A 57671-nucleotide genomic window follows, 5' to 3' on the forward strand; every position below is an offset into this window, starting at 1 on the left:
AGAACTGTCTGCGGCAGGCCACAACACGGGTATCGGCGACGAAGGCGGCTTTGCCCCCAACCTTGCCAGCACACGTGACGCGCTTGATTTCATCATGACGTCTATCAAAAAAGCGGGCTATGAACCGGGCAAAGACATCTACCTCGCCCTCGATTGTGCCGCGACCGAATACTACAAGAACGGCAAGTATGAGATGGTCGGCGAAGGTGTATCACTGACATCGGAAGAGAACGCGGCCTACCTTGCGAAACTGGCAGAAGACTACCCCATCATCAGCATCGAAGACGGCATGTCAGAGGATGACTGGGACGGCTGGAAGACACTGACCGACATGATTGGCGACAAGATCCAGCTGGTCGGTGACGACCTGTTTGTGACCAACCCTGCCCGTCTGGCCGATGGGATCGCCAAAGGCTCTGCCAATTCCATGCTGGTCAAGGTCAACCAGATCGGCACGCTGACCGAGACCTTGCAGGCGGTCGATATGGCCCACCGCGCGCAATTCACGAATGTCATGTCCCACCGTTCGGGCGAGACGGAGGATGCCACGATTGCCGACCTCGCGGTCGCGACCAACTGCGGTCAGATAAAGACCGGTTCACTGTCACGTTCTGACCGTCTGGCAAAGTATAACCAGTTGATCCGTATCGAAGAATTGCTTGGCGAAACAGCCGTATATGCTGGTCGGAGCATCCTGAAAGGATGACTCTGACAACGGGCAAATACGATGTGCCTGCAACTCACATTGCGACGGTGATCACAACGCTTGAGATGACCGCGCCAACGATGGGCCCAGGTTTGCCGTTCCCGGATGGCTTTAGCGCGCGCAAGGAAGACCTTAGCGTTGAGGCATTCCGCGCGCTCTTTCGTAAAGTCGGAACCCCATGGCTGTGGACATCCAGTCTGACGGCCCCTGATGCGGAATTGGCAGCAATCCTGACGGACCCGAATGTGGACTATTGGGTGATCTATCAGGATCAGGACGCCATCGGATTGGTCGAGCTCGACTTTCGCGAAGAAGGTGCTTGCGAGCTGTTACTTTTCGGCTTGGTGGCTGAGGCCACAGGCCAAGGGCTGGGACGCCCGATGATGGCACTGGCGCAGACAGAGGCATTTACGCGCAATATCACCCGCTTTCATGTCTGCACCTGCCACCTCGATTCACCGCAGGCATTGCCCTTTTACCTCAAGGCCGGCTTTACACCAATCAAACGCACGGTCGAGGTCTTTGCTGATCCGCGATTAAGCGGCCACCATTCCCTGGACACAGCACCGCACGTCCCATGCCTGACATGACCGCGGACGAAATCATCGCGCGACTTAACCTGTCCCCGCATCCCGAAGGCGGACATTACCGCCAGACATGGGTGGCTGAAAACGACGGCCGCCCCACGGGCACCTGCATTTACTTCCTGCTGAAAGCCGGAGAGGAAAGCCATTGGCACACGGTCGATGCGGTCGAAATTTGGCACTACTACGCAGGTGCGCCGCTGATCTTGTCGCTGGCACCGACGCTCGATGGGCCCGCGACTGATCATATGCTTGGGCCTGACCTGACAAACGCGCAATCACCGCAAGCAATCGTCCCCATGGGTCACTGGCAAAAAGCGGCAACGACCGGCGAGTGGACGTTGGTTGGCTGCACCGTTTCCCCCGGATTTCAATTTGAGGGCTTTACCCTCGCCGATCCCGGCGTCGATATTCCGCGCTAACCGCTGGGTCCATCCTCCGGTAGTTCCTCCTCCGGCATCTCGCCGGTTTCCAAGATTTCCATCATCTCGGCGTTCATGGCCACTTCTCGCGGTCCAAGGATTTCCTGCACGCGGGCAATATAGGCCGTGTTCTCCATCACTGGGATGTTCGGGTCATAGGCATCCGCGAGCGAAATCATCGAGGATCGGTCAGCGCGGTTAAATGCATCGACCATCATCTGCGCCCGATCCTTGGGAATGTTGAGCGCCTCAAGCGCGGAACGGCCCATGCGCAGGGAACTGTCATAGTTTTCGCGAATGATGTCCCGGCAACCCACGGCCCAAAGCTCATACACATGATGCCTGTCTACAGCGCGGGCGATGATATGGACATGCGGGGCGGTTGTACGCACATAGCGCACCAGCTCGGTCAGCTTTTCACGATCATCAATGGCGGCCACAAAAACCTTGGCCCTTTGCAGACCAGCCGCCTGTAAAAGATCAGGTCGGGTGGCATCGCCATAATAGATACGCGCCCCAAAACGACGCATATTTTCAAGATGTTGCGCATTATAGTCGATGACCGTCAGGGCGTAGCCCGCCGCACTCAGAATGCGCCGGACCAAACCACCAATGCGGCCGGCGCCTGCAATGATCACCTCGCCCTGCTCTTCAATATCGTCTGCTTCATCGTCAGCAGTCACGGTGTAGCGCGGCACGATCACGCGATCGTAGAAGATAAACAATAGCGGCGTCAGCATCATGGAAATGGCGACGACGATAAGCAGCTTGTCAGCCAATACCTGCGGCAGGATCAGGTTTGTAACCGAAAAGGACAGCAGCACAAACCCGAACTCACCTGCCTGTGCAAGGCTGAGTGCAAGCAACCATCGGTCCGCGCCACGTATCTTGAAGATCACAGCAAAGATCATCAGCACACAGGCCTTCACGCCGATCAACAACAAGGTAAGACCAAGGATCAACAGCAGGTTATCGCCCAAAAGCGCAAAATCGATGGCCGCCCCCACGGTCATAAAGAACAATCCCAGCAGCAGCCCCTTGAACGGGTCAATATCGGACTCCAACTCATGCCGGTATTCGCTATTGGCCAGCACGACACCGGCAAGGAAAGTGCCCAACGCAGGCGAGAGTCCCACAAGCGACATCAGCAGCGCAATACCGATGACCATCATCAACGCGGTCGCGGTGAACAATTCGCGCAAGTTTGCACCAGCGATAAACCGAAAAATCGGGCGGGTCAGAAAGCTGCCAACCCCGACAACCGCTGCAATCGCCACGACGTTGACAAGGGCGGTCTGCCAGCCGTTAAGACCAGCAACAAGGCTCATCTGCGCTGCATGATCACCCCCACCGTGATCGTCGCCGCCATGCGCGACATCGCCAGCCATATCCAACAGTTCCGGCATCGCCATCAAAGGCATCAACGCCAGCATCGGGATCACGGCAATGTCTTGCGCCAGCAAAACGGCGAAGCTGGACCGTCCTCCGTCACTTTTCATCAGGCCTTTTTCATTCAGCGTTTGCAATACGATAGCCGTTGAACTTAAAGCCGCGATAAGACCGACGGCAAGGGCGACCGTCCAGCCAAGGCCAAACATCATCCCAAGCGCCATGATCGCCGCGGCGGTCAGTCCCACCTGACCGCCACCCAGCCCGATCAACTGCCCTCGCATCGCCCAAAGCCGCTTGGGCTCCAACTCCAAGCCCACAAGAAACAGCATCATCACAACGCCAAATTCCGCAAAATGCTGGATTGAGATCACATCGACGTTCAGCAGGGCCAGCACCGGGCTGATGACGATACCTGCGATCAGATAGCCCAGCACTGATCCCAGGCCCAGCCGGGTCGCAATCGGCACGGCGATGACACCGGCAATCAAAAAGATGAAAGCAAGCAAGAGAAAGTCGGTCATAAGCACGATCCTTTGTTCAGGAAATCATGCGCATGGGTTACGGGTTTTGGAAAGAGGCGGCACCTGACACGACATAAAAAAGGAGGGACACAAGGCCCCTCCGTAGTTTCGCTGATCAAGCTCACTCATTATATACCGCTCGGTTTGTTTGCCTGCGGCTCGATCCGCGTCAGAGCAAGCGCACCTGCTCTGAAGCTCAGTTATTAGCGAAGGAATTTCTGGAAATTCCTTCTGGCATAAGACTTTTCCAGAAAAGTCTTAGCTACACCCAGACGTTCCGCCGCAGGTGTTGCACTTCATGCATGTTCCGTTGCGGACCAGCGTGTAGTTACCGCACTCACCGCAAGGATCACCCTCATAGCCCTGCATCTTGGCCTTGTCGCGGGCCGAGATTGTCGTGGCTGTTCCGGTGGCCACAACGCTTTCGCTGACATCGGGCACCAGTGTTTGCAACGCAACCGCCGCATCTGTGCCGGTCGCCAGTGCTGTCGCACCCATACCGCCCTGCAGGACAACCAGATCCTGTGGCATCCGCTTGCGCAGGTAACCGGTGGATGAGATCTGCTTGAGCACCTCAAGCGACCGCGAAGCGGCGTTTTCGGTTGGTGTCTGAACGTTTGACACGCCCTCTTCCTCGCCACGGCCGACGCTGTCGAATGTCGCACCTTCTGGTTTGACGTGCGCCAGATCGGTGCGGTCCAGATAGGACACAGCCAATTCGCGGAAGATGTAGTCAAGGATCGACGTTGCATTCTTGATGCTGTCGTTGCCTTGGACCATGCCAGCAGGCTCAAACTTGGTGAATGTGAAGGCATCCACGAACTCTTCCAGTGGCACGCCGTATTGCAGGCCGACCGATACCGCGATGGCGAAGTTGTTCATCATCGCCCGGAAGCCAGCACCTTCCTTGTGCATGTCGATGAAAATCTCGCCCAACTGGCCGTCTTCATACTCGCCCGTGCGCAGGTAAACCTTGTGCCCGCCCACGATGGCCTTCTGGGTGTACCCCTTGCGGCGCTGCGGCATCTTTTCACGCTCACGATTGCGCACTTCCTGCACGATGATCTTTTCGACGATCTTTTCGGCCAGAACGGCGGCCTTTTCGTGGTGGTTGCCGCTTTCCAGTGTTTCCTGCGCGTCCTCATCATCCTCAACCAAGGCGGCGGCCAGCGGTTGGGACAGTTTGGAGCCGTCACGGTAAAGCGCGTTGGCCTTCACACCGAGCGACCAGGACAGCTCATAGGCCTTCTGGCAGTCCTCGATTGTCGCATCATTCGGCATGTTGACCGTCTTGGAGATCGCACCCGAGATGAAGGACTGTGCCGCGGCCATCATGTAGATGTGGCTGTCAACACTCAGATAACGCTTGCCTTTTTTGCCACATGGGTTGGCACAATCGAAGACCACATAGTGCTCTTCTTTCAGATGAGGCGCGTCTTCGAGTGTCATTGTTCCGCAGACGTGATCGTTGGCCGCGTCAATGTCCTGCTTGGAATAGCCAAGGTGGCGCAGCAGATCGAAGGTGGGATCGTTCAGCTTTTCGGCTGGAATACCCAGCGTCTTGGTGCAGAACTCCTCGCCCAGCGTCCACTGGTTGAAGACGAACCGAATATCGAAGGCGGATGCGAGAGCCGCTTCGATCTTGTCCAACTCCGCCTGACCAAACCCATGCCCGATCAGTGACGTGTGGTTGATTGCAGGCGCCTGACCGATAGAGCCGTGACCGACAGCATAGGCGATGATCTCTTCAATCTGCGCAGAGCCATAGCCCAGCTTTTCGAGTGCGGCTGGCACGGATTGGTTGATGATCTTGAAGTAGCCGCCACCAGCCAGCTTTTTGAACTTCACCAGCGCAAAGTCAGGTTCGATTCCTGTGGTGTCGCAATCCATCACCAGACCGATCGTGCCAGTTGGCGCGATGACCGAGACTTGCGCGTTGCGATAGCCGTGCTTTTTGCCCAGCTTCAGCGCTTCATCCCAGCTGCCGACTGCCAATTCGATCAAACGCTCGTCAGGGCAGTTGGCGTGGTCAAGTGGCACAGGCTTGACGTCCAGCTTGTCATAGCCGTCTGTCTTGCCCAACGCCGCTTGGCGGTGGTTCTTGATGACGCGCAGCATGTGCTTGCTGTTCTTCTTGTAGCCCGGGAATGGACCCAATTCGCCCGCCATTTCAGCGGAGGTGGCATAAGAGACACCCGTCATGATCGCCGTCAGCGCAGCGCCCATCGCACGACCTTCGTCGCTGTCATAGCCAAAGCCCATGTTCATCAGCAGACCGCCGATGTTGGCATAGCCAAGACCCAGCGTGCGGAAGTCATAGGACCGCTGCGCGATCTCCTTGGATGGGAACTGTGCCATCATGACCGAAATTTCCAATGTCACGGTCCACAGGCGCGTGGCGTGCATATAGTCTTCGGCCTGGAACGCACCGTCTTTGTAGAACGTCAGCAGGTTCATTGATGCAAGATTACAGGCCGTGTCGTCCAAGAACATGTATTCGGAACAAGGGTTTGAACCGCGAATTGCGCCATCTTCAGGGCATGTGTGCCATGCGTTAACCGTGTCGTGGTACTGGATGCCCGGATCGGCACAGGCCCATGCGGCGTGGCCCACTTGCTCCCAAAGCTCACGCGCCTTGATGATCTTGGCGACTTCACCATTACGGCGGTTGATCAGTTTCCAGTCTGCGTCGTCTTCGACGGCCTTGAGAAAGGCATCTGTGACGCGGATCGAGTTGTTGGAGTTCTGGCCGGAAACCGATGAATACGCCTCGGAGTCCCAGTCTGTGTCGTAGGTCGGGAACTCAATGCTGGAATAACCCTGCTTTGCGTAATCCAGAACACGCTTGATGTAAGTTTCTGGAATTGCGGACTTCTTGGCGTCTTTCACGGCAGCGGCCAATGTGTCGTTGGTCTTGGGATCATAGGCCGACACTTCTTCACCGTCCCAGGATTTGATCGCCGCGAAGATCGCGTTCAGGTAACGCGCATGCATCTTGGAACCTGCGACGATCGACGCCACTTTCTGCTCTTCGATAACTTTCCAGTTGATGAATTCTTCGATATCGGGGTGGTCGGCATCAACGATGACCATCTTGGCCGCACGGCGTGTTGTGCCACCCGACTTGATCGCGCCGGCAGCGCGGTCGCCGATTTTTAGGAAACCCATCAGGCCGGATGATTTACCGCCACCAGACAATGCTTCGCCGTCACCGCGCAGGGAGGAGAAGTTGGTACCTGTACCAGAGCCGTATTTGAACAGGCGTGCTTCGCGAACCCACAGGTCCATGATCCCACCTTCGTTCACCAGATCGTCACCGACGGATTGGATAAAGCAGGCATGTGGTTGTGGGTGCTCATAAGAAGACGCAGATTTGGTCAACTCACCGCTTTGGTAGTCGACATAGTAATGACCCTGTGCCGGACCGTCGATGCCATAGGCCCAGTGGAGACCAGTGTTAAACCACTGCGGGCTGTTTGGGGCGGCGCGCTGGGTGGCCAACATGTAGCGCATTTCATCAAAATAGGCGCGTGCGTCTTCCTCGGACGTGAAGTAACCGCCCTTCCAGCCCCAATATGTCCATGCACCGGCTAGACGATCGAAAACCTGCTTGGCAGAAGTTTCACCACCAAAAGTGGCACCCTTTGCGGGCTCAGAGCGCCACAGGAATTCAGGCACACCTTTTTCTTTCACGCGCTTCAGTTCCGATGGCACACCCGCTTTGCGAAAATACTTCTGCGCAATCACGTCAGAGGCAACCTGACTCCAACCAGCCGGAATTTCACAATCGTCAAGTTTGAAAACGACCGTGCCATCAGGATTGCGAATCTCTGATGTGGTTGTTTTGAACTCAAGCTCTCCGTAAGCGCCTGTTTTGGCTTTCGTGAAACTGCGGTCAATTTTCATTGGTCTGCCCCATATCATGTGCGCCGTCGTTGCGGCTTCATTCTCAACATCGCCGCGAATGCGGCCAAAACTACATGGCAACAGGTCGTGCGTTGGCGAAAAGCGTCTGGCCCGATCATTGATCAGGAAAACGTCTCTGCGGTGCCAAAAGTTAACACCCGCCTGCTGAACTGTCCCCTTACCGACACCACATCTAGTGTGGTTTGCGTCGGTTTGCACAAGGTGACGCATCTAGCCCTAGTGGGTCAACGGATTTTTAACACAAAATACAGATTTATTGAGTTGACGACCTAGCGTCAAAATGGGCGGCGCAACGATAACTGATTCATGCACAAGATTGTCCACAAGCGGGGCCGCCGATCCAAAAAGCAGAAACCCTTCTAGTCGGCAGACTTAGCCAAATCTCTTCAGACAATTGATGAAGTTTGCAGCCGAAAATCCCTTGCTGCATTAACGAATGTTAACAAAGTATGAATGATATATATGCAACCAATACGATCATCGCCAAATGCCGATCCGCGACTAAATCGACAGTCTGACGTTCAACGGTAGTGGTGAAGTGGTCGGGGCGGAGAGATTCGAACTCCCGACCCTCTGTTCCCAAAACAGATGCGCTACCAGGCTGCGCTACGCCCCGAACCATGGCGTGTCTTTAGCCCCACCAAACTGATTTGAAAAGCCCTAACCTTCAGTCTTTTCGCCACAAGGCAAAATAGCGTCTGCGCCAAAGCTGGGATGCTGCATCACATCGCCGGGTGCTATGCCAAGACGTGACGACAGCCCGCCGTTAATCTCAAGCACCATCTGCACGCCACTCCCGCCGGGAATCGGTGTCAGATCGCCCGGCACCGCATTTTCATGGATGTTCAAAATCTCACCTTCGGGACTAACAAACAGCATATCAAGCGGAATAAGCGTGTTTTTCATCCAGAAACTGACGCTTTGCGGGCGCTCATAGACAAACAACATGCCTGACAACATAGGCATGTCCTCGACGAACATCAGCCCTTGAGCGCGCTCTTGGACATCATCCGCTATTTCAACGGTAAAGGTCGCCTGACCAAAGTCACCCGCGACGGTCAGCCTGCCGTCAGCGCAGTCCGCCAAAAGCGGTTGGGCCAACAAACTCAGGACACAAACGCAAGCGGGCAACCTCACTTGGCCGCGGCCTCCCATCCGATGACATCAATCGCCATACGTCCACGCTCGCCATCCACCATGCGCAGGCCAATGGCCTCGCCTGATTGCAGGTCCGACAGGCCAGAGCGGCGCAGAACCTCAACATGAATAAAGACATCATCGTTATTGCCAAAGACATTGGCAAAACCAAAGCCCTTGGCCTTGTCGAACCACTTGACCCTTGCGGGTTCAATCGGTTTCTGGGCGATATCTTCGGCGGTGAACTCAACCATATCGCGTAGCGGCAACGACTCTTCCGTCTGCGGTGGCGTAATAGAAAGCACCTCAGTCGCTTGCAAACCACGCTGGGTATCCTGCACGACAATCGAAATAGCAGAGCCGTCAACAACGGACCCCTGCCCAAAATTCCGCAGTACATTTGCATGCAGCAGAATATCGGGTCCGCCTTCATCCGAGATCACGAAACCAAACCCCTTCGTGGGGTCAAACCATTTTACCTGTCCTCGCACCTGACGTTGTGTCCCGGTGTCCTGCGTTTCCATCGTGTCTTCCTCTTGAACAGCGGATTCGTCCCAATCGCCGTCCATGTTTGTGTCTTCATTAGACCCGAACTGTCGTACCATCGTCTCTCTCGATTTCTATGTTGCCACAAAATAATGGCAGTTAAGGAGAGAGACGGGTTATCTCCCAATCCTGATCGACCTCATTACGTGACCACCGAAACCGGTCATGCAATCGAAATGCACCATCAGACCAAAACTCAATCTCCAGAGGTACAATCCGGAAACCACCCCAAAAAGGCGGCCGTTCCGGGTCCGCACCTTTTTGTACTGTTACTTTCGCAACGTCTGCCATCAAAGTCGCACGCGACGTTAACGGCCGTGATTGTTGCGATGCCCATGCCCCCACCCTGCTCTTGAGTGAACGGGACTTATAGTACTCATCGGCAATTGGTCCATCCTCTTTCGAGGCCAATCCACGTACTCGTATCTGCCTTGCGAGTGATTTCCAATGCAGAACGAAGGCCGCCTTGCCAGATTGCGCAATTTCTTGCCCCTTCCGGCTGTCATAGTTTGTGTAAAACACAAATGCGTCCAATTCGATGTCTTTCAGCAGTACCATGCGCACATTCGGCAGGCCATCTGCATCGACGGTTGAAAGGGCTATTGCATTGGGATCATTGGGCTCTGTCGCATTGGCAGAATCAAGCCACTGCCGCGCGATGGCGAATGGGTCTGCTCCCGCAAAAATGCCGTCCCGGTCAGACATAGCTGATCCTTAACAAAACCCCCACCTGTAGGCTTAAGAGCAATTGGACACAGTATCAAGCTTTTTGCGCCACTGTTCAGATACTTGCTGGACCGCTTGCAATCGCCTAAACGAAGTATAAGCCGAAGGGCAAACAACAAAGGAAGACGCGCGATGAAATCTCAGCTGATGCAAGGCAAAAGAGGTCTGATCATGGGGCTCGCCAATGATAAATCAATCGCATGGGGAATCGCGCAAGCCTGCGCTGACGCCGGCGCTGAGCTTGCTTTTTCGTACCAGGGCGAGGCCTTGAAGAAGCGGGTAAGCCCGTTGGCGGCATCTGTTGGCTCTGACATTGTGCTGCCCTGTGATGTGGGTGATGAAGCGTCTATCGACGCACTTTTTGCGTCTCTGGAAGAGCGTTGGGGCAAGCTGGACTTTATCGTCCATGCCATTGGTTTTTCCGACAAAAATGAACTACGCGGTCGCTATGTCGACACCAGTCGCGACAACTTTGCGATGTCCATGGATATTTCCGTTTATTCATTCACAGCCGTCGTGCAACGGGCCGAAAAAATGATGACTGATGGCGGTTCCTGCCTGACACTGACCTATTACGGTGCTGAAAAAGTCATGCCGCATTACAACGTCATGGGTGTGGCCAAGGCCGCTCTTGAGGCTTCGGTTCGCTATCTGGCCGAGGATCTGGGTAGGGACAACATCCGGGTGAATGCGATCAGCGCAGGTACCATCAAGACGCTCGCAGCATCCGGCATTGGCGACTTCCGCCTGATCATGAAGTGGAACGAGTATAACTCACCCCTGCGTCGGACCGTCACACAGGAAGAGGTGGGTAAATCCGCGCTTTATCTGCTGTCTGATCTGGGTAGCGCCGTCACAGGTGAGGTGCTGCATGTCGATGCAGGCTACCATGTGGTCGGCATGAAGGCTGTCGATGCGCCCGATATCACCAAGGAATAGAGCATGACAGATCGCCTCCCACATGAAAAAGGGTTTCACATCAGTTGGGATCAAATCCACCGCGACAGCCGCGCCTTGGCGTGGCGGCTGGACGGGCAAGGCCCGGACAATGGCGCTTGGCGCGCTGTGGTTGCCATCACACGTGGCGGTATGGCCCCGGCGATGATCGCCGCGCGTGAATTGGATATCCGCACGGTCGATACAATCAGCGTCAAAAGCTATGATCATCAGGATCGGGCCGAGGCAAAGGTTCTCAAAGCGCCGGATGCCGCTTTGATGGGGGATGGCACCGGCATTTTAATCATCGACGATCTGGTGGATAGCGGCAAAACGCTCGAACTGGTCCGCGACCTTTATCCAAACGCGCATTTTGCGACCGTCTATGCAAAACCCAAGGGACGCCCACAGGTCGATACCTTCATCACAGAAGTCAGCCAGGACACATGGATCTTCTTTCCATGGGACATGGCCCTGCAATATGTCGAACCTTACCGCGGCAAGGATTAAGACAGCCCAAGGCCGTCTCGCCCTATCATCTTGCCCAAAAACTCCCGCCGGAGGCATCCATAATATCGTGCGGCGCAGCCGCTCTTTTTGGAGAACGCCATGACCCAAACACGTACAGCCGCGACCTTTGCCCCACCTGTGATGGAGGCGCGGCGCTGGTTGAATGGCGTCACCCACGCCGCTGACCGCCCCCTTCTGAACGTCAGTCAGGCCGCCCCGGTTGATCCCCCGCCCACCCCGCTGCGCGAAGCGATGGCGCAGATTGTTCTCAATGACGCCGAAGCCCATCTCTATGGCCCGGTGCTGGGGCTGCCGAAACTCCGTGCCGAGGTCGCCCGACAATGGACCACCAGCTATGGTGGCACCGTCACCTCAGATCAGGTTGCAATCACGTCCGGGTGCAATCAGGCATTTGCCGCCGCAATCGCGACCCTTTGCGCCGAGGGTGATGAGGTGATCATCCCCGTCCCCTACTATTTCAACCATCGCATGTGGCTGGATATGTCAGGTGTCAAAACCGTACCACTCCTGGCTGGCGACGGCATGGTGCCTCGTGTAGCGGACGCCGAAAAGCTGATCACACCCAAGACCCGCGCCATTGCCTTGGTCAGCCCCAACAACCCCTGTGGGGTCGAATACCCAGCCGCAACGCTGGCCGCCTTTCGTAACCTTGCCCGCACAAACGGCATTGCCTTGATTGTCGATGAAACCTATCGCGATTTTGACAGCCGCGACGGCGCACCGCATGACCTCTTCGTGGATGAGACATGGGACGATACCTTGATCCAACTCTATTCATTTTCAAAGGCTTACCGCCTGACGGGTCACAGGGTCGGTGCGGTCGTCGCCAGCACTGCGCGTCTGGCTGAAATCGAAAAGTTCCTCGACACCGTCACGATTTGCCCCAACCAGTTGGGCCAACGCGCGGCCCTTTGGGGGATGCAAAACCTGACTGATTGGCTGGCAGGTGAACGGCGCGAAATCCTCGACCGGCGTGCGGCGATCGAAGACCATTTTCCGCAACTTGCCGCCAAAGGTTGGGAACTGCTGGGATGCGGCGCGTATTTCGCTTACGTCAAGCATCCTTTTGCGATGTCATCGGCTGATCTGGCCCCGCTTCTGGTCAAAGAGGCGGGCGTTCTGCTTTTGCCCGGCACCATGTTTATGCCCGACACCTTGCCCGACGGCGAAACGCAGTTGCGCATCGCATTTGCCAACATCGACCGCGCAGGTGTTGAGACCTTATTCAACAGGCTGTCAGAACTGCACTTCTAACACTTGCACCCCTGCGCCTGCACCCTTATTCAGACGCAAACCAGCGGGCGGAGCGACAGGGAAAAATGGCAAAAAAAGACAAACCTCGTTACGGCGCATGGATCATCGTCGGGGTCATCCTTCTGGGCCTTGCCGGTTTTGGCACCGGTGGCCTCAGCGGGAATATCCGCAACATCGGCACCGTGGGTGATAAAGACGTGACCGTCGCGTCTTACCAGCGCGCATTGAACGAACAAATCCGCGCGTTGTCAGCGCAATTTGGTCAGCAGATTTCATTCCAGCAGGCGCAGGCCTTTGGCATTGATCAAGTTGCACTCAGCCAGGTCGTTTTGCTGCGCACGCTGGACAATGAGGCAAGCCAGCTTGGCGTGTCCGTTGGGGACGCACGCGTCTTTGAAAGGTTGCAAGCGATCCCGTCCTTTCAGGGCGCAGGCGGATTTAACCGCGATACCTATCGCCTTGCTTTGCAGCAGACCGGCCAAACGGCAGAAGAGTTCGAAACCGGTATTCGCGAAGAAACCGCACGCACTCTGTTGCAAGCTGCGGTTGTCAGCGGTATCCCTGCCCCAGATGCTTATGCCGATGCGTTGGTCCAATACATCAGCGAAAACCGCAGCATTACTTGGGCTGTCGTTGACGCAAGTGACCTGACCGCCCCTGTACCCGGTGCCACACCTGCCGCACAGCAGGAGTATTACGACGCAAACCCGGCTGAATTCACCCTGCCCGAGGCCCGCAACATCACCTATGTGTGGCTGACACCAAACATGATCCTTGACGATATGGTTGTCACGGATGAGGCCGTGTCAGCGCTCTATAACCAACGCATTGCGGAATTTGTGCAGCCTGAACGCCGCCTTGTTGAGCGTCTGGTCTACCTCAATCAAGAACGCGCCAATGATGCGATGGCGCGGTTGGACGCTGGCGAGATCACATTTGAAGACCTTGTCGCCGAGCGTGGTTTGACACTGGCTGATATTGATCTTGGCGATGTCAGCCAAGAGGATCTGCGCAGTGCAGGCGAGGCTGTCTTTGCAGCAGACGCAGGCGACGTTGTGGGGCCTTTCAATTCGCCCCTTGGGCCTGCGCTTTTTCGGATGAATGCGGTATTGGCGTCGCAAGAGACCTCGCTGGAAGAAGCCGCGCCTGCCCTGCGTGATGAGCTGGCGGCAGATGCCGCGCGCGAATATATCAATGACAGTGCCGACCCAATCGTTGACCTGCTGGCCGGTGGTGCGACGATGGCCGATCTGGCTGAACGCACCGACATGCGCTTGGGTACGATTGAATGGACACCTGACAATACCGATGGCATCGCCGCTTATGATGCGTTCCGGCGTGAAGCAGCCGCCGTCCAAGAGGGTCAATTCGCCGAAATTTACGATCTGGCCGATGGCGGTATTTTCGCGCTGACCCTTGATGGCATCACACCACCAACCCTTCAGCCGCTTGATGATGTGCGCGATGCTGTCTCGGCCGCGTGGCAGGATCAGGCGCGCCAAGAAGCCGTGATCGCACTGGCCGAGGAAATCGCCGCTGACATCCTGCCTTTGACCGGGTTTGAAACGGTAGGGCTGGAACCAACAGTCGAAGAAGGCATGACACGGCGCACTTTCATCGAAGGTACACCGCCTGATTTCAACGATCAAATCTTTGCGATGGCCATTGGCGACGTCCGCGTGGTTGACGCTGAGGATCGCGCGTTGGTGGTCCGGCTTGATAACATCGCAGCCCCTGATTTGAACGACGAATCTGTTGTCGCGCAACGGGATGCTGTGGCCGAAACGGCCCGCGCTGGCATCGCGCAGGACATCTTTGACGCCTACGCAAACGCGCTGCGCCAACAGACCGAGCAAAGCCTGAACCAACAAACCATCAACGCGGTCAACGCACAGTTTCAATAGGCTGATTTATGGCACTTTTGCCCGACTATGACAGTTTCGCCCAAGGCTATGATGCGGGCGGCAATCAGGTCGTCTACACGCGTATTGCCGCTGATCTGGATACGCCTGTTTCGCTGATGCTCAAACTGTCGGGCGCAGGCAAGAACGCCTTTATGCTGGAAAGTGTAACTGGCGGTGAAGTGCGCGGGCGTTATTCTATCGTCGGCATGAACCCCGATCTGATCTGGGAGTGTCATGGGACAGTATCTCGGGTGAACCGCTCTGCCCGCTTTGATGACAGTGCGTTTGGACCCATGGATGATGATCCGCTGACGGCCCTGCGCGCGCTATTGGCCGAATCGCGTATTGATCTGCCTGCGGACCTGCCTGCCGCCTCTGCGGGACTGTTCGGGTATCTGGGTTATGACATGATCCGGCTGGTTGAACGCCTGCCCGACGTCAACCCGGACCCGCTGGGTCTGCCCGACGCCGTGATGCTGCGCCCTTCGGTGGTAGCCGTCCTTGATGGGGTGAAAGGCGACGTGATCCTTGTCGCGCCTGCTTACGTCAATTCCGGCCTTTCGGCGCGCGCGGCCTACGCCCAGGCCGCAGAGCGGGTGATGGATGCCCAACGCAGCCTGGAACGCCCGATGCCCAGCGAGGCGCGTGATTTGGCCGATCCGGCCCCTGTGGCGCCGCCGGTCTCCAATTTCACTCACGAAGCCTATCTGGCAGCGGTTGAGAAAGCCAAAGAGTACATCAAAGCAGGCGACATCTTTCAGGTCGTGCCCTCGCAGCGCTGGACGCAGGATTTTCGTGAACCGCCCTTTGCGCTCTATCGCTCGCTGCGCCGCACCAACCCGTCGCCGTTTATGTTCTTCTTCAACTTCGGTGGCTTTCAGGTCATCGGCGCAAGCCCCGAAATCCTTGTGCGTGTCTTTGGCGACGAAGTGACAATCCGGCCCATCGCAGGGACGCGTCCACGCGGTGCAACGCCGGATGAAGACAACGCCAACGAAGCCGATCTGATGGCCGACAAAAAGGAACTGGCCGAGCACCTGATGCTGCTGGATCTAGGGCGCAACGACACGGGGAAAGTCAGCAAGATCGGCACGGTGCGACCCACTGAACAATTCATCGTCGAACGTTACAGTCACGTAATGCACATCGTATCAAACGTCGTGGGCGAGTTAGCCGACGATCAAGATGCCCTAAGCGCGTTCTTCGCAGGGATGCCAGCAGGTACGGTTTCAGGCGCGCCCAAGGTGCGTGCAATGGAAATCATTGATGAACTGGAACCCGAAAAGCGCGGCGTTTATGGCGGTGGCTGCGGGTACTTTAGTGCCAACGGTGACATGGATATGTGCATCGCGCTGCGAACAGCGGTTTTGCAGGACGAAAAGCTTTATATTCAGGCCGGCGGCGGCGTTGTCTATGACAGCGATCCAGAAGCCGAGTATCAGGAAACCGTGCATAAATCGAACGCAATCCGCAAAGCAGCAGCGGATGCGCGGATGTTCCATGGGAACGGCAATTAGGGCCGTCGCGACAAGCTACTGAGCTTGCTTCAGTAAGACTGCCGATACCGGCGCAATCGCCAGCGTTTCGCGATCCACATCAGCAGCCCATTCGCGCAAAGCATCGACAGTCTGCGGCGTCAGCCTGCCCAGCAGGATAGCATCACCTGATTGCCGGGCGCGAAACGCGGCTTGATCCAGCGCGCGCGTAATCGCGCGGCTGTCCTCGCCTGCGCCGTCCAGATCACGCAGGATCGTCGCGGCTGCTATGCCCTCTTGTTGGGCTGTGCGGGCCGCGTTGCCCAAACCCTGCTGGACGGTCACAAATCCACGGCCATCGGCGGCCAGAATTTCCATGACCTGCGCAGTGACATCCCGGTTCTGCAATGCACCTACCCCGTTTGAGAACAGCATCGCGACCTCCGGAAGCTGCGCGAAGGCGGCCTCAAACGCGACCTCGACATCGACGGGTTGGGCGGCATCCGGCAAATCCGCCTGCATCGCAACTTCAATACCCGCCGCGCGGTACGCTGCCATCGCATCGGCGGCGTCAGCTGCAAGCGCATTGATGACGACCGTCGGAACAAACCCCAGTTCGGACAGCGCCGCCGGGGCTGCATCCACCGCACCAGTGTCGATCAAAATGACTGAGATCAGAGGAAGATCGTCCGGGTTCTCAAATGCAGCGGCAAAACGCAGCAAAGCAGGCGCATCATCTGGCAGCGCATCTTCGTCAGTAGTGTCCTCAGGGACCTCATCGGTATCAGCACCGGGGCGATTGATGCGCACGGCCGCATTGGTCTGCGGCAGTTCTGGCGTTACGGTTGCGGGCGGACCCGTCTCAACCACTTGGGGCGTCGGTGTTGGGTCTTCGACAATAGATGCAGCTTCTGTACTCGGAGCGGGCTCCAAAGTTTCCTCAGCAGGCGCGTCAGCAACGACCTCTTCTTGCGCTGGTGCTTCGGCCGGTGTGGCAGCATCCTCAGCGACAACCTCATCGGGTTGACTGGTCTCGGCCTCTTCGGGTTCCACTTGCGTAATCACGATCAAAGGCTCTGTGGATGCATCATCCAAAGCGGCGTTGTCCGCGCGTGGCGTACCAAGCTCAATCACGGTGACCTCGGGCGCATCTGTGTCTTGCACAGATGTTGCCGCTTGGGTGTCATCTGATGTGACCACCAGCGGTGCTGCGGGGGCACTCGGTGCCGCGCTTTCCGGCATCGCCGTCGCAAGCGCGGCTTCGTCAGTTCCAGCAATCGGGGCATCAACCGTGCCATCCAACATGGGATCAGCCACCTCCTGTGGTGTTTCAATAGCAGTGGCGACCTCGGTCGTCTGCGGCGGATCAGCGGATTCCGTGGCGACCTGGGGTGTGGCATCGGACAGCTCTGGCAGCGTATTCAACGGGGGCGCAGGGGTGAATGTCGGGCTATCCTCTTCAGACGCCTGAAGCGCGACAGATGGGGTTTCCTGAACCGTTTCCAACTGCGGTGCGGCCAACTGCGGTGCCGGGGGTCCCGACGCAAAGACCGGCTGTTCATTGACCAATGAGACAAAACTCAGCCCCACGCCACCGACAACCAGCCCCCATAGACTGCCTTGAAGAAAGCTCTGCATCTGCCCACACCCTTTTGTTCGACCTTGACGCCACCTTGCGTCCCGGCCCATGTATTAACTCGGTTATACCGCTCTCTTGTAGGGCGGCGGTAGCCCCTTTTTCAACCTGCGCAGGATTCACCCATGCTGCTTTTGATCGATAACTACGACAGCTTTACCTACAACCTTGTCCACTACTTAGGCGAACTGGGGGCTGAAGTGGTAGTCAAACGCAATGACGTGCTGAATGTGCAAGAAGCCATGGCGATGCAGCCCGACGCCATCATGCTGTCACCGGGCCCCGGTGTGCCCGCCGATGCAGGCATCTGCCTGGCGCTGGTACATGCCGCGGCTGAGACGAAAACACCCCTGATCGGTGTCTGCCTTGGGCATCAGGCCATCGGCGAGGCTTTTGGCGGCAAGATCACCCGCTGCCATGAGATCGTACACGGCAAGATGGGGACCATGCAGCATACCGGCAAAGGTCTATTTACTGATCTGCCAAACGCCTTTGAAGCGACGCGCTATCATTCGCTGGTGATCGACCGTGAAAGCATGCCAGACAGCCTTGAGATCACCGCCGAATTGGATGATGGCACGGTCATGGGCGTACAACACCGCGACCTGCCTATCCACGGGGTGCAGTTTCACCCCGAAAGCATCCGGTCCGAACACGGCCACCACATGCTGCAAAACTTCCTGAACACGACAAAGGTGCCCGCATGAGCGATGCAATGAAGCCTCTGATCTTTGCAGCCTCCGAAGGGCCGCTATCGCGTGCGCAAGCGGAAGAGGCATTTGGATATTTGTTTGAAGGGGCAGCGACCCCGGCCCAGATCGGTGGCTTCCTGATGGCGCTGCGCGCACGCGGCGAGTCTGTGTCTGAGTATGCCGCCGCAGCCGCCGTCATGCGCGCCCACTGCGTGCCAGTCAAAGCCCCAGAAGGTGCGATGGATATCGTCGGCACCGGCGGTGATGGCAAGCACACGCTGAATATCTCGACCGCGACCGCTTTTGTTGTGGCTGGCGCAGGCGTGCCTGTTGCAAAACATGGCAACCGCAACCTGTCTTCAAAATCCGGCACGGCTGACGTGCAAGGTGCTTTGGGCATCAACGTGATGGTCGGACCAGAGGTGGTGGAACAGGCGATCGCAGAAGCCGGGATTGGTTTCATGATGGCCCCGATGCATCATCCGGCCATGAAACATGTTGGGCCGATCCGTGTTGAGCTGGGATCAAAGACGATCTTTAACATATTGGGCCCGTTGACTAATCCGGCGGGCGTCAAGCGGCAGTTAACCGGTGCATTCGCCCCTGATCTGATCTTTCCGATGGCGGAAACCTTGCAACAGCTTGGCACGGAAAAAGCGTGGCTGGTCCACGGCAGCGACGGCACGGATGAGATCACGATCTGCGGACCAACGGCTGTTGCAGCCTTGGAAGACGGCAAGATCACATCCCGCGAAATTCATCCCGAAGACGCGGGCCTGCCGGTGCATAACTTCCGCGATATCTTGGGCGGTACGCCCGAAGAAAATGCGGCGGCTCTGTCGGCCTTGCTTGATGGTGCGGAAGGTGCCTATCGTGATGCGGTGTTACTGAACGCCGCAGCTGCATTGGTGGTCGCCGATAAGGTGGACGATCTGAAAACAGGCGTCGCACTGGCTCGTGAAAGCATCGACAGCGGCAAGGCAAAACACGCCGTGGAAACCCTTGCCCGCATCACTTCTGCTGCATGATGTTTGATCTGTCCGGGCTTGGCGCATGGGGCGATCTGCCCTTCTTTGCCGAAGACCTGCCAAAGATCAAATCGGCAATTGATGGTGATGTCCTGCCGCCGCCAGCGCTGACATTTGCCGCATTCGCCCGCACGCAACCTGACGCCACACGCGTCGTGATCCTTGGCCAAGACCCTTATCATACGCCAGGCAAGGCCGACGGTCTGGCCTTCTCAATCCCCATGGAATTTGGCGGCAGGCTTGATAGTCTGGGAAATATCTTCAAGGAAATTCAAAGCGATACCGGTCAACGACGCACGCAAACCGGGTTACAGGATTGGGCCGATCAGGGCGTTTTGCTGCTCAACACCGCCCTCACCGTGCCACCCGGCAAACCCAAAGCGCACGCCAAACTAGGTTGGTCGACGCTTGTAAAGCAGGTGCTGCAACGGCTCAACGATCGCCCCCGCGCTTTCATTTTATGGGGTGGTCCTGCCCAAACCTATGCCAAACACCTCGCCCCCCATCATCTGATCTTGCCCTCCGCGCACCCATCCCCGCTCTCGGCCCATCGCGGGTTTTTCGGGTCGCGCCCATTTTCAAAGGTGAACCAGTGGCTTATTGATCAAGGCCAACAGCCAATCAACTGGGCGGACCCATGAGCGACATTCTGCAAAAGATCAAAACCTATAAGCTGGAAGAGGTCGCAGCGCGCAAGGCTTCTGTCCCGTTGGACGAAGTCGAAGCGCGTGCCAATGCAGCCCCACCCACACGCGGGTTTGCCGCGAAACTGTCTGATGCCGCACGTGAAGGTTACGGTCTGATCGCCGAGATCAAGAAGGCCAGCCCTTCCAAAGGGCTGATCCGCGCCGATTTTGACCCGCCAGCATTGGCCGAGGCCTATGCCGAGGGTGGAGCGACTTGCCTTTCCGTGCTCACGGACGGCCCGTCGTTTCAAGGCGACGACAGCTATCTGACCGCCGCTCGCAGCGCTGTCGACTTGCCCGCCCTGCGCAAGGACTTCATGTACGACACCTATCAGGTCGCCGAGGCCCGTGCCCTGCACGCTGATTGCATCCTGATCATCATGGCAAGCGTCAGCGACGCCCAAGCGCAAGAGCTTGAGGATGCGGCTTTTTCCTGGGGCATGGATGTGCTGATCGAGGTCCATGATGCCGACGAACTCGAACGGGCCACAGCACTGAAATCGCCGCTGATGGGCATCAACAATCGCAACCTCAAGACTTTTGAGACCACGCTGGACACCACACGGACCCTGTCAAAACTGGTGCCTACAGACAGGATAATCGTCTGCGAAAGCGGGCTGAACACCCCCGCCGAACTGGCCGACATGGCCCGTTATGGCGCGCGGACGTTCCTGATCGGCGAAAGCCTGATGCGCCAAGACGATGTAGCGGCAGCGACCCGCAGCCTGCTCGCCAATCCAGCGACAGGAACGATGTGATGACAGGCCTTTCGCATTTCGACACGGACGGCAAAGCGCATATGGTCGATGTCTCGGACAAACCCGTGACAGCGCGTACAGCGATTGCCGAAGGCTACATCAAAATGACCCCTGAAACGCTCGCGCTGATCACCGAAGGCCGTGCGGATAAAGGCGACGTTCTGGGTATCGCACGGATCGCTGGCATCGTGGGTGCCAAGAAAACCGCCGAGTTGATCCCGCTGTGTCATCCGCTGCCCATCACAAAAGTCGCCTTGGACCTCACACCAGACAGCGCCCTGCCCGGCATCCGTATCACGGCAACGGTCAAAACAGGCGGCCAAACCGGGGTGGAGATGGAAGCCCTGACCGCCGTAAGTACTGCGGCGCTCACCGTCTACGACATGGTCAAAGCGGTGCAAAAGGACATGGAAATAGGCGGCGTGCGCCTGACGTTCAAAGACGGCGGCAAATCCGGACGGTTTGAAAACCCATGATCACCGTCGCGGACGCGCTGGCGCAACTGTTCACACTCGCCTCTCCGCTAGAGGCCGAGAACGTCCCGCTTAGCGAAGCAAACGGACGTGTGTTGGCGCAGGATGTGCAGGCGACGCGCAACCAGCCGCCGTTTGCTGCCTCTGCGATGGATGGCTATGCGGTGAAAGCGGACGCGATCAAGCCGGGGCAAACGTTTGAGGTCATTGGAGAAGCCGCCGCAGGCCACCGATGGGACGGCACCGTCGGCCAAGGCCAAACCGTACGCATCTTCACCGGCGCACCCCTGCCAGATGGTACGGATCACGTCATCATTCAGGAAAACATCACGCGCGATGGCGACACGATCACGCTCGACGACAGTGCCAATGACAAACCACATGTACGCCCGGCAGGTGCTGACTTCAAAACCGGTGATAAGATAAACGCCTCGCGTGTGCTGAGCCCCTCTGACGTCGCATTGCTGGCGTCAATGAACATCGCAACCGTCCCCGTCACGCGCCGGCCAAGTGTTGCGATCATCGCGACCGGGGATGAATTGGTCCAACCGGGCGAAACACCCCGCGATGATCAAATCATCGCTTCAAACAGCTACGGGCTAGCTGCGCTTATCGAAAACCTTGGAGCAAAGGCCAGGCTGCTTCCCATCGCACGCGACAACGCGGCATCACTGGGGCTTGCCTTTGATCTGGCCGTCGATGCTGACCTCATCGTCACAATCGGGGGGGCATCAGTTGGCGACCACGACATTGTCGGCACCGTGGCACAGGCCAAAGGCATGGAAAGATCTTTTTACAAAGTCGCCATGCGACCCGGCAAACCACTGATGGCGGGACGCATCGGCCAAGCCACAATGATCGGCCTGCCAGGCAACCCTGTCTCGGCGATGGTTTGCGGGCATATCTTTCTGGCACCGGTCATCCGCAAGATGCTGGGGCTCGGTGAAAATCCGGCACCGCGTGAAACGCACGCACTGTCCAAAGACACTGCTGCAAACGGCCCGCGCGAACACTACATGCGCGCGCACCTCGGGTCGAATGGCGTAACAATCTTCGACCGCCAGGACAGCGCCTTGCTCACCGTGCTCGCTGACGCCAACTGCCTCGCCGTGCGCGGGATCAACGATCCAGCCCGCAAAGCTGGCGACAGGGTCCAGATCATCCGCCTCTGACTTTCTTCGTCCCGTCAAACTTCCGCCGGAGGCATCTTGGCTTACGGCAGGCACAAACCTCACCGTTGACACAAAACAAGAACATGCATAGAACATATGCAAAACGTGACAACGGAGCATCGCCTATGTTGACGAAAAAGCAACTCGACCTGTTAGAGTTTATCCACAAGCGTGTTCAGCGCGACGGTGTGCCGCCCAGTTTCGACGAAATGAAAGAAGCGCTGGATTTGCGATCCAAATCCGGCATTCACCGCCTCATCACAGCTTTGGAAGAACGCGGATTTATCCGCCGCCTCGCGCACCGGGCACGCGCGCTGGAGATCGTGAAACTGCCTGATGCGATGCAGACCAAAACAGGTTTCACGCCGCGAGTGATCGACGGTGACAAACCTGACAGCACCCCTGTGACGGCCCTTCCGGTCGATAACGGTTCTGTTGATCTACCCATGATGGGTCGCATTGCGGCTGGTGTGCCGATCGAAGCGATTAGTGAAGCATCGCGCAACGTTTCCGTCCCGCAATCGATGGTGGGTGCTGGCGATCATTACGCGCTTGAGGTCAAAGGCGATTCGATGATCGACGCGGGCATCAATGACGGTGACGTCGTTGTGATCCGGGAAACAACGGTCGCCGATAATGGCGATATCGTTGTGGCACTGGTTGAAGGGCATGAAGCAACACTGAAGCGGTTCCGCCGCAATGGTGGGGCGATAGCGCTTGAAGCTGCAAACCCGGCCTATGAAACACGGGTCTTCCGCGACGATCAGGTCAAAGTTCAAGGCCGTTTGGTTGGTTTGATCCGCACCTACTAAGCTAGTCGGTTTGCGTGTAAAGGGTCGCCTCGGCGACCCTTTTTCTTTGCGCAATTGATAGCTGGACTGGGGCGGGCACTGGCCCTTGGCGTATGTTCCACGGACGTTGTCCGGCGACCTGATGCGCCGTCGTGATCCGCAGATCACCATCCACGGTCAAATCCAGCGCCAGCGCGCCGGTGTTTCGCAACCGCAGAACATCGTAGACAAGGCACGGCCGCATGACCTCATCCGTCTGATTGCTGATCAACACATCCGCGCCACCACATCCGGTCATCTCAGCAAGCGCTGTTTTACCTGAGACTTGCGTGATCCGCCAATCACCGACGGCAGCATAGATAATCCGCCCCTCACGCTCCAGACCCGACCGTGCGGCTGCCAAATCCTGCGCCACAGGCCCGCCATCATTTTCAAGCCATATCCCCGCGACGAAACCGCTTCCCTTCGCTTTGGACAGCACGCGCCCTTCCACGCTTTGCAACCCAATCAGGGAGCCACTGTCAGCCACCAGCAATGCAGGTCGTGTGCTTTGCTGCCACAAAACCAATGCAGCGACGACAGCAATCCCACCGGCCCACCGCCCGCGCCCGTTGACAAGCACAATCCACAGCAGGCCAAACGCCAGAACCGGAAGAACAAACCAATCCGGTGCCCAAACATGGCTGAGCGCACCCTCTTGGGCAGACACAGTCGCTGCCACAAACAGGATCCACCGCAGCCCGATGTCCATCAACCATAGCCCAATACCCCACAAGCCAAAGGGCGCCAGGCAAACAGCGAGGACTGCCGCAGGCATGACGAGCATCCCCATTAAGGGCACACTCAGAACATTGGCAATCAACCCGTAATGTGCAATTTGATTAAAATGCGCCGCCGCGAACGGGGCCGTCGCAAGCCCTGCGATGAACGACGACAAAACCACCGACAGGATCGGCCGTGTCCATTTTGGCAAACCCGTCAAGTCAAACCGCCGCAGCGCACCAAAGACGGCGACCAAGGCAGTCGTGGCGGCAAACGACATCTGAAATCCGGGGCCGATAAGCGCCTCGGGCTGCCACATCAAAACGATGACCGCGGCCATTGCCACAGCCCGCAGCGTTAGTGCGCGGCGTCCCAGCAACACGGCAACAAGCATCACGGCGACCATAATAAAGGCGCGCTCTGTGGCGACATTTCCACCGGACAGCGCCAAATAGAATGCCCCTACGATCAGGGCGCAGACCGCCGCGATTTTCTTTGTGGGCCAGCGCAATGCAACACCCGGCACAACCGCCAGACCGTAGCGCACCAACGCAAAGATGAACCCGGTCAGCAGGCCCATGTGCAGGCCAGAGATGGCCAACAAATGCGCAAGGTTAGACGCGCGCAGATCGGTCAGCGTCGCCTGCCCCATTCCGGACCGGTCACCGGTCATGATCGCCGCAGCAAAAGCCCCGGTTTCACCCGGCATAGCCTCCTGTACCGCACGCGAAATCGCCATCCGCATTCCGAAAATCTGCGTCTTCAAGTCAGGCTTCTCTGGCACATGCAGCCGCAGAGCAGGCGTGCGCGTATAGCCCACTGCACCGACCTGCAAGAACCAAGCATGGCGTTGAAAATCGAAGCCGCCGGGTTCGGCAGGCCCTGCGGGTGGCGACAGATGCCCCGTCAGGATAATGACATCGCCGGGCGTGAAGACCGCAATGGGCTGTTCGCCATGTAAGGACACCCGTACACGATCGGGCGTGCGGTCCGGTGCCATCCGTGCCAATACCACCCGATCAAGCGTCAGCCGCACCGCATCACTGGCTGAGCGGTCGATGTTCACCACCCGCCCTTCAATCGGGCCGTAATAGCGGAAGGTCAGAACGGGTGCTTCGACCGCAGAAACCCGGTGTTTTGCAACGCCAACGCCCGCCAGAACCAATGCGACCGCAACAAGCAATGGCGCGAAAGCTGTCGGAACCAAACGCGCGCAAATCAAGGCCGCAACACCCGCAACGCCCAGAGCGGCCATCAGCAGCATGTCTGGCTCTGATCCAAGACCAAAATAGGTCCCCACACCAACGCCCAGACACACCGGCACCCAGCCGATCAGTGATCCGCGTTGCGCCAGAAGTGCTGCTTCAACGGTTGCGCGCACTTGTCCTTCACCCCGCAGTTTCGTATCCCGTCCCCAAGCCGGAACCCTACCGGAAAGCTGGTTAGCGAAAGGTTAATATCCGCATGTCTGTCGTCACACGTTTCGCCCCGTCGCCCACAGGTGCCCTGCACATCGGGAGCGCGCGGACTGCTTTGTTTAACTGGCTCTATGCCCGTGGGCGGGGTGGCAAATTCCTGCTGCGGATTGAAGATACCGACAAAGGGCGATCCACCGACGAAAACCGGGAAGCCATCCTTGATGGTCTGACATGGCTGGGCCTTGACTGGGACGGTGCGCCATCAAGCCAAGCCGCCAACGCGGATCGCCATGCCGCGGTCGCGAACACATTACTGGCAAACGGTCACGCCTATAAGTGCTTCAGCACCCAAGAAGAGATCGAAGCTTTCCGTGAAAAGGCCCGCGCCGAAAAAATCTCGACCCTTTTTCGCTCGCCTTGGCGCGATGTGGCAGAGGCTGATCATCCGGACGCGCCTTATGTGATCCGCATCAAAGCCCCGCGCGAGGGTCAGACAACCCTACACGATGAGGTGCAGGGCGATGTGACGTGGTCGAATGACCAGCTTGACGATATGATCCTGCTGCGCTCTGACGGCACACCGGTTTATATGCTCGCTGTCGTGGTAGATGATCACGATATGGGTGTGACCCATGTGATCCGTGGCGATGATCACCTTGCCAATGCGTTTCGGCAGAACCTGATCTATGAAGCGATGGGTTGGGACAAACCGACCCTTGCACATATCCCCCTGATTTTCGGCGCCGATGGGAAAAAACTGTCCAAACGCCACGGCGCAACTGGTGCGGCCGAATATCAGGCGCTGGGATACCCTGCGGCTGGCATGCGCAACTATCTGACACGTCTGGGTTGGAGCCACGGAGACGATGAATTCTTCTCGGATGCCCAGGCGCGGGACTGGTTTGATCTGGGCGGAATCGGCAAATCGCCAGCGCGTTTTGACTTCAAAAAGCTCGAAAACATCTGTGGTCAGCACATCGCGGTCGCGGACGATGCTGCACTGCTGCAAGAATTGCAGGATTTTCTGGCCGCAACTGGTGCAGCACCACTGACTGAAACACAAAACGACGGAATGTTGACCGCGATGTACTGCCTCAAAGAAAGGGCGAAGACATTCCCGGAACTCATTGATAAGGCTCACTTTGTACTGACGCAACGTCCGGTCGAAATCGAAGAGAAGGCGGCCAGCCATCTCACGGATGTATCCCGTGGTATACTGAGAGAATTGACGCCGCAGCTGCAAAATGCTAGCTGGTCTCGAGACATCCTTGAAGGGATCGTCGCATCCACTGCCGAAGCTCATGACATGAAACTAGGCAAGCTGGCCGGGCCTTTACGCGCGGCACTCGCAGGACGCGCGGTTTCACCCAGTATGTTCGATATGATGTTGGTCCTTGGGCAAGATGAAACCATCGCCCGCCTACAGGATGCCAGTCGCTGAAACCTATTCGTTAACGAATAGCAGCTAACCGGACACCAACGACAATACATGCCGCGGCACGTCACCTGTGCCCGACCGAAAGGGGAACATTTATGGCCGAGAATACCGACACAGCGAAGCTGACCATCAAGGGCAAAACCTACGACCTGCCCATGCACTCCCCCACTGGTGGCCCTGACGTCATCGACATTCGCAAGCTTTACGGGCAGGCGGATGTTTTCACATACGATCCGGGCTTCACGTCCACCGCTGCCTGCGACAGTACAATCACCTTCATTGATGGTGAAAAAGGTGTCTTGCTGCACCGTGGCTATCCAATTGATCAGCTTGCAGGCAAATCGCACTACCTCGAAGTGTGCTACCTGCTGCTTTACGGTGAACTGCCGTCTGCAGAAAAGCTGGAAGAGTTTGAATCGCTGGTCACCAACCACACGATGATCCATGAGCAGATGCACAACTTCTTCCGTGGGTTCCGCCGCGATGCGCACCCGATGGCCACGATGGTCGGTGTTGTGGGGGCGATGTCCGCATTTTATCACGATTCCACCGACATCAACGATCCGCACCAGCGTGAGGTCGCGACGATCCGTTTGATCGCGAAGATGCCGACGGTTGCTGCGATGGCTTACAAGTACTCTATCGGTCAACCGTTTGTATATCCGCGCAATGACCTCGATTATGCCGCGAACTTCCTGCACATGTGCTTTGCCGTGCCCGCGCAAGAATACAACGTGAACCCGATCCTTGCCCGTGCGATGGACAGGATTTTCACGCTGCACGCAGACCACGAACAAAACGCATCGACCTCGACCGTGCGTCTGGCGTCATCCTCTGGCGCCAACCCGTTTGCTTGTATCGCCGCCGGTATCGCCTGCCTTTGGGGCCCTGCCCACGGTGGTGCAAACCAGGCATGTCTTGAAATGCTCAAGGAAATCGGCACACCGGACCGCATCCCAGAGTTCATCGCTCGCGCGAAGGATAAAAACGACAGCTATCGCCTGATGGGCTTTGGCCACCGGGTTTACAAAAACTTTGATCCGCGTGCGACGGTGATGAAGGAAAGCGCCGATGAGGTGCTTGATCTGCTGGGTGTTGAAAACAACCCCATCTTGCAGGTCGCGAAAGAGCTTGAGAAACAGGCACTTGCCGATCCGTATTTTGCCGACAAGAAGCTGTTCCCGAACGTCGACTTCTATTCCGGCATTATCCTAGAGGCGATGGGTTTCCCCACCTCGATGTTCACACCGATCTTTGCGCTGGCCCGTACCGTGGGCTGGATTTCGCAATGGTCCGAGCAACTTGCCGATCCACAGTTGAAAATCGGCCGCCCGCGCCAGCTTTATCTGGGTGAGATGCAGCGCGATTATGTCGACATTGAAAAGCGCTAAGAAAGCTGGGCTGCTTTCGGGCGGCCCTTTTTCGGTATGATCCTGAAAACGGAACGCCTGATCCTGCGCGCCGCAAAGCAGGGTGACCTCATGGACCTCTACGCGATCTTCAGCGATCCGCGTGCGATGCGGTATTGGTCCACAGCAGCCCATGAAAACCCTGAACGCACCCAGCAAAACCTTGATAGGTTGATAGCTGCGGCAGAACGACAGCTAACCTATTTTGTCATGGAAAGAGATGGTCGCGCCATTGGTGTGGCCGGCATGCATAAGACTGATGAGGTCGGCTTTCTTCTGCATCCCGACTATTGGCGGCAAGGGATCGTGACCGAGGCGATGAATACGATTATCCCCTACCTCTTTGAGGTCACAGACCATGCACAGTTGACCGCCGACGCAGACCCACGCAACGAAGCCTCGGTCGGGATCTTGAAATCACTGGGATTTCAGGAAACGCACCGGGCAGAAAAGACGTTTTGCATCAATGGTGAATGGTCTGACAGCGTCTACTTCGCCCTTCAGCGCCCCTCATAAACCGCCTGACGCTTCTCCAAGAACGCGACGACACCTTCCTGAAAGTCACGCGTCTTACCACAGCGTCCTTGCAGCTTTGCCTCCAGCGCCAATTGCTCATCCAGTGAGTTCTCAAACGACCCACGAATTGCTTTCTTCAACTGGCGATAGGCCACTGTCGGCCCCTGCGCCAAATGCGCCGCACGCCCCTGCACATGCTCTAGGAAAGTCGCGGCTGGGGCTGTTTCATAGATCATGCCCCACTGCTCTGCCTGTTGCGCGCTGATCTTATCTGCAAAGAGCGCCGCCCCCATCGCCTTGGCCGCACCCATCTGGCGTGGCAACCAATAGGTACCACCGGCATCAGGGATCAGGCCGATCCGCGTGAAGGCCTGAATGAAATAGGCGTCCTCTGACGCAATCACCACGTCTGCGGCCAGCGCAAGGTTGGCCCCTGCTCCCGCCGCAGGTCCATTGACCGCAGAAATCGTGGGCACCCGGCAATCAAAGATCGCCTTCAGCATTGGTACATATTCGTCCCGTAAAGTCCGCTCTAGATCCATCGACGCAGCATTGCCGCCATCGCCAAGGTCCTGGCCGGAACAGAAGGCTTTGCCTGCCCCCGTCAACACAACCACCCGCGCGTCCCGCTCTGCCGCTTTCATCGCATGGGTAATCTCGGCGCGCATTTGGGTGTTGAGCGCGTTCATCATGTCGGGGCGGTTCAGCGTGATCACCGCGACAGAATTGCGAATGACAAGTTTGATGGCCTGATAGTCCATACAGGGGATCCTTTTGCAAAGTTTCCCCTAAGGTAATGAACTGATCAGTTTAGGAAAGCCCTACGGGACGTCATTACCCAAGATTTTCTCTAATTCGGCTTTTTCCGCGTCGCTCAGACCCTCGTCCACAGGACGCCGCGCCCTGATCGTGGACCAACCGATCCCAAGGGCGATCAACAATAGCGCCGGCGCAGCCAGCCAGAGGATCAGGTTCGCCCCGCGTGCGTCGGGGCGCAGCAATACAAACTCCCCATAACGCGCGACCATGAAATCGAGCGCCTCTTGGTCCGTGTCGCCCGCAACCAGCCGTTCACGCAGCACGATCCGCAGCTCTTGCGCCAAGGCCGCGTTGCTTTCATCAATGCTTTCATTGCGGCAAACCGGACAGCGCAATTCCTGCGACAAAGCCCGCGCGCGATCTTCCAACACCGGATCATCCAGCATCTCGTTCGGATCAACCGCCCAAAGCGGTGATGCAAGCAGCATCAGGATGATGGCCAGCCGCTTCATTCCGCAGGCACCGCTTTCGGCGTGGTTTTCTTGGCCGAGGCAGCACCAACCCGCAAGCGACGGTCAGAGAGCGAGAAACAGCCCCCCAAAGCCATCAAGATGGCCCCACCCCAAATCCAATTCGCGAATGGTTTGAGGTAGATGCGTACAGCCCAGCCGCCATTTTCCTGCGGGTCACCGACGACAACGTAGATGTCGCGGACCACACCATTGATAATCGCGGCTTCTGTCGTCGGCATATTTGCGACCGGATAGAACCGTTTTTCAGGGTGCAGATCACCCACTTGCGTCTCGCCCCGCCAGACCGAGATATCGGCCATTGTCGTCAGGTAATTGGGGCCCTCAAGCTGGTTCACACCATCCAAGCGGAATTCAAACTGACCGACTTCCCAGCTGTCACCGATCTGGGCGACGCGAATATCTTCCTGTTCCCAAGCAAGCATGGCTGCGATCCCAAAGATCGTGACGCCCATCCCGATATGCGCGGTCGCCTTGCCCCAATCCGCGCGCGGCAGCCGCGTCATGCGGCGCAAGCGGTCCGACAGGCTATCACGGCCACTGCGCATCCACATATCCGAAATCGCACCACCCACAACCCAAACACCCAATGCCACACCAATGGGGCCAAGCGCTGAATTGCCACTTTGGATCGCATAGGCCAGCCCGGCCATGGCAACGGCAAGCACCAGCCAACCAACCAATGATTTAGACGCACGCCCCAAAGTACCACGTTTCCATGCGAGGATTGATCCCAGTGGCAAGGCAATCGCCAAAGCGACCATAAATGGGGTAAAGGCTGCATCGAAGAAGGGTGGCCCGACAGATACGGTGCGGTCAAAAAGCAGCTCTGACACCAACGGCCAGATGGTGCCGATGAAGACGACAAAACAGCTGACGGATAGCAATATATTGTTCAAGATCAGCGCGCTTTCGCGGCTCACGGTCGAGAAAACACCTTTCGATTCCATTGATCCCGCGCGCAAGGCAAAAAGCGTCAGCGCACCACCCAAGAAGATCGCAAGGATAATCAGGATCAGCATTCCGCGTTCAGGATCATTGGCAAAAGCATGTACGGACGTCAGCACACCCGAGCGCACGATAAACGCACCAAGCAACGAGAACCCAAAGGCCATGATCGCCAGCAGGATCGTCCAGCTTTTCAGCGCTTCTCGCTTCTCTACAACGATGGCAGAGTGCAGCAGCGCCGCCGCAATGAGCCACGGCATGAAGGACGCGTTCTCAACCGGGTCCCAGAACCAGAAACCGCCCCAACCCAGCTCATAATACGCCCACCAAGACCCAAGTGCGATACCCACGGTCAGGAACATCCAAGCAGCCAATGTCCAAGGGCGCACCCAGCGGCCCCACGCGGCATCGACGCGCCCTTCAATCAGGGCGGCGATGGCGAAAGAAAATGACATGCTCAGGCCAACATAACCGAGATAAAGGAAAGGTGGGTGAAACGCCAAACCGGGGTCTTGCAGCAGCGGGTTCAGGTCGCGCCCATTCAAGGGTGGCACCTCAAGACGCAGGAATGGGTTGGATGTGAACAGAACAAAAGCAAAGAAGGCCACTGCGATCGACGCCTGCACCGACAACACCCGTGCCCGCAAACGCGCTGGCAACCCATCGCCAAACCACGCGGCGCAAGCCCCGAACAGCGTCAGGATCACCATCCAAAGCAGCATCGAACCTTCATGGTTCCCCCAAACGCCCGTAATCTTATAGATCATCGGTTTGTCGGTATGGGAATTGAGGTAGACGAGCTGTAGCGAAAAGTCAGAGGTCACAAAGGCCCAAGTCAGCACGGCAAAGGAAAAGGCGGTTAATAAAAACTGCACCGTCGCCGCCGGTTCGGCCATCGCCATCCAGCCAGCATTACCGCGATGTGCGCCCACCATCGGCACGATCATCTGGATGATAGCGATGCCAAAAGCCAGAATCAGAGCGAAATGTCCAAGTTCTATCAACATAGGGCATACATAGCCCATTCAGCGGGCAAGCAACATCCCGGACTGCTCACATCTGCGGTACATTTTGGCGCACCCTCAGATCGCGAAACCGCCTTGCATTGCGTAGGTCACACCCGCCATCAAAAGCCCGCCAATCACCAGGCGCACCAACCACTTCAGCGTGTCCTCAATCGCGCTCAACCGGACCGCCACATTCGCGCGATGCACATCATCGACAGCGTTGCGCATCTCAAGTGCTATGACGCGGCGTTCAAGCTGTCCTGTCGCCTCAGTCTGCATTGTCGACCTGCCAATCTTGCAATGCGGGGTTTGATGATGCCGCCTCGGGTTTGGCAGGGCTGACCTGACCGGCGGCCAAGCTCATCGCAATAGAGCGTTGAAATTCCTGTGATTTGACTTGGTGACGTGCGCCAAAATAAAAGCTCACAATCGCGCCCATTAACCACCAAAGCGGTTCAGGCACAATCGCAAGCCCCTCCATGCCCTTCATGAATTGCTCAGGCTGCTGCATCGCTAAGACAAACAACCAGATTGTGCCCAACGCCAGCGCAGGTCGCGGTAAACGGTTCAGCCCATCGACAATCCTGTCAAACAGGCCGCGACGCGGATGCACGAACTCTGCCGCAAACTGCGCAAGGCTATCCGACCGGGCCGAGGCTGCGCGCACGGCACCGTTCTCAGCATTCTCGCGAAAGACCTGCGCAGTTTCAGCCACCACATTGCGCCCGTCCCCGAACAGAAACGTCATCAGGCCCGAGATCAAACCCATTGCGACACCCGTGCTTTATGTTGCGCCTCGGTCAAATGGTAATGGGCCGACACGAATTCTTCCGCCCGTTTGATCCAACCGCCCTTTCCGCCATCGCGCCTGCGCGCATATTTGCGGCTGGCGGGACGGCGATCAGCCAGATCATAGTAATAGTTGCGGCGCGCAATCCCGTAGGCGTCAACAAGATGGTCCGGTGCCGCCTGCATCGCCTGTTTGGTCGCGGCAATCGTGCGCGGGCCAATAACACCGTCAACGGTCACGGAAATCCGCATATCACCCAGTAAACGTTGTAGAATTTTCACAGCATTCGCGCCGGCATTCACATACATATCAAACACACTGGCTTGCAGAGGCGCGGGCAACCGGTCAATCCGTGGTCCGCGAAAGTAGTGTTCCACAAAGATCGACACCGCATGCGCCCGGGTCAGGACACGGACGTCATCGCTATCAACACGCCCGTCTTGCGTCAGGTCAAGCCCAAGACGGCGCATCGTGTGGATTGTGACACCATAGTTCGTGGCGCCACCAGGATCGTCGGGGTCATTCACATAGCCGCCTTCACGGGCAACAATGGCGGTCGCAATTTGGGTAACGGTCTGCATTTCTGCCCCTTCCATAAGGTCGGGACAAAAGCTGCGCTTTAAAGGTTAATTGGTGACGATAGCACCGTCCGGATCAACATAGAGACCCTGCTCTTTCAAAGCATCAAGTACCTCGGATGGCATATATGTCTCATCATGTTTGGCAAGGATTTCAACGGCTTCAAAGCGACCATTGATGTAATTTCCCTGCGCAACCATCCCCTGACCTTCTTCAAAAAGATCAGGCAGAATGCCGGTGTAGACGACCGGCACCACAGCACCGCCATCGGTTACAGAAAAACTGACCTGCTCGCCCTGACCGCGCACGATGGAACCCTCAGTCACCAGACCGCCAATGCGGAACCGCTCGTTTGGCGGCGGCGGTGCTTCAGCCACTTCTGACGGCGATCGGAAGAACTGAAAACTGTCATCAGGCAAGAACCACAATAGCACAAGGACCAACACAATACTGATCCCCGCCATAGACATCACCTGAATGCGGCGACGTTTCTTCAGACTTTTCAAACCACCCGTCATGGGAACACCGGGGCCAGCATCAGACCCTCTGTTTCAGGCAGCCCTAGCATCAAGTTGGCATTCTGCAACGCCTGCCCTGAAGACCCTTTGGTCAGGTTATCCAAGGCCGCAATGACAATCGCCCGCCCCGGCACACGGTCAGCGACCACGCCGATATGGCAATAATTCGATGCCCTGACATGTTTCATCGACGGCGTTTGTCCCATCGGCAGTACCTCAATAAACGGCTCATCCGCATAAGCTGCGGTCAATGTTGCATATATAACGCCCGGATCGCCTTGCACATAGGTGGTTGCCAAAATGCCGCGGTTCGCTGGGATCAGATGGGGGGTGAACTGCACGTGGACGGGCCGTCCGGCAATCGCGGAGAACTCCTGATCAAACTCGCCCAAGTGGCGATGGGTGCCGCCAACGGCATAGCCATGGGCCCCCTCTGACAACTCCGCGTGCAACAGATTCTCCTTCAGGCTGCGTCCTGCGCCTGATACTGCGGCTTTTAAGTCAATGATGATCTGATCTAAATCAATCACCCCTGCTTCAATGAGCGGACGCAGCGCATATTGACCCGTCGCAGCGTTGCAGCCCGTGCCAGCCACCAGACGCGCGTCCTTGATTTGATCCCGGTAAAACTCGGTCAGGCCATATATTGCCTCTGCCTGCATCTCTGTTGCCGCATGGCCTTTGCCGTACCACTTTTCATAGTCAGCAGGGTCACGCAGACGAAAATCTGCGGACAGGTCCACGATTTTCAGCGACCTTGGCAGCTTTGAAATGACAGCCTGCGATGTGGCATGGGGCAAAGCGCAGAACACCAGATCGACAGCACTCAGGTCCATCTCTTCAATGGTCGTCAGCACAGGCAAGTCCAGATGGCGTAGATGTGGAAACACATCGGCCATGGCCATGCCGGCCTTGGAATTACCCGACAGGCCGACGATGTGCAGGCTGGGGTGTGTTGCGATCAGGCGCACGAGTTCTGCACCGGTGTAACCAGAAGCGCCAAGAATGGCGACGTTATAGGTCATAGGAGTATCCCTTGGGATGAATGGTCGTAAATTCGGTTAAGCGGCGTCAAATGTGATTTTTCGTCGCAGAAACTGGGTCGCGCGGTTGGATACCTGCGCAGGATCGCCGGTTGTCAGAAAGGCGGATGTTGTGCCGAAGCCCACCATCTCGGGCCGCCGCTCCAGATAATCGGCAAGGCTTTCGGCCACGAGTTCAGCTTGGCTAAACACCTTCACATCCGGGCCAAGGGCCTTCTGAAACTCTTTTGCCATCAGCGGGTAATGGGTGCACCCAAGAACTGCCGCATCTGGTTCCGGCATCTTTCGTTTGAGCGCGTCAACGTGACTGTTCACCAAAGCCTCAGCCAGAATCATGTCACCATCCTCAATGGCATCCACGACACCACCGCAGGCCTGCGCCTCAACATCCACACCAATCGCGCGGAAAGCCAATTCCCGCTGGAAAGCGCGGCTCGACACGGTCGCAGGCGTCGCAAAAAGCGCCACATGTTTGGTGTTTACCTCACGCGGAGGCGAGTTGTCACCCCACTGCCGCTCTGTCAGTGCTTCGATCAATGGCACAAATACACCCAGCACCCGCTTGCCTTCTGGCACCCAGCCTTCTTGCATGCGGCGCAGGGCAGCGGCAGAGGCGGTGTTGCAGGCGAGGATCACCAGATCGCAACCGGCATCAAACAAGCGCTGCGTAGACTGCGTGGTCAGGTTGTAAATGTCATCGGGCGTCCGCACGCCGTAAGGCGCATGGGCGCTATCGCCCATGTAGACAAGCGGCAGATCAGGCAAGCGTTTTGCCACGGCGTCCAGCACCGTAAGCCCCCCTAGCCCGCTATCGAATATGCCCACTGCCATTGCGCACCTTGTATTTGTCTTCAAACTCATGACCCAGATGGGTTGGATCCACCGGGCTTGTGCTCAACTCATAAGTGGCTTTGCGCAGGAAATCCATGCACGCTTTGGGGTCTTTTTCGAATTGAGCCAGCGTGTCAGCGGGGATCGGCTCTCCGACCACGACGCGGACGGGTTTGTTGATCTTGGCCTTGAACTCGCGAATGAACATGCCGGTGCGCAAGGTGCTATGCAGGTGGCTGGCCAGTTGGAACAAACGGCTGTTATGTCCTTCAAAGAAAACAGGCACGACTGTCGCGCCCGACTTGGCGATCATTTTGGCCGTGAACGTCCGCCAACTGGGGTCCATTGGCTTTGAAAACGGTGTGGCAGACGTGGATACGGTGCCTCCTGGGAAGATCCCGATTGCACCGCCCGATTTGAGATATTCAACTGCCAAACTGCGTGTTTCAAGGTTCAGCTTGGCGGCTTCTTTCGTTTGATCAAAGGAAATCGGCAGAATAATCCGCTCCAAATCCGCGGCACGGCGAAAGATCCGATGCGCAAGGACACGAAAGTCGCCTTGACGGCGTTCAGACAGAATGCGCCCCATCATCAACCCATCCAGGATGCCATAAGGATGGTTTGAGACAACAATCAACGGGCCTTTGGTCGGAATGCTGTCTAGCGTGCCACCGATGACATCAAGGCTGACGCCGTAGCGATCGGTCATCACCTGCCAAAAGTCAGCACCAGCCTCAACTTCCGTATCATAGCCGCGGGCCTTGCGGATCAGGCGCAGACGCCCTGTTGTATTCTCAAGGATGCGGATCACGGCCCGCCCGCTGCGCCTTTTGGCAGATGAGGCATAGGTGATATCCCGGGCAACTTGGCGATCTCTGGCAGACATGCGAAGCTCTTACATTGCAAAATGTTGCCGGTACATATCATGCTCCGGCAACATTCCTATGACAAACAATCGTCACTCTGCCGCCTGTTGCATTGGTGCGGCACGCAGTACCGCCAGCAACTCTTCGCGCCGTTTGGCCGCTTTGCGCGCGTTTGCCTCTTTCACAGGACCAAAACCGCGTATTTCAAGGGGCAGAGACGCTAATGCAACCGCAGCGTCCCGCGTGTCCGGGCGCACGATGCGCAGCACTTCGGCCATATCCGCCTCATATTCCTTGATCAGCGCCCGCTCCATGCGGCGTTCTACCGTGCGCCCAAACGGATCAAACGGGGTACCACGCAGCCATTTCAGCCTGGCAAGCTTTGGGAATGCCCAAGCCATGCGTGCGCCATACTCTTTCTTTTCTGGTCGCCCGTCCGGTCCAGTCTTGGTCAACATAGGCGGGGCCAGATGATAGGTCAGTTTCAGATCGCCATCGAACGCGGCCGCCGCCTTCTCATGCGTTTGGGTCAAAAGTCGCGCAACTTCATATTCGTCCTTATACGCCAAGAGCTTGTGATAGCCCAACGCCACGGCTTCGCGCAGCGGTTCATCCTGAATACTGTCAACCAGCTTGCGATAGCGCGCAGCCAAACGTTTGCCCTGATATGCCGTCAGATGCTCTGCACGAAATGCAACTTTATCTTCGACTGACTTTGGCAGTGCGACGACATTCGGTTGCAACAGTGCAGCGGCGTCCTTTGGATGCAAATAGGCCCAACGCCCCAGCTCGAATGCGCGGATGTTGCGGTTGATGGAGGCACCATTCAGCTCAATCGCACCCAAGATCGCCTCATAACTTACTGGAATTGCGCCCATTTGCCAAACAGCACCGAAAATCATCATATTCGAATAGATGCTGTCGCCCAACAGCGCTTTGGCCAGCTCAGACGCATCAAACAACGCCAAACCGTCCGATAACCGCGCCTCAAGAGACACTTTCAACGCATCGGTTGGCAGCCGAAATTCTGTATCGCGGGTAAAGTCGCCAGTAATAATCTCGTGGCTATTGACGACGCCGCGGGTACGCCCCGTTTTCATCAGGCCCAGCGTCTTGGCCCCGGCAGAAACGACCAGATCGCCGCCGATCAGCGCATCACATTCCCCCGTTGCCACGCGGATCGCGCTGATATCGCTGGGCTTTTCCCCAATCCGGCAATGGATATGCACCGCGCCGCCCTTTTGTGCCAGCCCTGCCATTTCCATCATGCCGGCACCCTTGCCGTCGATATGTGCAGCCATCGCCAGAACCGCACCTATGGTCACAACGCCTGTGCCCCCGACGCCGGTAATCACCACGTTGTGCGTCCCGTTAATCGCGGGCAGTTCGGGATCAGGCAGATCGGGCATATCCACTTCTGCCGTGGCCTCTTTGCGGATTTGCGCACCCTCAACGGTCACAAACGACGGGCAGAACCCTTTGACACAAGAAAAATCCTTGTTGCAGGACGATTGATCAATCGCCCGCTTGCGGCCCAATTCAGTCTCAACCGGTACGATGGACACGCAGTTCGATTGCACCCCGCAATCACCGCAGCCTTCGCAGATGTCTGTATTGACAAAGACCCGCTTGTCGGGGTCCGGGAATTGCCCGCGCTTACGGCGACGGCGCTTTTCGGCAGCACAGGTCTGCACATACACAATGACAGACACGCCTTTGTATTTGCTGAACTTCTCTTGGACCACAGGCATGTCCGCCCGCTCATGCACATCAAGACCCTTGGGAAACAGCCCGAGGTCGATATCTTCTTTGTCGTCATAAACCAGTGCGATATTGCGCACGCCCATCGCCTGCACTTCACGGCAAATCTGATCGGCTGTTAGACCGCCGTCATTACCCTGCCCGCCGGTCATGGCGACCGCATCGTTGTAGAGGATCTTGTAGGTGATATTGGTCCCCGCCATCAGCGCAAAGCGAATGGCCTGCACGCCCGAATGGTTATAGGTCCCATCGCCAAGGTTCTGGAACACATGATCGCGGGTCGAGAACGGCGCTTCACCAACCCAATTGGCCCCTTCGCCACCCATCTGGGTAAAGCCAACCGTGTCGCGGTCCATCCACTGCACCATATAGTGACAGCCAATGCCGGCATAAGCCCGCGATCCTTCAGGCACTTTGGTCGAGGAGTTATGCGGACAGCCCGAACAGAAATACGGCAAACGCTGCGCCAATTCGGGTGCGTTGTCAGCGCGGCGCGCCTCGACCAATGCGGCCAACCCGGCCTCAACCCCGGCAGAGCCACAGCCCTCTTCCACCAGAATACCGCCCAGCTTTTCGGCAACGACAATCGGATTGATGTCTGCCTTGGTCTGAAACACCTCTTCACGACGCCCTTCGGAATGCTCATCACCCTTGTGCCAGCCGTAGACGCGACGGCCTTGGCGATCATCAAAGATCGCCTCTTTGACCTGCACCTCGATCAGCTTGCGCTTTTCCTCGACCACAACAATCAGGTCCAGCCCTTCGGCCCAGTCATGGAACGACGCCATGTCCAGCGGCCAGACCTGTCCCACCTTATAGGTCGTGATCCCTAAACGCTCTGCCTCGGCCTCATCAATGTTCAGCAACGAAAGAGCGTGCTGTAGATCGAGCCAGTTCTTGCCTGCCGCGACAAAGCCAATCTTGGCCCCCGGTTTACCCCACTTGCGCTGATCCATCTTATTGGCACGGCTGAACGCCTCGGCGGCAAAGCGTTTATAGTCGATCATCCGCGCTTCTTGCAGCTGCGGGGTGTCAACCAGGCGGATGTTCAAGCCACCCTCCGGCATCTCGAAATCGGGGCGCACAAACGACACTCGGTCAGGATTGCCATCAACGACGGATGTCACCTCAATCGTGTCTTTCATGGTCTTCAGGCCGACCCAAACACCGGCAAAGCGTGACAATTCCCAAGCATAAAGCCCGTAATCCAGTATTTCCTGCACACCGGCGGGGGACACAATCGGCATATAGGCATCAATCATCGCCCAATCAGACTGGTGCAAAGTGGTCGAGCTTTCGCCGGTATGATCATCGCCCATCGCCATGATCACACCGCCATTGGGGGACGTGCCCGCCATATTGGCGTGGCGCATCACATCGCCGGAACGGTCCACACCGGGGCCTTTGCCGTACCACAGACCAAAAACGCCATCATGCTTGCCTTCGCCACGCAATTCGGCCTGTTGACTGCCCCAAAGCGCGGTCGCAGCAAGGTCTTCGTTCAATCCCGGCTGAAAGGTGATCTGCGCAGGTTCTAACACGTCGTTTGCGCGGGTCATCTGCATATCAACAGCGCCAAGGGGCGAGCCGCGATAACCGGTAACATAACCCGCGGTGTTCAAACCCGCCTTCTCATCGCGTGCGCGCTGCATCAGCATCAAACGCACCAGCGCCTGCGTGCCATTGAGCAAAATCTGATGTTTCGTCAGGTCGTACCGGTCGTTAAGGGACACATCCTGATGGCTCATCTCGCACCTCCCTGCGCGTCAAATCACTTGACTAAAGTATAGGTCAAAAATACTGACCTACAAAGCGGAAAATAAATGCTATCGGTGTTTGCATCAAAACGGCATCTCTGCGTAATGTTTGGCCAAAGATAGCGGTAACAGAAGTGGCGACAGGACGAAATGGACTGGGACAAGCTAAGAATATTTCACGCCGTCGCTGATGCGGGATCGCTCACCCATGCGGGCGACACACTGCATCTGTCGCAATCCGCGGTCAGCAGGCAAATTCGGGCTTTGGAAGAATCACTCAACACCACGCTGTTTCACCGGCATGCGCGGGGCCTGATCCTGACCGAACAGGGCGAATTACTATTCGACGCGACCAAATCGATGAACAAGCGGCTCGAAGCGGCCTCGGCGCGTATCCGCGACAGCGAAGAAGAAGTGTTCGGCGAGTTGCGTGTCACCACGACCACGGGTTTCGGCACGCTCTGGCTGGCCCCGCGCTTGCCCAAGCTTTATGAACTCTATCCTGACCTCAAAATCGACTTGATGCTCGAAGAGCGCGTGCTCGACCTGCCGATGCGCGAAGCCGACGTGGCGATCCGCATGAAAGAGCCGTCCCAAGCGGACCTGATCCGTAAACGGCTGATGTCTGTGCGCATGCGGCTTTACGCGACACAGTCCTATCTTGAACGAAACGGCACACCGACCGAGTTGTCGGATATGTCGGACCACCGCCTTATCTGCCAAAGCCTGAATTCCATTCAGGTCGCTGCCGGTGCAACATTGCTTCAACACCTGATGACCGCCGACATTCCCAACACATTCACGGTGAACAACTACTTTGGCGTGCTGCAGGGGGTTCTCAACAACATCGGCATCGGGGTGCTGCCCGACTATGTGACCGAAGACTTCCCCGATCTGGTGCGGGTCCTGCCCGATCTGGAAAGCGGCGAAGTTCCTGTCTTCCTCGCCTACCCCGAAGAGTTGCGGCAATCCAAACGGATCAGCGCATTCCGCGATTTTGTACAGGACGAAATCTTTGCACACCGCAAAAAAATGCGTGAATCCGCGGCTAACTAATACGGTTGTTCTCGAACACTGACGTCACCCAAAACCGCCATATTTCTGCCAACAAATGATAGCAGTTGGTAAACCTTAAATTGCAAGTGCGTTTACAAGGCGGAGCGTCAATCAATATGGAACAAGACGATTTTTCAGACAGGCTACGCCGGATTGAAGCCCGCAAAGGACCATCTGACCTCCAAAACCCTGAACCCGCGATCAGGTCCGCACGGAAAAGAAAATCATCCGGCAATTTACGCCCGACACTCATCATCGCGACGATGCTTTTTGGGGCCATCGGGGCGATGTGGGGCATTCTTTACATGGAACGCGGCGGCTCATTTTCCGACATTCGCGACAAGGTTGCCGCGCGTGCCGGGGGACTTGATTTAGGGTTTATGGAACTGCCAAGTTTTCAGGAAGTCGTTTTTGAGTCCGCGATGGACAATCAGCAAGAGAAACTTGCCGAACGACGCGCCGCAGAGGCTGAGGCACGCGCCCGCACCCTGATTGCCCCCCCACGCGCGCCGCGCGAAGTCCCAACAGAGCCTGTCGCAACAGCGCGTTTGGGCACTGTCTTTGGCGCGGGCTACGCCGCCAGCCAATCAGGCACGCCGATTGCGCTGGACAGCATCATGGTCGGGTTCCAACCCACCGGCCCTGACACCCCCATTGGGGCCCCTGAATTCTTTGAATACAACAGTGAATGTACCCTGCGCCCTGTTGGTACTGCGGAAAAATTCATCAACGTGAATGTGGGGTATGCCCAAAACGAAGCGCCGGTGCAGACGCTGGACGATGCGGTCATCCATGCGTCGCTTGAGGATGCGATCAAAGAGGCAATCGGTGACGGCCATTCGCCGGGCATGTTGTCGGTTGCACGCGGCGGCAGATCGGCCATTGATGTCATCGTGACCGATACCAGCGCGCCACTTTACATGATGCTGCAAACGCTTGGCGGTAACATCATCTGGAACATTCATGCCGCACCCGGCGTCGAGATTGCGCATATTGCCCTTGTGGCGAATGCATCATCGGGCCTGACCGGAAACATCGGCGACGCCTCATTCGAGGCCATCCGCGCCGCGGACTTCGGCAATCAGATGGATTTTTACAGCTACCGCGGAGAGCCTGAAGATCTTGAATGCATGGCGCGACCGTTTCGCAAACCCGATGAAAGCTGGGGGGCCTGGGCCGGTGCAAAACGCGGCAACACACTGGACGGCAATCTGTTGTTCATGCGTGACAATGGGCATGATGCCTATGATCACTGGTTCACCCAGACCATGGGCTTTGACAGCGCCGAAAACTTGCTTTCGGCCAATGAAGCGGGTGCCGTGCTCGTGGGTAATTTGTCATCCGAACTGTTTTCCGCCCCCGATGCGCCCGGCACGTTCTATGTCGAACGCCATGATCACATCCTGACCGGCCCGGCCGCCGCACGCGAAGCGGAAACAATCCGCCTTTACAGTGAATTGGTCGCACAAGCTGCCGGTGGCGATCATCGCGGCACGATCCCAGAGCCCCAAGACCTCGGCGGCGCTTTGGCCGAAGCAGCCGTGGTTGGCGGCCAACGCCGCAACTTTGGCGAAATGGTGATGAACAACAATTTGGTCGAAGAAGTCGTCAGCCTGACCGAACTGAACGGACATCGCACCGCGAGCCTATCTCAATGGTTCACGATGGACGATATGTTGGCCGATGACGAAGCCATGCCCCCCGAAGAGTTGCGCGACATCTATGCGATGCTACGGGGGCCCAAACTATTGCAGGCTTTCTGTAAGGATACCCTTGTTGAAATCGCAAGCAAATGCAGCATGTACCGCGCGTCGGTCCGCAGCTTTAACCGCAATGACATGGATGCGTTCGAAGTCCGCGCGGATTTTGCCTATATCCCCAATTACGCCATCGGGGACGTCACACGTATATCGAACGGGGAATTCATCTCTGCTGGATTGCGCGATCAACTCACAGGGCGGGGCATGACGTCGCCCGAAGACCGGCGCTCCTTTCTGGCTGATATCGAAAAGGTTTGCGATGAACTGCGCAAAGAATACGGCAACTGCCTGATCGACACGGCGAAGTTTTTTCTTGATCGGCCTTCGCCGCGTGATGACAGCGCAGAGGTTGCGCAAGGTTTTGGGTCGGTTTCGGTCTATACGGTGGAAACCCGCTTTGAAGAAGGCAACCTTCTTGAGAAAGCCGAAGAAATTCTCGCGCAGATACAGACCCCGTGACCCTGTGATATCAGCTGGTATGCACAAGGCGCATGGCGGGTCTGCGTTATTGTTTATGATTTTTTCTTGAATGGTCAAATAACACACCCTATTTCAATAACCGAAGATGATGGTGCTTAATTGCTCATCATGTTCACCTCCCTGTTGGACTACGCCGGGCTTCGCGCCCGGCATTTTTTTTGCCCAAGCTCATCTTCTTTCTTCGTCCCATCAAACGGACCAAGAGAGATACCTGAGGACGGCAAGAAACACCTCCCTTCCCCTCATGCACGCAACCCCGTAAAACACCCGCGACTCAAGCCCCGGGGGACAAGATGCAAGAGCCAGCCATCACCGACGACCTGATCGCAGCGCATGGGCTTTCGCCTGACGAATACCAACGGATACTTGAGATCATTGGACGCACCCCCAGCTTTACCGAATTGGGCATCTTTTCGGCCATGTGGAACGAACACTGTTCCTACAAATCCTCCAAGAAATGGCTGCGCACCCTGCCCACGGAAGGCCCGCAAGTCATCTGCGGTCCCGGCGAAAACGCGGGCGTTGTCGATATTGGGGACGGCCAAGCTGTCGTTTTCAAAATGGAAAGCCATAACCACCCCAGCTACATCGAACCCTATCAAGGTGCGGCGACCGGCGTCGGTGGCATTTTGCGCGACGTCTTCACAATGGGCGCCCGCCCTATCGCTGCAATGAATTCACTTTCCTTCGGCGAACCCAGTCACCCCAAAACCAAGCAACTCGTCAACGGCGTCGTCGCTGGCGTTGGCGGGTACGGCAACTGTTTCGGCGTGCCAACTGTGGGTGGCGAAGTCCGCTTCGACCCTGCTTACAACGGTAACTGCCTCGTCAACGCCTTCGCAGCTGGCCTCGCCGACGCTGACAAAATCTTCTACTCCGCCGCCTCTGGAATTGGCATGCCCGTTGTCTACCTTGGCGCAAAGACGGGTCGTGACGGCGTCGGCGGTGCCACGATGGCCTCTGCTGAATTCGACGATACGATTGAGGAAAAACGCCCCACCGTCCAAGTCGGTGATCCATTCACGGAAAAACGTCTGATGGAAGCGACACTGGAACTCATGGCCACCGGCGCTGTCATCTCCATCCAAGACATGGGCGCTGCTGGCCTGACCTGCTCTGCCGTTGAAATGGGCGACAAAGGCGGCCTTGGCGTCAAACTCAACCTCAACGCCGTTCCGCAGCGTGAAGACAACATGACCGCCTATGAGATGATGCTGTCAGAATCTCAAGAACGCATGCTTATGGTTCTCAAACCTGAACTTGAGGCCGAAGCCCGCGCCGTCTTCGAAAAATGGGATCTCGACTTTGCTATCGTAGGCGAAACGATTGCCGAGGACCGCTTCCTTGTTGAACACAACGGACAAGTCATGGCCGATCTGCCCCTTGCCACCCTCTCCGGCTCTGCTCCCGAATATGATCGGCCGTGGGAGCCAACGCCGACACCCGAACCATTGGGCGAAATCGCGGGCGTCCACCCGATCGACGGCCTCAAGGCGCTGATCAACAGCCCCAACTATGCTGGCAAACAATGGGTCTACGAACAATATGACCAACAGGTCATGGGCGACACGGCCCGCACGCCCGGCGCAGGCTCCGGTATCGTGCGCGTGCACGGCACCGACAAATCACTTGCTTTCACCAGCGACGTGACCCCGCGCTATGTCAAAGCCAACCCCATCGAAGGCGGCAAGCAAGCCGTGGCCGAGGCCTATCGCAACCTCACAGCCGTTGGTGCCACCCCGCTGGCCACAACCGACAACATGAACTTCGGCAACCCCGAAAAGCCTCGCATCATGGGGCAATTCGTGGGCGCCATCCAAGGGATCGGCGAAGCCGTCGCAGCGCTCAACATGCCCATCGTTTCAGGCAACGTGTCACTCTATAATGAAACCGACGGCAAAGGGATCCTGCCCACCCCTACCATCGGGGCGGTCGGCATCATAAATCACGCTGATCACATGATCACAGGTGATATCCGCGAAGGTCACCTCCTACTGCTGTTGGGCGAAACAATCGGCCACCTGGGCCAATCTGCTCTGCTGGCAGAAGTCTACGGACGGGCCGAAGGCGATGCGCCACCGGTTGATCTGACAATTGAGAAAGCCAATGGCGACTTCATTCGCGCCAATCATGCCTATATCAAAGCCTGCACCGACCTCAGCGATGGTGGCCTCGCTCTTGCTGCCTTTGAGATGGCCGAGGCTGCAGGCGTCGGCATCACACTCAACGTCGAAGATACACCAACGCTCTTCGGTGAAGACCAGGCACGCTACCTGATCGCCTGCAACTTCGACCAAGCCGAAGCCTTGATGATCGCCGCCAACCGATCCGGCGTCACACTCACAACAATCGGCAAAGCCGGTGGTGACCAAATCACCTTCGGCAGCCAAAGTGCACCGCTCTCAGAGCTCAGCCAAACGTTCCGCACCGCGTTTGAAACCGCTGTCGCGTAATTATCATCTTGCCCAAAAAACGACCGTCGGAGGTATCCCCACTTGTCCATCGGCGCATGCGCCCCTAATTTAAGCGCAACAGATCAAAAGGACCCGCAATGCCCATCAGCGCCCATGAAATCGAAACGCTCCTGCGCGAAAGCTTCCCCCAAGCGCAAATCAATGTGCAGGGCGACGACGGCGCGCATTTCGCAGCCGAGGTCGTGGATGAAAGCTTTCGCGGCAAAAACCGGGTCCAACAACAACGCGCGGTCTACGCAGCACTCAAAGGCAAGATGGATGGCAGCAATGGCGAATTGCATGCGCTTGCCTTGACAACCAAAGCGCCCGAGTAAACGCGGTGTCCTACAACCTGATCATAGGTCTGATGTTTGCCTTCATCGCTGCCGTCTTTGTCTGGCGCGCCTTCAACATGGTCTGGAAAGAAGCCGCCGAAGATAGACGCGGGTCCGACCGTAAGGAAGGCTTTCACATCATCCATTCAGAGTATTCCTCGGGGATGTCTGGTCATCACACAACTTACAAAATCCCGTGCGATCCTGACGAATATGCACGGTTCTTTATTCCTCAGAAAACGGAAAACAACAAATGACAGTTCAAGATAAAATCAAAGAAACCGTCACATCCAACGACGTGGTCCTCTTCATGAAAGGCACCAAGAGCATGCCGCAATGTGGCTTCTCATCGCGTGTTGCGGGTGTGCTGAACTTCATGGGCGTCGATTTTAGTGACGTGAACGTTTTGGCAGACGAAGACATGCGCCAGGGAATCAAAGACTTTTCAGATTGGCCGACCGTTCCGCAACTTTATGTCAAAGGCGAATTTGTTGGTGGGTGCGACATCATCACCGAGATGACGCTCTCGGGCGAGCTTGACACATTGTTCAGCGAAAATGGTGTAACCTTCGACAAAGACGCCGCAGAAAAAATCCGCGAAGCCAACGCATAAGCCACATGGGCGGGCACCCTGCCCGCCTCCTACTCACTTACCGGGCGTCGACCTGATCAGCCAAAGCTTCGGCGCGTGCCGCAATTTCGGCCAGCGTATCTGTGACCTCTGCGGGCACCACCGGTACTTCCACGCGCACAGGATCGGGCGCAGGTTGCATTTGCAGTGTCTCAACCTGCGCACGTACCTTCGCGGCCTCGGCCTCTAGTTCGCGCACTTTGTCTTCCAGACCCGCAGTGCGGTCCGCCAGCATCAAACCCGCCATCAAAAGCATACGCGCCTCGGGCATGCGCCCGATTTGATCGGCCAAATGCGCGGCTTCCGTATCCAGCATGGCCGCCGCGGAATGCAGAAAATGCTCTTCGCCATCCTGACAGGCCACTTCAAACGTGCGGCCACCAATGGCAATTTCAACCTGCGGCATGGGTCGCCTCCTCGATCAGGGGTTTGAGTTCGGCCAGGATCGCATCAACCTCTGCCGCATCGGCCGAGCGTTGGGCGCTCAGTGCCTCTATCTCGGCGGCAACGGCGGCATCATGCAACTCGGGCGCAAGACCTGTTGTCACAGCCTCACGCAGCTTGGCGTTCATTTCGCGCAGCTGCACATTCGACGCGCGTAATTGCTGCAACTCTTCGTCGAGCTTCATCAGATGCTTACTCTGGGTATCAGCGCGCGTCGCCAGCTGGGCCACTTGGGTATCCTGCCGTTCTTTCAGAACACGCACCCGTTCAATCAACTCGGCATTCTGCGCACGCTCTTCTTCAAGCGCAGCTTGCAGCCCCGGATCGGCGGGGGTTTGCGCATTTTTTGCCTCTAACCCTTTTCTGATCCGATCAAGCGCCGCTGTGATGCGACTTTCCAATGCACTGATATCACTCATCCACCCGTCCTTTCGTGGCATGGGGTTGCCCCACTTGTGCCATAACCTGCGGCGCAGACCGTCTTTTTTTGCCCCACCTCGGGGTGATGCTGCGCCGAATCGTGCCTCTTGTACTCCAGCGTAAGACATCACCCCCCGGCCCGCAAACGGACGGCACCCAAGAATATGAGTAACTTAGCCGTCGCGCTTGATCTCAGGGGCCCGCCTGATATGACGCGAGCAACGCCTGATGTTCACCTTTCGTAAATAGGACCAGACCCCCTTGGATATTTCAGCCCTGCGCACCGCCAACCCTGACCACTGGATGAAAGCAACAGCCATCCGCACTTTGACATTGGATGCGGTCGCCGCTGCCAACTCTGGCCACTCTGGCATGCCGATGGGCATGGCCGATGTGGCAACGGTTCTGTTTGAAAAACACCTCAAGTTTGACCCCAAGGCCCCGCATTGGCCTGACCGCGACCGGTTTATCCTGTCTGCGGGTCACGGCTCTATGTTGCTTTACGCGCTGATGTACCTCACCGGCTACGAAGACATGCCACTGGAACAGATCAAGGACTTCCGTCAATGGGGTGCACGCACCGCTGGCCACCCCGAATTCGGCCATGCCCGCGGGATCGAGACGACAACGGGCCCCTTGGGCCAAGGCATCGCAAATTCGGTCGGTTTCGCCATCGCCGAAGAAATCCAGCGCGCGACATGGGGCAAAAAGATCATCAACCATCACACCTATGTGATGGCTGGTGACGGCTGCCTGATGGAAGGCGTCAGCCAGGAAGCGATTGCCCTTGCGGGTATGCAAAAACTGTCGAACCTCATCGTGTTCTGGGACCATAACAACATCACCATCGACGGCACTGTTGATATCGCAGATATCACCGACCAGCCGATGCGCTTCAAGGCGTCGGGCTGGCACGTGCAGGAAATCGACGGCCACGATCCTGAGGCGATTGATGCGGCCATCACGGGCGCCAAGAAGGCGGGCAAGCCGTCCATGATCGCTTGCAAGACCCATATCGCCTTGGGTCACGCCGCACAGGACACCTCCAAAGGCCACGGCGCGTTGACAGACGCCGACCAGCTCAAGGCTGCAAAAGAAGCTTACGGCGCACCCATGGGCGACTTCGAAGTCACGGCAGAGGCGCTCAAAGCATGGTCCGCCATCGGCGCGCGTGGGGCAGAAGCACACAAGGAATGGCACGACCGCTTCAACACGCTTTCTGCCAGCAAACAGGCCGAGTTCAAGCGCACCTATGCAGGCGAAGCGCCCAAGCGCCTGTCTGCTACGATCCGCGCGCTGAAAAAGCAGATCACCGAAGGCAAGCCCAAAGTTGCGACGCGTAAGTCGTCTGAGATGACCCTCGAAGTCATCAACCCGATCATGCAGGAAACCATTGGTGGGTCAGCTGACCTGACGGGTTCCAACAACACGCTCACATCTGATATGGGTGTCTTCCACCCCGATACGCGCAAGGGCCGCTACATCTACTACGGCGTGCGCGAACACGGCATGGCCGCCGCCATGAACGGCATGGCGCTGCACGGCGGCGCACGGCCTTACGGTGGTACATTCATGTGTTTCACCGACTACGCGCGCGGCGCCATGCGCCTTTCGGCGCTGATGGGCATTCCCACGACCTATGTGATGACCCACGACAGCATCGGACTTGGCGAAGACGGACCTACACACCAGCCTATCGAACACCTTGCCATGCTGCGGGCGACACCCAACATGAACGTCTTCCGCCCCGCAGACACGGTTGAGACCGCAGAAGCCTGGGAACTGGCACTGACCTCGCAAAAGACACCCAGTGTTCTGGCACTGACACGTCAGGGCCTACCAACAGTGCGGACCGAGCATAAAAACAAGAACATGGTTGCTCAAGGCGGCTATGTTCTGGCCGACGCGGAAGGTAAGCGTCAGGCGATCTTGCTGGCGACCGGATCAGAGGTGAGCATTGCAATGGAAGCGCGTGAGTTACTGCAAGCCGAAGGCATCGGCACGCGCGTTGTCTCGATGCCATGCTGGGAAATCTTCGAAGAACAAGATGAGGCATACCGCAAGCGCGTCCTGCCCGGCGGCCCGGTCCGCGTCGCGATTGAGGCGGGCATCCGCTTCGGCTGGGACCGTTGGTTGTTCGGCGAGCGCGGCAAGCGCGAAAAATCCGGCTTTGTCGGCATGCACGGCTTTGGGGCCTCTGCACCGGCCGAGCGACTTTATGAAGAGTTCGGGATCACCGCAAAAGATACGGCCGAGAAAGTCAAATCCCTGATCAAGTAACGAATGAGCGCCACGACGATGACATACCTGAAAGTCGGCACTGTCGTGGCCGCCATCGGCCTTCTGGCACTCGTCAGCTGTACCGAAGAGCCGCCGATTGTGGCGCAAACAGATGACGTTGATGCTTTTGCAAGAAGCGTTCTTAATGAGTTGCAGCCTGCGTCCATAGCGCAGAGCAGAGAATACTGCGGCTATATCTACGAGATGGAAGACGGCGGCCTCGCCGCCACGGCACCACGGCCCGGCGCTGAAGACTTCTGTGACCTGCCGGAACCAGATGACAGTGTTCTGGCATCCTACCACACGCACGGCGGTTTTTCGGATCAATATGATAACGAAGTGCCCTCGGTTGACGACGTCAGCGGCGACTTCGACGCCGGGATCAACGGCTACATCGGCACCCCCGGCGGGCGTGTTTGGCTGGTAGACCATGAGGCACAAATCGCACGACAGCTTTGCGATGTGATGTGTATCACCTCGGACCCGAACAATAATCCAGAAGATGCAGGGTTTGTGCCTCAGACATTTACGCTGGAAGAATTAGAAGCGCGGTTTGAGTAGCGCCTAGCGCGCATAAACCACCGGAAACCAATCTTCCCGCAGCTTCTGTCCCGCCACCATCCCATGCCCCGGAAAAGGGGGCGATGTCGGCCCCGGACGCTCCACGTAACGCGCGTCATCCCCCAGTAAGCGCAACGAAAACGCGCGACGCCTTTCGGTCGCTTCATTGCCCCGCGCGCCATGCAGAATGCGATAATGGAAGGCCACAGCGTCGCCCGGTTCCATCTCATATTCGACGATCTCCATACCTTCGGCATCCGGGTCCGGCACCGGCATGAAATCCTGCTCATCCGGGTAGAAATCCGTCTCTGACAGCCACCGTGTCGGCAGTACGGCCTTAGGCCACTGGTGCGAACCTTTCACGCAACGCAAAGACGCCGCGCGTACCGGATCAAGGGGTGACCAAAAGCTGACGGTCTGCTCGCCCTCCACAAAGTAGTATGGGCTGTCCTGATGCCAGGGTGTCGGTTTCGACGTGCCGGGTTCCTTGACCAGAACATGATCATGGAACAGCTGGCAGGTCTGCGAGCCCATCAGATCCGCCGCCACCTCTGCCGCTGGCGAATGGCGTGCGGCATCCTCGAACGGCGCAATCCGGTTCCAGTTGCAGTAGTCGTCAAAGAACCGTCCCACCTCGCCATCATGAAGGTTCTCGGCGGCATAGGGCCCGGGCGTGGCCATATTGGTCGCCACACCTTCGCGCAACGCATCCACCCAATCGGCAAGCAGCCCTGTGATCAGAACCACTCCGTCGCGTTGATAGGTGTCGATATGATTTTGGGTAATCAGCGGATGCATGGCGGCCCCTTTCGTTTGGCAGACCCTACAAAGTCGCAGATCGATTCGACAGGTCAGAAAACTGTTTGCGGTAACACATCCAAACTGTCTCGCTTCGTTATCGCTAACGGCCCCTGTTACCGATAACATATTGAGCCGTAATGCTTTTTACCTTCACCCCTTACGCATACCCACGTATACCGAAGGCCGAGAACAACGCGCACCAAAGGACCGCCACCATGACAGTTACCATCGGGATTAACGGGTTTGGGCGCATCGGACGCTGCACTTTGGCGCATATCACCGAGGCCGCGCGCAATGACGTTCAAGTCGTCAAAATCAACGCGACTGGGCCGATCGAAACAAACGCGCATTTGCTGAAATACGACAGCGTGCATGGCCGCTTTGGCAATCCTGTGACGGTCAAAGGCAACACGCTTGATCTGGGACGCGGGCCGATTGATGTGATGTCGACCTATGAGCCCGAGGAACTGGATTGGGACGGTGTTGATGTGGTGCTTGAGTGCACGGGAAAATTTAACGATGGTCAGAAATCCGATGTGCACCTGACACGCGGTGCGAAAAAGGTGCTTATCTCGGCCCCTGCCAAAAACGTCGACCGCACGGTTGTCTATGGCGTCAACCACCGCGAGTTGATCGCAACCGAGCGAATGGTGTCAAACGGGTCCTGCACCACAAACTGCCTCGCGCCTCTCGCCAAAGTCCTCAACGACGCCATCGGCATCGAACGCGGGATCATGACGACAATCCATAGCTACACCGGTGACCAACCCACACTAGACCGGCGGCACAGTGACCTTTATCGCGCGCGTGCTGCGGCGATGGCGATGATCCCGACCTCCACAGGGGCGGCCAAAGCACTGGGCGAGGTGCTGCCAGAACTTGCAGGCAAACTGGACGGTACCGCGATGCGGGTCCCGACCCCCAATGTCAGTGCGGTCGATCTGACCTTTGAGGCCGGAAAATCCGTGACCGTCGCAGACGTTAACGCCATCGTGGCCGAAGCGGCAGCTGGATACATGGGCATGGTGATGTCCTACGATGAAGAGGCGAAGGTCAGCATCGACTTTAACCACACCACCGAAAGCTGTATTTTTGCGCCTGATCAAACCAAGGTTGTCGGCGGCAAGACGGTGCGTGTTCTGGCGTGGTACGACAACGAATGGGGCTTCTCTGCGCGGATGGCAGATGTTGCGGCGACCATGGGTCGTTTGCATTAAGCCTCAAATCGTTTTGATACTGTCTTTGCCATTTTGACAGGTGCAAGTTAGAGTTTTGGATGACCAATCGCCTTGCTCTGATCATCGTTATCATCATCATCGGCCTGCTGGCCCTTGACTACGTCCGCTATGATTGGGCGCACACCCTCTTTCTGGCACGCAAATCTGTCGCGTTAATCGAATGGATGGCATTCTGGCGTTAAACCGGTATCAAAGGTTGACCTTTGCGCGTAAATCGCAATGTTAGCGCCAACATTGACCCGGAGGAGACTACCATGGCCGTCAAAGTAGCAATTAACGGATTTGGCCGCATCGGTCGCAACGTTCTACGCGCCATCATCGAAAGCGGACGTACCGATATCGAGGTGATCGCGATCAACGATCTTGGCCCGGTTGAAACCAACGCCCACCTGCTGCGGTTTGACAGTGTGCATGGCCGTTTCCCCGGCATCGTCATGACCACGGAAACAACCATCGACGTGGGCCGTGGCCCAATACAGGTGACCGCCATCCGTAACCCTGCCGATTTACCCTGGTCAGATGTCGACGTCGTCATGGAATGCACTGGGATCTTCACCAGCAAAGAGGCCTGCCAAGCGCATCTCGACAACGGTTCCAGCCGCGTTCTGATCTCAGCACCTGGCAAAGATGCCGATAAAACAATTGTTTATGGCGTGAACGATAACGTGCTGACCAGCGATGATATTGTCGTGTCAAACGCCTCCTGCACAACAAACTGCCTCGCTCCGGTCGCAAAGGTTCTTAACGACGCCGTTGGCATCACAAAGGGTTTCATGACCACGATCCACAGCTACACCGGCGATCAACCAACGCTGGATACAATGCACAAGGACCTGTACCGCGCGCGCGCCGCTGCCTTGTCCATGATCCCGACATCAACGGGTGCAGCCAAGGCTGTTGGCCTTGTATTGCCAGAACTGAACGGCAAGCTGGACGGTGTCGCGATCCGCGTGCCAACACCGAACGTGTCAGTCGTAGACCTGACTTTTGAGGCGTCACGCAACACAACGGTAGAAGAAATCAACGAAGCTGTCATGAATGCCGCAAACGGCGATATGGCCGAAGTTCTGGCCTATACAGACCTGCCAATGGTCAGTTCAGACTTCAACCACGACCCGCATTCATCCATCTTCCACCTTGATCAAACCAAAGTGCTGGATGGCAACATGGTGCGCATCCTGACGTGGTATGACAACGAATGGGGCTTCTCGAACAGGATGGCCGACACAGCCGTCGCAATGGGTAAGATGATTTAAACGTCGATCACCAAGCTTTTGCAAAGCCGGTCCTTTGGATCGGCTTTTTTATTGGGCAGTTTGCAAATCGCGCCATGCAGTTTCTGCATGGCTGCTAGCGCTAACTGTCGGTTGTTCTGCGCTGCAGCATTGCTACATGTGGATCACGAAATGAAAACGCGATGACTTAAAAGGAGCACGCAAATGACCGTATTGAACACAGTTCGCACCGCCGTCCAGAAACGCGTGGCCTACAGCCGCCTGAAGCGCGAGTTGGAAATGATGCCTGTTGAAACAGCCATCGACCTTGGCATGTTCCGCGAAGACGCCAGCAAAGTCGCCTCCAAAGCGATCTACGGCTAAACCACTGAACATGAACGAAAAACAGCCGCGCCTTCGGGGGCGGCTTTGTTATTTCTGAACTTCTGCCAGAAACCCGTTGATCCGGTCCTGATATCCAGCCTGCCCCGGGAGATTGTTATGGGTCGCCCCTTCAACGGCGTGAAACGTCACTGACAAACCTGCCGCCTCCATCACCTCTGCCAGCTGTTCACCATAGGTCATTGGGATCAGCTGATCGACCGTCCCATGTTGGATCAGCACCGGTGCTGACAGCGCCCCTACATCTTTGACAGACCGCCATTTCTGCACGCCCGGTATATAACAGGCAGGCAGGTATGACGCTGTCGTCATCAACGCACAAAGCGTGGTGTAAGGTGCATCAAGCACGATCGCCTCAACCTCACGTGCCGCCGCCACATGGATCGCCAGACCCGTACCCAGTGAAAACCCATGCACGGCAATCGGGCCGTCATGGGTTGCGGCAAGCCAATCATAGGCAGCCAAAGCATCCGCTTTCAGACGCGCCTCAGAAGCCTTGCCGGGAATACCACCACCACCGGGATACTCCATCGCAGCGACGGTGCGGCCCGCGTTTTGGTGCGCATCCAGCGAAAAGGTAAAATACGCCAGCGCGCCGCCATTTCCCATAAAGAACAGCACAGCCAGATCATCTGGGCCATCGGCAATCGCCATCGCAACATCGCGATCTGAAACAACCTCTTGACGAAATGCCGGGTTGTCAAAGGCATCCGGCCCGAACGGATAAATGATGCGCGGATGCAAAGCGACCATCGCAGCGGCGTAAATAAGATAGGTCCCAACCAGCATCCAGAGCCAGTTCAACCGGCGAACCGCTCTTTCAAAGCGGTATTGACGGCGGGTGTCACGAATTTGGACACATCACCGCCCAAGCGTGCGATTTCCTTCACCAGTTTGGATGCAATCGCCTGATGCTGCGCTTCGGCCATCAAGAACACCGTTTCGATCGCGTTATCCAACACCCGGTTCATGCCAACCATCTGATATTCATACTCAAAATCGGCAACAGCCCTCAGACCCCGAATGATCACGGACGCCCCCACATCGCGGGCGCAATCAATCAGAAGGTTCTCAAATGGGTGCACTTCGATCACACAACCGGTCTGCGCACCTAAATGCGCGGTCTCAGCCTCAATCATCGCGACACGCTCTTCGAGCGTAAACAAAGGCCCTTTGTCGCGGTTGATTGCAACGCCAATCACCAAACGATCCACCAGCGAACACGCACGCTGAATGATATCAAGATGCCCATGCGTGACCGGATCAAATGTACCGGGATAAAGTCCTACGCGCATGGCAAACCTCGTGGTGTCTTAAGTCACTGCCAAGCAACAGTATTGTGGACCAGAATGCAAGAAAGGCCTTAGTGGCCCATAATCATCCCTTCAAGGGACTCTTTTTCCATCGCGAGCTGCGCAAGTCGCCCTTTGACTGCATCCCCGATAGAGATCAGACCGATCATCTTGCCATCTGCCATGACAGGCAAGTGGCGAAAACGCCCAGCCGTCATCATCTCAAGCACTTCAAGCGCGCTGTCGGACGGGCTGCATGTGGTCAGTTTGGACGTCATCAAATCGCGCACCTGATCCGTCAGGCACCCAACACCGCGTTTGCCAAGTTCACGCACGATGTCCCGCTCTGACAGGATCCCATCCAGCGTTTCGCCGTCCGCGGACACAACGACCGTACCAATCCGGTGGTCCGACAATAGCTTTGCCGCCTCTGTGACGGTCGATGTTGGCGTCACAGAAATCACGCCCATCTCAGGCTTTGATTTCAACATTTGGGATACAAGCATTGCGGGCTCCTTGATGATGCTCCGGGCCTCTAGCGTCTCAAATGGGGGGCTGTGCTGTCAAGCGTGCAGTGTCCTCCAGACGAGCAACCTCTTCTTGCATCCCTTGCCGCAGTGCCTGTGCGAACCGCGTCAGCCTGTCAGATCGCCGATCCGACGTATGACGCACAAGATAGAAGGACCGCGTCAACGCAACCGTATCGGTCAGCACCATGCGCAACTCTGGCGCAAAGGGCAGCGCAAAGTCATGCACAATCCCCACGCCCGCCTGACGGATCATTTGCAACTGAACTGCGACCGAATTCGACGCCATCTGCACGCGTGTCGCATCAATTTCGCTGAGGTAATCCAGTTCCTTGTCAAAGATCATGTCGGGAATGTAGCCCACGATTTGCCGCCCGCGCAGGTCATCCAGACTGTGCAAAGGAGGTGCATCCGCACGCATCGCAAGGTGCAATTGATAATCTGTGATCTTCTGTACCGTCAGCCGTCCTGCGGCGGGCGGGCTGACGGTCACCGCCATATCAGCCTCACGCCGCGACAGGTTTACAACGCGCGGCAATGCCAGAATTTGCACCTCAAGTGCTGGGTTTTTCGCCTGAATCGCCGCGCAGACCTGCGGCAACAGGAAATTCGCCGCTCCATCCGGCGCACCGATCCGAATTTGCCCTGTCAGCGCTGCCGTATCCCCCTGCCCTTCATCGCGCGCCCGCGTCAGATGCACCTCAGCCTCCGTCGCACGCGCCTGCATCCGTTCACCCAAATCCGTCAGCGCATAGCCTTGCGGTGATTTCACAAACAACGCCGCACCCAAGCTGCGTTCCAATCGCGCAATGCGGCGCCCCAATGTCGATGGATCCATCTTGACGACGGGTGCCGCGCCGGAAAGCCCCTCGGCACGCGCCACCGCCAAAAACACCCGAATATCATCCCAGTTTTCCATCGTGTCCTTGCATTCTTGCAAAATGATTTTGACACAATCGTTCTTTTACGTTGAAAAACGCAAGCCTATAGTGAGCGTGACATTTGTTGGAGGACACTATGCAAGAGCTTACCCACTACATCGGCGGCGAACACGTCAAAGGGACATCTGGCCGCTTCGCCGACGTCTTCAACCCGGCCACAGGCGAAGTGCAGGCGAAGGTCCCGCTGGCCAACGGCGAAGAGATGGCCAAGGCCGTTGCAATCGCAGCCAAAGCGCAACCTGCATGGGCTGCCGTCAACCCGCAGCGCCGCGCACGGGTCATGATGGCCTTTGTCGGCCTGCTGAACCGCGACATGGACAAGCTGGCCGAAGCACTCAGCCGCGAGCATGGCAAAACGCTGCCCGACGCAAAAGGCGACGTCATCCGCGGGCTGGAAGTTGTTGAGTATTGTATCGGAGCCCCACAAATGCTGAAAGGTGACTTCACCGACAGCGCAGGTCCCGGCATCGACATGTATTCGATGAAGCAAGCCTTGGGCGTCACGGCAGGCATCACGCCTTTCAACTTCCCCGCCATGATCCCGATGTGGATGTTTGCGCCCGCCATCGTCTGCGGCAACGCCTTCATCCTCAAACCATCCGAGCGC

56 protein-coding genes and 1 tRNA gene (2 of these 57 running past the window's edge) are annotated in these 57671 nt (G+C 57.1%); 31 read left to right on the forward strand and 26 right to left on the reverse strand.

The annotated features are described in order from the left end of the window. The 3 genes in view from eno to MWU60_RS03920 are tightly spaced (each overlapping or abutting the next) and all read left to right on the forward strand, a layout consistent with a single transcriptional unit that may run on beyond the window. Positions 1 to 706, forward strand: the 3' portion of a protein-coding gene (gene eno, locus MWU60_RS03910) for a phosphopyruvate hydratase (protein ID WP_247225739.1). The gene continues 572 nt to the left of window position 1, outside the view; only the last 706 of its 1278 coding nucleotides appear in the window; its start codon lies off the left edge, out of view; its stop codon occupies positions 704 to 706. Further along, positions 703 to 1296, forward strand: coding sequence for a GNAT family N-acetyltransferase (locus MWU60_RS03915; protein WP_247225740.1), 594 nt, complete (start codon positions 703 to 705; stop codon positions 1294 to 1296). The genes eno and MWU60_RS03915 overlap by 4 nt, the downstream gene beginning before the upstream one ends. Next, a complete protein-coding gene (locus tag MWU60_RS03920) occupies positions 1293 to 1712 on the forward strand; it encodes a cupin domain-containing protein (protein ID WP_247226172.1) in 420 nt (139 codons plus the stop codon). The genes MWU60_RS03915 and MWU60_RS03920 overlap by 4 nt, the downstream gene beginning before the upstream one ends. Here MWU60_RS03920 and MWU60_RS03925 read toward each other — a convergent pair. From MWU60_RS03925 to pdxH, 6 genes are all read right to left on the reverse strand, one after another. Continuing rightward, a complete protein-coding gene (locus tag MWU60_RS03925; RefSeq protein ID WP_247225742.1) occupies positions 1709 to 3625 on the reverse strand; it encodes a cation:proton antiporter in 1917 nt (638 codons plus the stop codon). The genes MWU60_RS03920 and MWU60_RS03925 overlap by 4 nt on opposite strands. A gap of 258 nt (positions 3626 to 3883) precedes the next feature. After that, on the reverse strand, positions 3884 to 7531 hold the full coding sequence (locus tag MWU60_RS03930) for a vitamin B12-dependent ribonucleotide reductase (protein ID WP_247225744.1): 3648 nt from the start codon (positions 7529 to 7531) through the stop codon (positions 3884 to 3886). 560 nt (positions 7532 to 8091) lie between these two features. Then, positions 8092 to 8168 (reverse strand) — tRNA-Pro (locus MWU60_RS03935). A 44-nt stretch (positions 8169 to 8212) separates the two neighbouring features. Beyond that, positions 8213 to 8656 carry a DUF192 domain-containing protein gene (locus tag MWU60_RS03940; protein WP_247226173.1) on the reverse strand — a complete coding sequence of 148 codons (444 nt, stop codon included), beginning with the start codon at positions 8654 to 8656 and terminating at the stop codon, positions 8213 to 8215. 29 nt (positions 8657 to 8685) lie between these two features. Next, positions 8686 to 9213: a cold shock domain-containing protein gene (locus MWU60_RS03945; protein WP_247226174.1), complete on the reverse strand. Its 528-nt coding sequence runs from the start codon at positions 9211 to 9213 to the stop codon at positions 8686 to 8688. A 121-nt stretch (positions 9214 to 9334) separates the two neighbouring features. Then, a complete protein-coding gene (gene pdxH, locus MWU60_RS03950; protein WP_247225745.1) occupies positions 9335 to 9940 on the reverse strand; it encodes a pyridoxamine 5'-phosphate oxidase in 606 nt (201 codons plus the stop codon). A 153-nt stretch (positions 9941 to 10093) separates the two neighbouring features. On the opposite strand from pdxH, the gene fabI reads away from it, so the two are divergent. The 5 genes from fabI (at position 10094) to trpE (ending at position 16103) form a co-directional block, all read left to right on the forward strand. Next, on the forward strand, positions 10094 to 10900 hold the full coding sequence (gene fabI, locus MWU60_RS03955) for an enoyl-ACP reductase FabI (protein ID WP_247225747.1): 807 nt from the start codon (positions 10094 to 10096) through the stop codon (positions 10898 to 10900). A 3-nt stretch (positions 10901 to 10903) separates the two neighbouring features. Continuing rightward, positions 10904 to 11407: a xanthine phosphoribosyltransferase gene (gene gpt / locus MWU60_RS03960; protein WP_247225748.1), complete on the forward strand. Its 504-nt coding sequence runs from the start codon at positions 10904 to 10906 to the stop codon at positions 11405 to 11407. Positions 11408 to 11506: 99 nt separating this feature from the next. Further along, positions 11507 to 12682, forward strand: a complete 1176-nt coding sequence (locus tag MWU60_RS03965; protein ID WP_247225754.1) for an aminotransferase — start codon at positions 11507 to 11509, stop codon at positions 12680 to 12682. A 65-nt stretch (positions 12683 to 12747) separates the two neighbouring features. Beyond that, on the forward strand, positions 12748 to 14586 hold the full coding sequence (locus MWU60_RS03970) for a peptidylprolyl isomerase (RefSeq protein ID WP_247225755.1): 1839 nt from the start codon (positions 12748 to 12750) through the stop codon (positions 14584 to 14586). A gap of 8 nt (positions 14587 to 14594) precedes the next feature. Then, positions 14595 to 16103, forward strand: coding sequence for an anthranilate synthase component I (gene trpE / locus MWU60_RS03975; protein WP_247225756.1), 1509 nt, complete (start codon positions 14595 to 14597; stop codon positions 16101 to 16103). A gap of 15 nt (positions 16104 to 16118) precedes the next feature. Here the strand turns inward: trpE and MWU60_RS03980 are convergent, their stop codons facing one another. Then, positions 16119 to 17699: a divergent polysaccharide deacetylase family protein gene (locus MWU60_RS03980; RefSeq protein WP_247225757.1), complete on the reverse strand. Its 1581-nt coding sequence runs from the start codon at positions 17697 to 17699 to the stop codon at positions 16119 to 16121. Positions 17700 to 17822: 123 nt separating this feature from the next. On the opposite strand from MWU60_RS03980, the gene MWU60_RS03985 reads away from it, so the two are divergent. The 7 genes from MWU60_RS03985 to lexA all read left to right on the forward strand — a co-directional run bounded on the left by MWU60_RS03985 (position 17823) and on the right by lexA (position 23318). Continuing rightward, positions 17823 to 18404, forward strand: a complete 582-nt coding sequence (locus tag MWU60_RS03985; protein ID WP_247225758.1) for an aminodeoxychorismate/anthranilate synthase component II — start codon at positions 17823 to 17825, stop codon at positions 18402 to 18404. After that, positions 18401 to 19417: an anthranilate phosphoribosyltransferase gene (gene trpD / locus MWU60_RS03990; RefSeq protein ID WP_247225760.1), complete on the forward strand. Its 1017-nt coding sequence runs from the start codon at positions 18401 to 18403 to the stop codon at positions 19415 to 19417. The genes MWU60_RS03985 and trpD overlap by 4 nt, the downstream gene beginning before the upstream one ends. Further along, positions 19417 to 20058, forward strand: a complete 642-nt coding sequence (locus tag MWU60_RS03995) for a uracil-DNA glycosylase (protein WP_247226175.1) — start codon at positions 19417 to 19419, stop codon at positions 20056 to 20058. The genes trpD and MWU60_RS03995 overlap by 1 nt, the downstream gene beginning before the upstream one ends. Continuing rightward, positions 20055 to 20861 (forward strand): indole-3-glycerol phosphate synthase TrpC, encoded by an 807-nt coding sequence (trpC, locus tag MWU60_RS04000; RefSeq protein WP_247225761.1) that lies wholly within the window; start codon positions 20055 to 20057, stop codon positions 20859 to 20861. Before MWU60_RS03995 ends, trpC begins: the two co-directional genes overlap by 4 nt. Then, entirely contained in the window at positions 20861 to 21337 is a 477-nt protein-coding gene (gene moaC, locus MWU60_RS04005) for a cyclic pyranopterin monophosphate synthase MoaC (RefSeq protein WP_247225763.1), read from the forward strand. Before trpC ends, moaC begins: the two co-directional genes overlap by 1 nt. Further along, complete coding sequence (gene glp, locus MWU60_RS04010) at positions 21334 to 22506, forward strand: gephyrin-like molybdotransferase Glp (protein WP_247225764.1); 1173 nt, start codon at positions 21334 to 21336, stop codon at positions 22504 to 22506. Before moaC ends, glp begins: the two co-directional genes overlap by 4 nt. A 125-nt stretch (positions 22507 to 22631) precedes the next feature. Beyond that, on the forward strand, positions 22632 to 23318 hold the full coding sequence (lexA, locus tag MWU60_RS04015; protein WP_247225765.1) for a transcriptional repressor LexA: 687 nt from the start codon (positions 22632 to 22634) through the stop codon (positions 23316 to 23318). 1 nt (position 23319) lies between these two features. Here lexA and MWU60_RS04020 read toward each other — a convergent pair whose 3' ends face one another. Beyond that, positions 23320 to 25440 carry a ComEC/Rec2 family competence protein gene (locus tag MWU60_RS04020; protein ID WP_247225767.1) on the reverse strand — a complete coding sequence of 707 codons (2121 nt, stop codon included), beginning with the start codon at positions 25438 to 25440 and terminating at the stop codon, positions 23320 to 23322. 83 nt (positions 25441 to 25523) lie between these two features. On the opposite strand from MWU60_RS04020, the gene gltX reads away from it, so the two are divergent. The 3 genes from gltX (at position 25524) to MWU60_RS04035 (ending at position 28840) form a co-directional block, all read left to right on the forward strand. Continuing rightward, positions 25524 to 26918 carry a glutamate--tRNA ligase gene (gltX, locus tag MWU60_RS04025; protein ID WP_247225769.1) on the forward strand — a complete coding sequence of 465 codons (1395 nt, stop codon included), beginning with the start codon at positions 25524 to 25526 and terminating at the stop codon, positions 26916 to 26918. Between the two features lie 92 nt (positions 26919 to 27010). Continuing rightward, positions 27011 to 28306 (forward strand): citrate synthase, encoded by a 1296-nt coding sequence (locus tag MWU60_RS04030; RefSeq protein ID WP_247225777.1) that lies wholly within the window; start codon positions 27011 to 27013, stop codon positions 28304 to 28306. Between the two features lie 36 nt (positions 28307 to 28342). Beyond that, entirely contained in the window at positions 28343 to 28840 is a 498-nt protein-coding gene (locus tag MWU60_RS04035; RefSeq protein WP_247225779.1) for a GNAT family N-acetyltransferase, read from the forward strand. On the opposite strand, the gene MWU60_RS04040 is transcribed toward MWU60_RS04035, so the two are convergent. The 11 genes from MWU60_RS04040 to MWU60_RS04090 all read right to left on the reverse strand — a co-directional run bounded on the left by MWU60_RS04040 (position 28825) and on the right by MWU60_RS04090 (position 40220). Beyond that, a complete protein-coding gene (locus MWU60_RS04040) occupies positions 28825 to 29601 on the reverse strand; it encodes an enoyl-CoA hydratase-related protein (protein ID WP_247225781.1) in 777 nt (258 codons plus the stop codon). The two genes, MWU60_RS04035 and MWU60_RS04040, sit on opposite strands and share 16 nt — an antisense overlap. Positions 29602 to 29661: 60 nt before the next feature. Then, positions 29662 to 30111: a cytochrome c-type biogenesis protein gene (locus tag MWU60_RS04045; protein WP_247225782.1), complete on the reverse strand. Its 450-nt coding sequence runs from the start codon at positions 30109 to 30111 to the stop codon at positions 29662 to 29664. Then, positions 30108 to 32084 carry a heme lyase CcmF/NrfE family subunit gene (locus MWU60_RS04050; protein ID WP_247225784.1) on the reverse strand — a complete coding sequence of 659 codons (1977 nt, stop codon included), beginning with the start codon at positions 32082 to 32084 and terminating at the stop codon, positions 30108 to 30110. Before MWU60_RS04050 ends, MWU60_RS04045 begins: the two co-directional genes overlap by 4 nt. 75 nt (positions 32085 to 32159) lie before the next feature. Beyond that, the gene (locus MWU60_RS04055; RefSeq protein WP_247225786.1) at positions 32160 to 32363 is read right to left on the reverse strand and encodes a hemolysin XhlA family protein; all 204 of its coding nucleotides are present in this window, start codon (positions 32361 to 32363) and stop codon (positions 32160 to 32162) included. After that, positions 32353 to 32853 (reverse strand): holin family protein, encoded by a 501-nt coding sequence (locus tag MWU60_RS04060; protein WP_247225787.1) that lies wholly within the window; start codon positions 32851 to 32853, stop codon positions 32353 to 32355. Before MWU60_RS04060 ends, MWU60_RS04055 begins: the two co-directional genes overlap by 11 nt. After that, on the reverse strand, positions 32844 to 33455 hold the full coding sequence (locus tag MWU60_RS04065) for a holin-associated N-acetylmuramidase (protein ID WP_247225788.1): 612 nt from the start codon (positions 33453 to 33455) through the stop codon (positions 32844 to 32846). Before MWU60_RS04065 ends, MWU60_RS04060 begins: the two co-directional genes overlap by 10 nt. Positions 33456 to 33500: 45 nt before the next feature. Then, positions 33501 to 33971, reverse strand: coding sequence for a cytochrome c maturation protein CcmE (gene ccmE, locus MWU60_RS04070; protein WP_247225790.1), 471 nt, complete (start codon positions 33969 to 33971; stop codon positions 33501 to 33503). Continuing rightward, positions 33968 to 34996, reverse strand: a complete 1029-nt coding sequence (gene argC / locus MWU60_RS04075) for an N-acetyl-gamma-glutamyl-phosphate reductase (RefSeq protein ID WP_247225795.1) — start codon at positions 34994 to 34996, stop codon at positions 33968 to 33970. Before argC ends, ccmE begins: the two co-directional genes overlap by 4 nt. Before the next feature lie 36 nt (positions 34997 to 35032). Beyond that, positions 35033 to 35845 (reverse strand): aspartate/glutamate racemase family protein, encoded by an 813-nt coding sequence (locus MWU60_RS04080; protein WP_247225796.1) that lies wholly within the window; start codon positions 35843 to 35845, stop codon positions 35033 to 35035. Then, entirely contained in the window at positions 35823 to 36731 is a 909-nt protein-coding gene (locus tag MWU60_RS04085) for a lysophospholipid acyltransferase family protein (protein WP_247225797.1), read from the reverse strand. The genes MWU60_RS04080 and MWU60_RS04085 overlap by 23 nt, the downstream gene beginning before the upstream one ends. 72 nt (positions 36732 to 36803) lie before the next feature. After that, positions 36804 to 40220 carry an indolepyruvate ferredoxin oxidoreductase family protein gene (locus MWU60_RS04090; protein WP_247225803.1) on the reverse strand — a complete coding sequence of 1139 codons (3417 nt, stop codon included), beginning with the start codon at positions 40218 to 40220 and terminating at the stop codon, positions 36804 to 36806. A gap of 159 nt (positions 40221 to 40379) precedes the next feature. Between MWU60_RS04090 and MWU60_RS04095 the strand changes: the two genes are divergently transcribed. The 6 genes from MWU60_RS04095 (at position 40380) to grxD (ending at position 46926) form a co-directional block, all read left to right on the forward strand. Then, entirely contained in the window at positions 40380 to 41285 is a 906-nt protein-coding gene (locus MWU60_RS04095) for a LysR family transcriptional regulator (RefSeq protein ID WP_247225805.1), read from the forward strand. A 116-nt stretch (positions 41286 to 41401) separates the two neighbouring features. Further along, the gene (locus MWU60_RS04100; RefSeq protein WP_247225806.1) at positions 41402 to 43504 is read left to right on the forward strand and encodes a hypothetical protein; all 2103 of its coding nucleotides are present in this window, start codon (positions 41402 to 41404) and stop codon (positions 43502 to 43504) included. Positions 43505 to 43818: 314 nt separating this feature from the next. Next, a complete protein-coding gene (gene purL, locus MWU60_RS04105) occupies positions 43819 to 45978 on the forward strand; it encodes a phosphoribosylformylglycinamidine synthase subunit PurL (protein WP_247225807.1) in 2160 nt (719 codons plus the stop codon). A 98-nt stretch (positions 45979 to 46076) separates the two neighbouring features. Then, a complete protein-coding gene (locus MWU60_RS04110) occupies positions 46077 to 46313 on the forward strand; it encodes a BolA/IbaG family iron-sulfur metabolism protein (protein ID WP_247225808.1) in 237 nt (78 codons plus the stop codon). A gap of 5 nt (positions 46314 to 46318) precedes the next feature. Continuing rightward, complete coding sequence (locus tag MWU60_RS04115) at positions 46319 to 46570, forward strand: hypothetical protein (RefSeq protein WP_247225810.1); 252 nt, start codon at positions 46319 to 46321, stop codon at positions 46568 to 46570. Next, positions 46567 to 46926 (forward strand): Grx4 family monothiol glutaredoxin, encoded by a 360-nt coding sequence (gene grxD, locus MWU60_RS04120; protein WP_247225811.1) that lies wholly within the window; start codon positions 46567 to 46569, stop codon positions 46924 to 46926. The genes MWU60_RS04115 and grxD overlap by 4 nt, the downstream gene beginning before the upstream one ends. 37 nt (positions 46927 to 46963) lie before the next feature. Here grxD and MWU60_RS04125 read toward each other — a convergent pair whose 3' ends face one another. Next, positions 46964 to 47350, reverse strand: a complete 387-nt coding sequence (locus tag MWU60_RS04125; RefSeq protein WP_247225813.1) for a cell division protein ZapA — start codon at positions 47348 to 47350, stop codon at positions 46964 to 46966. After that, positions 47337 to 47807 (reverse strand): hypothetical protein, encoded by a 471-nt coding sequence (locus MWU60_RS04130; RefSeq protein WP_247225814.1) that lies wholly within the window; start codon positions 47805 to 47807, stop codon positions 47337 to 47339. Before MWU60_RS04130 ends, MWU60_RS04125 begins: the two co-directional genes overlap by 14 nt. A gap of 262 nt (positions 47808 to 48069) precedes the next feature. On the opposite strand from MWU60_RS04130, the gene tkt reads away from it, so the two are divergent. Together tkt and MWU60_RS04140 are read left to right on the forward strand one after the other, a co-directional pair. Continuing rightward, the gene (gene tkt / locus MWU60_RS04135) at positions 48070 to 50088 is read left to right on the forward strand and encodes a transketolase (RefSeq protein WP_247225816.1); all 2019 of its coding nucleotides are present in this window, start codon (positions 48070 to 48072) and stop codon (positions 50086 to 50088) included. Positions 50089 to 50091: 3 nt separating this feature from the next. After that, positions 50092 to 50649: a DUF4329 domain-containing protein gene (locus tag MWU60_RS04140; RefSeq protein ID WP_247225817.1), complete on the forward strand. Its 558-nt coding sequence runs from the start codon at positions 50092 to 50094 to the stop codon at positions 50647 to 50649. Positions 50650 to 50652: 3 nt separating this feature from the next. Here the strand turns inward: MWU60_RS04140 and MWU60_RS04145 are convergent, their stop codons facing one another. Next, positions 50653 to 51447 (reverse strand): phytanoyl-CoA dioxygenase family protein, encoded by a 795-nt coding sequence (locus MWU60_RS04145; RefSeq protein ID WP_247225818.1) that lies wholly within the window; start codon positions 51445 to 51447, stop codon positions 50653 to 50655. A 218-nt stretch (positions 51448 to 51665) separates the two neighbouring features. On the opposite strand from MWU60_RS04145, the gene gap (MWU60_RS04150) reads away from it, so the two are divergent. The 4 genes from gap (MWU60_RS04150) (at position 51666) to MWU60_RS04165 (ending at position 54286) form a co-directional block, all read left to right on the forward strand. Further along, a complete protein-coding gene (gap, locus tag MWU60_RS04150; RefSeq protein ID WP_247225819.1) occupies positions 51666 to 52667 on the forward strand; it encodes a type I glyceraldehyde-3-phosphate dehydrogenase in 1002 nt (333 codons plus the stop codon). Positions 52668 to 52726: 59 nt separating this feature from the next. Next, positions 52727 to 52870 (forward strand): hypothetical protein, encoded by a 144-nt coding sequence (locus tag MWU60_RS04155; RefSeq protein WP_247225820.1) that lies wholly within the window; start codon positions 52727 to 52729, stop codon positions 52868 to 52870. Positions 52871 to 52942: 72 nt separating this feature from the next. Then, entirely contained in the window at positions 52943 to 53944 is a 1002-nt protein-coding gene (gap, locus tag MWU60_RS04160; RefSeq protein ID WP_247225821.1) for a type I glyceraldehyde-3-phosphate dehydrogenase, read from the forward strand. Positions 53945 to 54127: 183 nt separating this feature from the next. Continuing rightward, positions 54128 to 54286, forward strand: coding sequence for a hypothetical protein (locus MWU60_RS04165; protein WP_247225823.1), 159 nt, complete (start codon positions 54128 to 54130; stop codon positions 54284 to 54286). Between the two features lie 48 nt (positions 54287 to 54334). On the opposite strand, the gene MWU60_RS04170 is transcribed toward MWU60_RS04165, so the two are convergent. The 4 genes from MWU60_RS04170 to MWU60_RS04185 form a co-directional block, all read right to left on the reverse strand. Further along, positions 54335 to 55108, reverse strand: coding sequence for an alpha/beta hydrolase (locus tag MWU60_RS04170; RefSeq protein ID WP_247225824.1), 774 nt, complete (start codon positions 55106 to 55108; stop codon positions 54335 to 54337). After that, on the reverse strand, positions 55105 to 55599 hold the full coding sequence (gene coaD / locus MWU60_RS04175; protein WP_247225826.1) for a pantetheine-phosphate adenylyltransferase: 495 nt from the start codon (positions 55597 to 55599) through the stop codon (positions 55105 to 55107). Before coaD ends, MWU60_RS04170 begins: the two co-directional genes overlap by 4 nt. Positions 55600 to 55667: 68 nt before the next feature. Further along, entirely contained in the window at positions 55668 to 56102 is a 435-nt protein-coding gene (locus MWU60_RS04180; protein WP_247225827.1) for a CBS domain-containing protein, read from the reverse strand. A gap of 37 nt (positions 56103 to 56139) precedes the next feature. Continuing rightward, positions 56140 to 57042: a LysR family transcriptional regulator gene (locus MWU60_RS04185; RefSeq protein WP_247225830.1), complete on the reverse strand. Its 903-nt coding sequence runs from the start codon at positions 57040 to 57042 to the stop codon at positions 56140 to 56142. A 98-nt stretch (positions 57043 to 57140) separates the two neighbouring features. Between MWU60_RS04185 and MWU60_RS04190 the strand changes: the two genes are divergently transcribed. After that, a protein-coding gene (locus tag MWU60_RS04190) for a CoA-acylating methylmalonate-semialdehyde dehydrogenase (protein ID WP_247225832.1) crosses the window boundary here: on the forward strand, positions 57141 to 57671 show its beginning. The gene runs 969 nt beyond the window's last position; the window shows 531 of its 1500 coding nt (coding positions 1-531); the start codon lies at positions 57141 to 57143; its stop codon lies off the right edge, out of view.

The sequence above is a fragment of the Yoonia sp. F2084L genome, from assembly GCF_023015625.1.
Classification (GTDB): domain Bacteria; phylum Pseudomonadota; class Alphaproteobacteria; order Rhodobacterales; family Rhodobacteraceae; genus Yoonia.

Bases quoted from the DNA above. Each gene is read 5' to 3' on its own strand.
- MWU60_RS03915 (WP_247225740.1), top strand. From the start codon at position 703: ATGACTCTGACAACGGGCAAATACGATGTGCCTGCAACTCACATTGCG.
- MWU60_RS03920 (WP_247226172.1), top strand. From the start codon at position 1,293: ATGACCGCGGACGAAATCATCGCGCGACTTAACCTGTCCCCGCATCCC.
- MWU60_RS03925 (WP_247225742.1), bottom strand. From the start codon at position 3,625: ATGACCGACTTTCTCTTGCTTGCTTTCATCTTTTTGATTGCCGGTGTC.
- MWU60_RS03930 (WP_247225744.1), bottom strand. From the start codon at position 7,531: ATGAAAATTGACCGCAGTTTCACGAAAGCCAAAACAGGCGCTTACGGA.
- MWU60_RS03945 (WP_247226174.1), bottom strand. From the start codon at position 9,213: ATGGAAACGCAGGACACCGGGACACAACGTCAGGTGCGAGGACAGGTA.
- pdxH (WP_247225745.1), bottom strand. From the start codon at position 9,940: ATGTCTGACCGGGACGGCATTTTTGCGGGAGCAGACCCATTCGCCATC.
- fabI (WP_247225747.1), top strand. From the start codon at position 10,094: ATGAAATCTCAGCTGATGCAAGGCAAAAGAGGTCTGATCATGGGGCTC.
- gpt (WP_247225748.1), top strand. From the start codon at position 10,904: ATGACAGATCGCCTCCCACATGAAAAAGGGTTTCACATCAGTTGGGAT.
- MWU60_RS03965 (WP_247225754.1), top strand. From the start codon at position 11,507: ATGACCCAAACACGTACAGCCGCGACCTTTGCCCCACCTGTGATGGAG.
- MWU60_RS03970 (WP_247225755.1), top strand. From the start codon at position 12,748: ATGGCAAAAAAAGACAAACCTCGTTACGGCGCATGGATCATCGTCGGG.
- trpE (WP_247225756.1), top strand. From the start codon at position 14,595: ATGGCACTTTTGCCCGACTATGACAGTTTCGCCCAAGGCTATGATGCG.
- MWU60_RS03980 (WP_247225757.1), bottom strand. From the start codon at position 17,699: ATGCAGAGCTTTCTTCAAGGCAGTCTATGGGGGCTGGTTGTCGGTGGC.
- MWU60_RS03985 (WP_247225758.1), top strand. From the start codon at position 17,823: ATGCTGCTTTTGATCGATAACTACGACAGCTTTACCTACAACCTTGTC.
- trpD (WP_247225760.1), top strand. From the start codon at position 18,401: ATGAGCGATGCAATGAAGCCTCTGATCTTTGCAGCCTCCGAAGGGCCG.
- MWU60_RS03995 (WP_247226175.1), top strand. From the start codon at position 19,417: ATGTTTGATCTGTCCGGGCTTGGCGCATGGGGCGATCTGCCCTTCTTT.
- trpC (WP_247225761.1), top strand. From the start codon at position 20,055: ATGAGCGACATTCTGCAAAAGATCAAAACCTATAAGCTGGAAGAGGTC.
- moaC (WP_247225763.1), top strand. From the start codon at position 20,861: ATGACAGGCCTTTCGCATTTCGACACGGACGGCAAAGCGCATATGGTC.
- glp (WP_247225764.1), top strand. From the start codon at position 21,334: ATGATCACCGTCGCGGACGCGCTGGCGCAACTGTTCACACTCGCCTCT.
- lexA (WP_247225765.1), top strand. From the start codon at position 22,632: ATGTTGACGAAAAAGCAACTCGACCTGTTAGAGTTTATCCACAAGCGT.
- gltX (WP_247225769.1), top strand. From the start codon at position 25,524: ATGTCTGTCGTCACACGTTTCGCCCCGTCGCCCACAGGTGCCCTGCAC.
- MWU60_RS04030 (WP_247225777.1), top strand. From the start codon at position 27,011: ATGGCCGAGAATACCGACACAGCGAAGCTGACCATCAAGGGCAAAACC.
- MWU60_RS04035 (WP_247225779.1), top strand. From the start codon at position 28,343: ATGATCCTGAAAACGGAACGCCTGATCCTGCGCGCCGCAAAGCAGGGT.
- MWU60_RS04040 (WP_247225781.1), bottom strand. From the start codon at position 29,601: ATGGACTATCAGGCCATCAAACTTGTCATTCGCAATTCTGTCGCGGTG.
- MWU60_RS04045 (WP_247225782.1), bottom strand. From the start codon at position 30,111: ATGAAGCGGCTGGCCATCATCCTGATGCTGCTTGCATCACCGCTTTGG.
- MWU60_RS04050 (WP_247225784.1), bottom strand. From the start codon at position 32,084: ATGTTGATAGAACTTGGACATTTCGCTCTGATTCTGGCTTTTGGCATC.
- MWU60_RS04055 (WP_247225786.1), bottom strand. From the start codon at position 32,363: ATGCAGACTGAGGCGACAGGACAGCTTGAACGCCGCGTCATAGCACTT.
- MWU60_RS04060 (WP_247225787.1), bottom strand. From the start codon at position 32,853: ATGGGTTTGATCTCGGGCCTGATGACGTTTCTGTTCGGGGACGGGCGC.
- MWU60_RS04065 (WP_247225788.1), bottom strand. From the start codon at position 33,455: ATGCAGACCGTTACCCAAATTGCGACCGCCATTGTTGCCCGTGAAGGC.
- ccmE (WP_247225790.1), bottom strand. From the start codon at position 33,971: ATGACGGGTGGTTTGAAAAGTCTGAAGAAACGTCGCCGCATTCAGGTG.
- argC (WP_247225795.1), bottom strand. From the start codon at position 34,996: ATGACCTATAACGTCGCCATTCTTGGCGCTTCTGGTTACACCGGTGCA.
- MWU60_RS04080 (WP_247225796.1), bottom strand. From the start codon at position 35,845: ATGGCAGTGGGCATATTCGATAGCGGGCTAGGGGGGCTTACGGTGCTG.
- MWU60_RS04085 (WP_247225797.1), bottom strand. From the start codon at position 36,731: ATGTCTGCCAGAGATCGCCAAGTTGCCCGGGATATCACCTATGCCTCA.
- MWU60_RS04090 (WP_247225803.1), bottom strand. From the start codon at position 40,220: ATGAGCCATCAGGATGTGTCCCTTAACGACCGGTACGACCTGACGAAA.
- MWU60_RS04095 (WP_247225805.1), top strand. From the start codon at position 40,380: ATGGACTGGGACAAGCTAAGAATATTTCACGCCGTCGCTGATGCGGGA.
- MWU60_RS04100 (WP_247225806.1), top strand. From the start codon at position 41,402: ATGGAACAAGACGATTTTTCAGACAGGCTACGCCGGATTGAAGCCCGC.
- purL (WP_247225807.1), top strand. From the start codon at position 43,819: ATGCAAGAGCCAGCCATCACCGACGACCTGATCGCAGCGCATGGGCTT.
- MWU60_RS04110 (WP_247225808.1), top strand. From the start codon at position 46,077: ATGCCCATCAGCGCCCATGAAATCGAAACGCTCCTGCGCGAAAGCTTC.
- grxD (WP_247225811.1), top strand. From the start codon at position 46,567: ATGACAGTTCAAGATAAAATCAAAGAAACCGTCACATCCAACGACGTG.
- MWU60_RS04125 (WP_247225813.1), bottom strand. From the start codon at position 47,350: ATGCCGCAGGTTGAAATTGCCATTGGTGGCCGCACGTTTGAAGTGGCC.
- MWU60_RS04130 (WP_247225814.1), bottom strand. From the start codon at position 47,807: ATGAGTGATATCAGTGCATTGGAAAGTCGCATCACAGCGGCGCTTGAT.
- MWU60_RS04140 (WP_247225817.1), top strand. From the start codon at position 50,092: ATGAGCGCCACGACGATGACATACCTGAAAGTCGGCACTGTCGTGGCC.
- MWU60_RS04145 (WP_247225818.1), bottom strand. From the start codon at position 51,447: ATGCATCCGCTGATTACCCAAAATCATATCGACACCTATCAACGCGAC.
- gap (WP_247225819.1), top strand. From the start codon at position 51,666: ATGACAGTTACCATCGGGATTAACGGGTTTGGGCGCATCGGACGCTGC.
- MWU60_RS04155 (WP_247225820.1), top strand. From the start codon at position 52,727: ATGACCAATCGCCTTGCTCTGATCATCGTTATCATCATCATCGGCCTG.
- gap (WP_247225821.1), top strand. From the start codon at position 52,943: ATGGCCGTCAAAGTAGCAATTAACGGATTTGGCCGCATCGGTCGCAAC.
- MWU60_RS04165 (WP_247225823.1), top strand. From the start codon at position 54,128: ATGACCGTATTGAACACAGTTCGCACCGCCGTCCAGAAACGCGTGGCC.
- coaD (WP_247225826.1), bottom strand. From the start codon at position 55,599: ATGCGCGTAGGACTTTATCCCGGTACATTTGATCCGGTCACGCATGGG.
- MWU60_RS04180 (WP_247225827.1), bottom strand. From the start codon at position 56,102: ATGCTTGTATCCCAAATGTTGAAATCAAAGCCTGAGATGGGCGTGATT.
- MWU60_RS04185 (WP_247225830.1), bottom strand. From the start codon at position 57,042: ATGGAAAACTGGGATGATATTCGGGTGTTTTTGGCGGTGGCGCGTGCC.